Genomic DNA, 55,394 nt, shown 5'->3' with positions numbered 1-55,394 from the left:
AACGTCGGTGCGTCCGACACGACGTGGGCGACGTTGTGCGCGCGCAGCAGGTCGAAGTAGGCGTCGGTGCGGAACGACTCGTGGCGCGGCTCGACTGCGTGCCGGCCCGGTGGGAGTGCGGCGAGGAAGTCCTTCAGGACGCCGGGGTTGAACCGCATCGACGGTGGCAGCTGCCAGATGAGCGGGCCTTGTTTCGGGCCGAGTGCGAGCGAGTCGACGAAGGCCTTGAGTGGTTCGTCGATGTGCCGCAAGCGTTTGACGTGCGTGATCAGCTTCGGGCCTTTGACGGCGAAGGTGAAGTCCGGCGGGGTTTCGGTGGCCCATTTGCGGTAGTTGGACGGCGGTTGGAGGCGGTAGAACGAGCTGTTGATCTCGATCGTGGTGACGTGGCCGGCGAGGTGGCTCAGCCAGCGTCGTTGCGGGACGTTGCGGTAGAAGCCGTCGCGCCATTCCGGGTAGCGCCAGCCCGAGGTGCCGATCCTGATCACCTCGCCGGGGTAGCCGGGGAAGGCTGTAGCTACTCTGTAGCACTTCTTGGTGGATTGAGCTACAGTGGTGGCATGCAGCAGCTCAAAGCCATCGGGCAGCGTGAGCTCCGCAACGACAACGCGGAGATCATGCGCCGTGTCGAGGCGGGTGAGAGCTTCGTCGTCACCCGCAACAACAAGCCGGTCGCGCAGCTTTCGCCGTACCGGGAAGAGGCCGTGTCGCGGCCGCCGCTCGGGGACGTGCAGGTGCTGTTCGGGACCCTGCCGTCGGTCGACGCGGACCGGTGGGAGGCCGACCGGCTGGCGGCCGACGAGGTCTTCGGCGCGGACGATCCGCTGGAAGACCCGTGGCAGAGCTGAGCTGTCTGCTCGACACCTGTGTGCTGATCAGGCTCGAGCGGGCGAACCTGGGTGCGTACGTGAACGCCCAGCCTTTTCTCAGTGCTGTCACCATCGCGGAGCTGGCGTTCGGGATCGACATCGACGACCCGGTGGAGCGCGCCGCCCGCACCGAACGGTATTACGCCGCGCAGCAGACGTTCGAGGTGCTGCCGTTCGGCCTGGAGGAGGCCAAGGTCTACGGGCAGATGGCCTCGCTGGTGCGCCGGGCGGGCCGCAGTCCCCGGCCGCGCCGGATGGACCTGCAGATCGCGGCCACGGCGGCGGTCGCCCGGATTCCGGTGCTGACCATGAACGTCAAGGACTTCAAGGACCTCGACCGGCTCGTGGAAGTCGTGCCGATCCGTCAGGTCTGACCGGCCCGCGGCGATCTCTCACGGACCGCTGTGGACGAGCGGCGCCCAGAGGTGCGGCCGTTCGGGGAACGCGGCTCGAAGTTCCCGCGTGACGGCGTGCAGCACGTTCGGACTGTGCTCGGCGGAGGGCGTGGCCGGCATGAGCGCGTAGAAGCGTTCGGCGGCGGTGGCCGCGGTTTTGTCGTCGAGCGGCCAGAGGCTTGCGATCACGTGCCGGAATCCGGCCAGCTGGAACGCCGAGGCCAGGTGGATGGACTCGTCGGCATGACGCCAGCCGGCCTGGCCGGTCGAGCACGCTGACAGGTAGGCGAGTTCCGCCTCGTGCAGTTCGAGGCGGCTGATCCGCGCGATCGGCAGCACGCCGTCGTGCAGGTGCAGCCCGCCTTCCGAAGGTGTGCGGGGGTTCGTGCTCGCGTGGCAGGCGAAGTGCGCCCAGCTCTTGACCGGAAGCTCGGCCAGCACCCTGCTCACCGTGGCCTGCTCGTCGCCGATCAACGTGCCGGGGTGGCGTGACTGCGGACCGGTCGCCTCGGCGACCGTCGCGGGCAGGTCCGGCAGGCCCGGGGTGTGCTGCATCGCCACGACCACCTGCCGGCGCGCCGTCGCGGGTGCGCGCTCCCGGGAGTTCGCGAGCGCGCGCAGAGTCGGTGTGTACGAGGAGATGACGCGGTCCAGCGCTCCCGGTCCTCCCGGTGGGGTGGCGGCGTGCAGGGGGAGGATGCCGAGCCTGCCGGTCGGCATCCACCAGACGCGGCGGACCGGGGCGCCGGCGGGGGCGACGACGTCCAGCACCGGTCCCACGGCCGCGTCCCACAGCCAGGTGAGGAGGTCTGACACGACCCGTTGACGCCGCAGTTCACCCGCGAGCGCGCTGGGATCGTTGATGGCGTCGGACAGCTCGGTCGCCCACGACGCGACGTCGGCCGCGGTCAGGCGCGGCAGCGGCACGTGCACGGGCACGTCGTCCGCGACGACGACAGCGTCGCCGTGCCCGCGTCCGGCGTTGAGGAGCACCACGACTCCTTCCCGCGGTCGCAGTTCCTTCCACGTGCGCGGCAGGAGGAACCGGTCCTGTCCCGGATGCCGCCGGATGTCGGCCAGCCGCGCGTCGTACTCCGTCCACAGCCGCGCGCGGCGTTCGACCACGTCCGGTCCGAGGTCGAGGGCGTTGAGCTGGTCCCGCACCTCGCGGAACCGGCGGGCCAGGTCCGGGTGAGCGGTGGCGAGGTCGGTCAGGTCGGTGCGGCTGTCCAGCTGCGCGCCGAGCAGGACGCCCCGGCTGTGCTCGGCCACCTGGAGCGCTCCGGCGGGGTCGCCCAGTGCGCAGTGCGCACCGATCGCCTCACCCACCAGCCCGATTCGCCCGCCGAGACGGTGTTCCTGGTCGAGGTGCGGCGTCTCGCGGGCGGCGACGGAGGGCAGCAGCCGCACGGCGGCGTCCAGCAGACGGCGCGCGGTGTCGTGCTCGCCGAGCGTCTGGGCCAGCCGGCCGGTCGCCCACCCCGCCATGATCTGACTGCGCGGCGGGGCCGTGCGCAGCGCCTCCACCTCGCTGACCAGTGCGGCGAACTCGCTGTGGCCCGGTCGTTGCCCGGTGGCGTCCACCAGGTTCTGCCGTGCGAGCGCGAGGCGGTAGATCCGGGCCGCGCGGACCGGGTGGTTCACCGGCGTCGCGGCGAGGGCGCCGCGAGCCGTCTCGACCGCTCTGTCCACATCGGACAGAGAGCCGGTGTGCCGGAACCGGGCCTGGTGGGCGGCGCTCAGGTTCGACAGGCAGGCCGCGCGCTGGGGATGGTCCTCGGGCGCCGTGCCGGCCGCCTGCTGGGCGAACTCCACGGCCGAGGTGGCGTCGGCGGGGGAGCGGTTCTGCTCGAAGCGTTCCAGGAACATCAGCGAGAGGTTGCTCAGGCGCTGCACCAGGTCGGCGTGGCCGGCCGGGGTGACCGCGATCGCGCGCTGGGAGGTGACGATGGCGGCGTCCAGATCGGGCACCGAGGACGTCCGCCTGCCCCGCTCCAGGTAGGCGTTCGCGAGATTGCCCAGGAAGCCGGCCGTCCGGCGATGGTCGTCCGGCGTGGCCGCCACGGCGCGTTCGAAGAACTCGACCGCGCGGTCCAGGTCGGACAGGCCACCGAGGACGGCGTGCCGCTCGAGGTAGGCGGACGCCACGTTGTTCAGGCGCAGGCCGCGGTCGGGGTGGTCGGCGGGCGTGGCCGCGACGGACGAGCGTCCGGCCTCGACAGCGAGGTCGAGGTCGGCGAGCCGGCCGGTGCGCACGTGCCGGGACTGGTAGGCCAGCCCCAGGCTGGACAGGGCCAGTCCGCGCTCCGGATGGTCGGCGGGGGTGAGTGCCACCGCCCGTTCCTTGTGCGCGACGGCTTGCTCGATGTCGCTCAGCTCGCCGGTGCGGTCGAACCGGAACTGGTGGGCCAGCCCGAGATTCGCCACGGCCGTGGCCAGCGCGGGGTGGCCGTCCGGCGTTGCGGCCACCGCCCGCCTGCCGGTCTCCACCGCTCGATCGACGTCGGTGACGTCGCCGGTGTGTTCGTGCCGCAGGCTGTACGCGCTGGTGAGGTTGGTCAGCCGGATCCCCAGCTCGGGGTGCCCGGCCGGGGTCGCGGCGGCCGCCCGTTCCTTGAGGCTGATGGCGAGGTCGAGGTCGGCGAGCCGGCCGGTGCGGTCGAATCTCGCCTGATGACTGATGCCGAGGTTGGTGAGCCAGGTCGCGGTCCGGGGAGAGTCACCGGCCAGGGCGACCGCCCGCTCTCCCGCCTCGATGGCCCGGTCGAGGTCGGTCAGCCGCCCGATGCGCTCGAACCTCGACAGACGGGCCTGGCCGAGGTTGGACCAGCGTGCTGCCAGGCCGGTGAGCTGTTCCGGGTTGGTGACCACCGACCGTTCGAGGTGCTCGATCGCCTGGTCGAGGTCGGTGAGCAGGCTGGTGCGTTCGTACCGGGAGAGGCAGGCCGTCCCCGCGGTGCTCATGAACAACGCCAGGTGCGGGCTGTCCGATCCCTCCGCGATCGCCCGCTGCGAGGCGTCGATGGCCAGTTCGAGGTCGGAGAGGTCGCCGGTGCGCTCGAACCGGGAGTGGAAGGCCGCCCCCAGGTTGCCGAGGAACAGCACGCGGTTGGGGTCCGCGTCACCCGTGGCGACCGCCTGCCGCATGGCCTCGATGGCGTGGCCGAGGTCGGCCGGGTCGCCGGTGTGCCCGAACCGGGTCCAGCTCGCCACGCCAAGGTTGCCGAGGAACGTGCTGGTGTGCGGGCCGGCGGACCCCGCGGCCAGTGCCTCGCGGAGGTGGTCGACGGCCCGGTCGAGGTCTGTCACCTGCCCGGTCATCTCGAACCGCGCCAGGTACGCCGCGCCGATGTTGCCCTGAAACAGCGCGTGATGCGGCCCGCCGGGGATTCTCACGCTCTGATCCAGATAACTGATCGCCTGGTCCAGGTCGGCCACCTGGCCGCTGAGGCCGAACCTCGTCTGGAAATAGGTGCCCACGTTGCCCAGGAAGGTCGCGTGATCGGGATGCCCGGTACCTCCGGCGGCCAGCGCCCTGCGCGCGATGCCGATGGCCAGGTCCACGTCGTCCAGTCGTCCGGTCTGTTGCGCGCGGGTCCAGAGCATGAGCCCTGTTTCGGACAGGGAAAGCGCGTTGCCGGATCCAGGAACCACGATCTGACAGTATCGCTGCTGTGGATGTTGAACGGGCGGCTTTGACAAGCCTGTGCAGGGAAGTCGACGCACTGCGCGAAGAGGCGCGGCGGCACTCGCTCGACCGCGAGCAGTTGCTGGACCGGATCCTGACCGAGGCCAGATCCCGGCGGCCCGTGCTCGGCCTGCTCAGCCGGCTGCTCGGCGCCGACACCGACACGACGTTGCGCGCGCTGGGGGCGGGGTTGCCGGGAATGGGACCAGGTCGTGCGCGTGAAGAGCGGTTCAGCTGCCCCGACGGTGCCTGTGACCGGACGGAGGTGCCCCCACCGGCGGGCGCCCTGCCGCGGTGCCGGGTGACCGGCCACCCCATGCGACCGGTGTAGCCACGATGGGCGGGTTCTTCCAGGAGCTGGCCAAGGTGCTGGCCCAGCGATGGGTCAGCCTGCTCGCGTTGCCGGGCGCGTTCTTCATCGCGGCCGCCTGGCTCGCGGTCAGCCTCGGGCACTCGAGGGCGTGGGACCACGCGCTGCTGGTTCAGCGCGTCAACGCCGCGACCACCACGTTGACGAAGCTCCCGGTCGGCCTGCAGGTGCTCGGTGTGGTGGCGCTCCTCGCCGCCGCCGCGGGGGTCGGGCTCGTCGTGCAGGCCCTCGCCGGTGTGACCAGGCGGCTGTGGCTCGGCCAGTGGCCGCACTGGCTCGCGGCCCCGCTGGTCCGTCGCCGTCGCGCGCGGTGGCACCGGCTCGTGGCGAAACGCCGGCGCCTCGAAGAGGACAGTCCGGAACCGCGCGCGCAGGTGGACCACGACCGCATCGACGCCGCCGCGGACCGGGTGAACCGGATGGCCATGGCCGAGCCGGGCAGGCCCACCTGGATGGGCGACCGCGTGCACGCCGTCGAATCGGTCGCGTTGCACCGCGGCGGACTCGACCTGGCGTTCGGATGGCCGCGACTGTGGCTGCTCCTGCCGGAGACCACGCGGACCGAACTCGGCAACGCGCACGCCGCTTTCGCCGCGGCGGTGGCCACCGGTACCTGGGCCGTGCCGTACCTGCTGCTCGGGACCTCGTGGTGGCCCGCCGCGCTGATGGGCGTCGCGACCGGCGTGACCGGCTGGGCGCGCGCACGGTCCGCGATCACCGACCTGTCCTCGCTCGCGGAAGCCGCCGTCGACCTGCACGGCCGTGAGCTCGCCGCCGCGTTGGGCGTCGTCGACCCGGAGGGCTCCGGCCCGCTGACGGTCGCCGAGGGTGAGCGGGCGACGAACCTGATGAGGAAGGGCCGGTAGCAGCGTTCGACGCGAAGATGACCGGATCGAGACATCGAGACGGCTAATGATTCCGGCTCAGATGGCGATACGGGACACATGACTCTCACGGAGATCGCGGCCTGGGGCACGGCAGACCACGTGCGGGCCGCACTCGAACGTCAGCTCGAAGGCGCGCTGGTAGAGGTCCCGGAGGACGACGACTCACCGCGCAGGGCGTTCAGCGAGGCGTTGCGCAGGTCGTTGATGCTGCGTCAGAAGCACCCGTTCGACATCGTCGCGATCGGCCTGCCGGACCTGCTGCGCTACCGGGACCTGGTGGCGGGCTCCGAGGTGACGCTGCGGGCCACGAACATCGACGCCTACTTCATCCGCAAGGACGGCAGCGCGGAGCGGTACCAGCCCGAAACGGAGTGAAGCCCCGGCTCCGTCGAGAGAGCCGGGGCTTGGCGAACCACAACCGCTAGGCAGGCACCGACGCCACACCCGGCGCCAGGAAACGCTTGCCCGTCACCTTCTCCGAGATACCGGTGCGGTCCAGGTACGGCGTGATTCCGCCCAGCCAGAACGGCCACCCGGCGCCCAGGATCATGCACAGGTCGATGTCCTGCGCCTCCGCGACCACGCCCTCGTCGAGCATGATCCGGATCTCCTCGGCCAACGCCTCCAGCGCGCGCGTCTTGACCTCGTCACCGGTCAGGGGCGAGGAGCCGAACTCCCACAGCGCCTGGACCTCGGGGTCGACGGTCTGCGCACCGGTGGAGTCCCACTGCCAGACAGCGCCCTTGCCCGCGGCGACGAACTTCTTCATGTTCTCCGACACCGAGAAGCGGTCGGGGAACGCGCCGTGCATCGTCTCCGACACGTGCAGCGCGACGGCGGAACCGACCAGCTGCAGCAGGATCATCGGGGACATCGGCAGGCCGAGCGGCTCGGTGGCCTTGTCGGCGACCTCGAAGGAGGTGCCCTCGTCGACCGACTTGATGACCTCGCCCATGAAGCGGGTCAGCAGGCGGTTCACGACGAACGCGGGCGCGTCCTTCACGAGCACCGAGGACTTCTTGAGCTGCTTGCCGATCGAGAACGCCGTGGCGAGCGTGGCGTCGTCGGTCTGCTCGGCGCGCACGATCTCCAGCAGCGGCATGACCGCGACCGGGTTGAAGAAGTGGAAGCCCACGACCCGCTCGGGGTGCTTGAGCTTCGACGCCATGTCCGTGATGGACAGCGACGACGTGTTCGTGGCGAGGATCGCCTCGGCGGAGACGTGCTCCTCGACCTCGGCGAACACCTGCTGCTTCACGGCGAGGTCCTCGAACACGGCCTCGATCACGAAGTCGGCGTCGGAGAACGCGGACTTGTCGAGCGAGCCGGAGACCAGCGCCTTCAACCGGTTCGCCTCGTCCGGTGAGATCCGCTTCTTGCCCGCCAGCTTGTCGATCTCGCTGTGGACGTAGCCGACGCCCTTGTCCACGCGCGCCTGGTCGATGTCGGTCAGCACGACCGGCACGTGCAGGCGGCGGATGAACAGCAGCGCCATCTGCGAGGCCATCAGACCGGCGCCGACGACGCCGACCTTGGTGACCTTGCGCGCCAGCGACTTGTCCGGCGCGCCGGCCGGACGCTTCGCGCGCTTCTGCACCAGGTTGAACGAGTACAGGCCCGCGCGCAGCTCGTCGCTCATCACGAGGTCCGCGAGGCCCTCGGTCTCGGCGGCGTAGCCCTTGACCAGGTCGTTCTCGCGCGCCAGCTCCAGCAGTGCCAGAGCCTTCTCCGCACCGGGAGCGGCACCCTTGGTCTTGCCGGCGACGATCGCCTTGGCGCGCGCGACGGCGGCGTCCCACGCCTCGCCGCGGTCGATCTCCAAGCGCTGCACGGTGATCTCACCGCGCACGACACCGGAGAGCCACAGCAGCGACTGCTCCAGGTAGTCGGCGGAGTCGAACAGCACGTCCGTGATGCCCAGCTTCAGCGCGTCGGCCGGCTTGAGCATCTTGTTCTGGTTCAACGCGTTCTCGAAGATCACCGTCACGGCGTCGTTGGCGCCGATCAGGTTCGGCAGCAGCTGCGTGCCGCCCCAGCCCGGGAACAGGCCCAGGAACACCTCGGGCAGCGCGATCGCGGCCGCGTTCGACGCCAGCGTGCGGTAGTGGCACGACAGCGCGAGCTCGAGCCCGCCACCCATGACCGCGCCGTTGACGAAGGCGAAGGTCGGGATGTCCGAGTCGGTGAACTTCTTGAAGACCTCGTGACCGAGCTGGCCGATCGTGACGCCCTGCGAGCGGTCCGTGGCCTGCTCGACGGCGGTCAGGTCCGCGCCGACGGCGAAGATGAACGGCTTGCCGGTCACCGCGATGGCAGCGGGACCCGCCGCGTAGGCCTCGTCGAACGCGGCGCCCAAAGACACCAGCGACTGCGGGCCGAACGTCGACGGACGGGTGTGGTCCAGGCCGTTGTCGATCGTGATGAACGCGACCGGCTTGTCCAAGCCGGGCACGCTGATCAGACGCGTCTTGGCGTGGGTGACGACCTCGTCGGGGAAGATCGCCTTTGCTTCCTCAGCGGTGATGGTCACTTGTCGCCACTCCAGTTCGGGTTCTCCCAGATAACCGTTCCACCCATGCCGATGCCGATGCACATGGTGGTGAGGCCGTAGCGCACGTCCGGACGCTCGGCGAACTGACGCGACAGCTGCGTCATCAGACGGACACCACTGGAAGCCAGCGGGTGACCGGTCGCGATCGCGCCGCCCCACTGGTTCACGCGGGGGTCGTCGTCGGCGATGCCGAAGTGGTCGAGGAACGCGAGCACCTGAATGGCGAACGCCTCGTTGACCTCGAACAGGCCGATGTCCTCAATGGACAGACCGGCGCGCTGGAGGGCCTTCTCGGTGGCGGGCACCGGGCCGATGCCCATGACCTCGGGCTCGACACCCAGGAACGAGTAGCCGACCATCCGCATGCCGACGGGCAGGCCGAGCTCGCGCGCGGTGTCCTCCTCGGCGAGGATGCAGCCGGTCGCGCCGTCGTTCAGGCCGGCCGCGTTGCCCGCGGTGATCCGGCCGTGCGGGCGGAACGGCGTCTTGAGCTTGGCCAGGTCCTCGACCGTGGTGCCAGGACGGGGCGGCTCGTCGGCGGTGGCGAGGCCCCAGCCGTGCTCCGCGGAACGGGTCGCGACGGGCACGAGCTCCGGCCCGATCTTGCCGTTCTTGATCGCGTCGGCGTACTTGGCCTGGGAAGCGGCCGCGTAGGCGTCGGTGCGGTCCTTGGTGATGTGCGGGAACCGGTCGTGCAGGTTCTCCGCGGTCTGGCCCATCACGAGCGCGCTGGTGTCGACGATCTTGTCCGACAGGAAGCGCGGGTTCGGGTCGACGCCCTCGCCCATCGGGTGGCGGCCCATGTGCTCTACGCCGCCGGCGATGGCGATGTCGTACGCGCCGAACGCGATGCCGCTCGCGGCGGTGGTCACGGCGGTCATCGCGCCCGCGCACATGCGGTCGATCGAGTAACCGGGGACCGACTTCGGCAGGCCCGCGAGCAGCGCCGCCGTGCGACCGAGCGTGAGGCCCTGGTCGCCGATCTGCGTGGTCGCCGCGATGGCGACCTCGTCGACGCGCTCCGGCGGCAGCTCGGGATGCCTGCGCAGCAGCTCACGGATGACCTTCACGATGAGGTCGTCGGCACGTGTCTCGGCGAAAATGCCCTTGGGACCGGCCTTGCCGAACGGCGTACGGACACCGTCGACGAAGACCACGTTCCGAACGCGTGCCGGCGCTGCTGGTGCGGCCACGGCGTCTCCTCCACTTGTGGTGACAACTCTGTCCACTCCGGCAGGGGGTGCGCGACATCCCTACCGGTCGGTAACGCCAACTCTAACCCTAGTTACTGGTGAGTAACCACAGTGGCACCCCTGTTCGTTGTGTCACACACCTTGCGCACGATCAGGAACAGCGGCAACCCGACCGGCGCCAGCAGGATCGTGATCACCAGAACGGGTGCCATCACCAGCGGGTGGACGTCGAGGCGGCGGCCCTCCAGGTACATCCAGCGCCCGACGAACAGGTCCCACGCGATCATGTGCGCCCACACCAGCGCCGCACCGGTCGGTGTGCTCATGAACTCGGCCAGCGGGCCCAGTTCGGGGCGGGTGACCAGCGGAATCAGCTCCGGCAGGACCGGGATCATCAGCACGACGTAGATCACGACGGGCGGCAGCACGATCAGGTGCGACTCGGCGATCTTCCGGGTCCACGACCACTTCGGCGCGAAGATCATGAGCAGCCAGAACGGCGCGATCAGCAGGAACGTCAGGTCGAACAGGGTGGCGGTCATGCGTCCACGAGCTCCTTCTTCGGTGCGCGCGCCCACACCACGCCGAGCGCGGTCGCGACGACGATCCCGGCGAGCGCGAGCAGTGTCGTGCCGTCGGGCTGGATCAGGGACTGGCCGCGCAGCGCCTGCCAGGTCACGAGCAGGAAGATCCCCAGGAACGACCCGCTGAGCACCCACGCGAGCTTCGTGGTGGCGCGGCTGCCGAGCAGGGCGATGAGCAGCGGCAACACCTGCAGGGCGTGCATGCCCACGAAGTGCCCGACCCTCAGGTCGCCGTGCTCGGTGCTCCACCCGGTGATCGCCATGTACGCGCCGCCGTCGGCCGCGCCGATCGTGTGCGAGCCGAGGGTGCCGCCGTCCAGGGCCTGGCCGGGCTTCGGCTGCGTCATCAGGAACCCGACGCCGAGTCCCAGGAACGAGATGACGAGCCCGAGCCGGATCGCCCACGACAGGGCCTGGTTCTCGATCTTCGTGCGCCACAGCATGATCGCGACGATCGCGTGGGTGACCCACAACACGACGATCGTCGCGCCCATGATCGAGAACAACGCCCCGTCGAGCGGCGTCTCGAAGTTGAAGTGACTGCGCCTGCCGCGCACGACCTGGCCGACGATGACGACCATCTCCATCGCTCCGGCCGCCGCCAGCACGGAGCCGGTCCACCAGCCGAGGCGCTGGAACCTCTTCAGGTACGTGAGCAGCCACGCCAGCGTGAAGGCGTAGAGCGCCAGCGACACGGCGAACTTGAACGGCTTGAGCCAGATCGGCGAGTTGACCAGCATCCGGTCGTCGACCAGCAGCCCGATGAGCGAGACCGGAATCAGAATCACCATCGACCAGCCGAAGAGGACTAACGGCCGGTGCCATGTGCGAAGCATCTCTGTACCCCCTGGATGGATAGCGGCACTCTCTACTATCTGGAAGCTACACTATCCATATGCGTGTTGGCGAGCTTTCCAAGCGAAGCGGCGTCCCAGTGCCGACGATCAAGTACTACCTGCGTGAGGGACTGCTGCCTGCCGGCGTGCTGACCAGCCCGAATCAGGCTCACTACGACGACGAGCACCTCCGCCGGCTCCGGCTGGTGCGCGCTCTGGTGGACGTCGGAGGCCTGTCCATCGCCGGTGTGCGCGATGTCCTCGCCGCCGTCGACACCCACGACGAGTCGCTGCACAACAAGCTCGGTGCCGTGCAGGAGGCCATCAGTCATCCGGGCTCGGGCGAGCTCGATCCGCTCGCCGTCGAGGACGTCCAGGCGTTCTTCGAACGGCAGGGCGAGACCGAGTGCGTCGACGTCACCGAGAGCAACGTGACCCACATGCTCGCGTCCGCCCTGTCCGCGGCCCGCTCGGTGGGCCACGACCAGTTCCGCGATCTCCTCGACTCGTACCTGGAGGGGCTGAAGATCATCGCGCAGGCCGACCTCGACTACGTCGCCCGGCACAGTTCGAGCGACGACATCATCGAGGCGATGGTCGTCGGCACCCTCATCGGCGACACCGTCATCAAGGCGGTGCGCCGGCTCGCGCACGCCCAGGTGTCGCGGGAGGTGCTCGGCGGCGGCCCCGCCGACCCAGCGTCCTGAACCGTGTCTTCCACCGCTGGACGGAATGCGGGTTCGGGTGAAAGACCGGGCGTCCTGCCGGACATGTCCCGAGGTGGAGCAGGTGGAGGTGGAACCGCGCCAGACGGGCTTCGAGACCGTCGCGCAGGAGCTGATCGAGCCGCTGCGCCGGTACCTGGCCCGGCGGACCGATTCGGCGACCGCTGACGACGTGCTGTCCGAGACGCTGCTGGTCGCCTGGCGGCGCCGCGACGAGATGCCGGCCGAACCGCTGGCCTGGGCCTACGCCGTGGCGCGCAACTGTCTCGCCAACGCCGAGCGCACGCGACGCAGACAGGACCGGCTGCTCGTGCGGATCTGGCAGCTGGCCAGGCCGCCCGAGCAAGCCCCGGCGCGCGACGACCCGGATCCGGCGCTGGCCGGGGCGCTCGCCCGGTTGTCCTCAGCGGACGCCGAACTCGTGCGGCTCTGGGCGTGGGAGGAACTGGGTCCGGCCGAGATCGCCGAGGTCGTCGGGATGAGCCCCAACGCGGTCAGCATCCGGCTGCACCGCGCCCGCAAGAAGATGAAGGCGATGCTGGACGAGGAAGGCGAGCGGCCATGAGCGGGGACGACCTGCGCGAGAGGATGCGCCGCGCGGATCCGGCGGCGTCGTTGCGTCCGTTGCCGGAGGAGGAGGCACGGCGGCTGGTGGCCGGTGCCAAGCTCGATTTCCCCTCCGCACCGAGGTTTGCCACGCGACGGTTGCCGGTGCTCGTCGGCGCGGCGGCCGCAGTCGCTGTGGTCGCTGGAGTTCTCGTGCTGGCCGACGACGGTCCGGCGCAGAGGCCGGGCCCGGCCGTCGCGCTGCCGCCGTCGACCCAGCCTGGTCTCGCGACGGGGTCCGGTGCGCCGGACGGCAGCGGGGGCCGGCCGACGATCACCGCCCAGCCACAGCCGAGCGCCGGGACGTCACCGGTGATCCCGCCGCCGGTCAGCCCCAGTTCGTCGGAGGGACGCAAGACCACGGTCGCCGTGCTGACGGAGACCCAGCCGGATCCGGAAGTCCGTTGCCGCAAGCCGGAAGCGACGGTCCTCGCCGCGAGCGCGCAGATGGCGTTCGAGGCCACCGTGCTGCGGATCGAGGGCAACGTCGTGACGCTGCGGGTGCGTCGCGCCTGGACCGGCGAGGCCGATCTTGTCGAGGTTCGGAACACCACCGCGGCGCCGGTGCTCGCGGGGTTCGAGCCCGAGGTCGGCCGGAAGTACCTGGTGGCGGCGTCCGACGCGCAGGTCATGGGTTGTGGCTACAGCGGTCTCGACGAGCCGGAACTGCGAGCGGTCTACGACGAGGCGTTCCCGAAGCGCTGAAACGAAGCGCTGAAACGACGAAGGGCCCGGCCGGCGCCGGGCCCTTCGCGCTACTTCGTCAGGTAGGCGTTGATCACGGTCTGGGTGACCGAGTCACCACCCTTGCTCACCATGGTGGCCCGCAAGGAAACGCTGCCGCCCTTGGCCGGGTTGACGACGAACATCGAGTCGCCGGCGACCCACGCCTGCTGCCAGGTGGCGCCCTTGTCGTAGGACACCTGCGTGGTCAGCGACCTGGCGCTGCCTTGCAGCGTCAGCGGAATCCGCTGGAACCGGTGCGCGGGCAGGGTTCCGTCGAGCGCGAGTGCCGGCGTGAACCGGACCATCGACAACGGAATCTGCGCCATGCCGTCGGTCCTGGCCGAGTCGAAGCCCCACGTCGTGGTGATCGACGTGCTGATCGCCGCGACGCCCGAACGGTTCGCCGTGGTGGTCAGCTCGTACCGGCCGGGAGCCTCTGGCATGGAGAAGAACGTCTCCAGGTCCAGCGGGCGGTCCGTCGAGTCGATCACCTTGCCGTTCTGCTTCAGCGCCGTAGACCCGGACTCCACCGTCGAACCGCCGGGGCGGCCCTGACCGTCGGTGAAGAAGGGCAGGCTGCCGAACAGGATGTCGCCGTCGCGGAACAGGCCGACGCGGCGTTCGTTCGACAGCGCGGGACCGAAAACGCCGGTGTTGAACGTCTTCTTGTAGGTGCGTCCCGGCTTGAACTGTTCTTCCGCGCCTTGCCAGTAAGCCTCGGTCGTGTCGCCGTTGTCCTGTTCGAAGCGGAATCCCCAGGTGTGCGTCGGGGAGTACAGGTGCAGCTTGCGGGTGTGCGGCAGGGCGTACCCGAAGGCGACGCCGAACACCGGGTCCTCGCCGACGGCGGCTTCGGCGTGCAGGAAGCCCGTGCGTCCCTCCGCGGTGGTGCCGGCCGAGGCCTCGACGATCACGAGGTCCTTGGCCTTCAGGTGCTTGCGGTTGCCGGTCCAGAACTTCGTGAGCGTCGTGGACTGGTCGACGACGTGGAACTCCTTCTGGTCGGTGCCGGTGTAGGACGCGACGACCAGTTCGTTCATCTCACCTGACTTGCCCTCCGGACCGACGTGCGCCGTGTTGAGGACGGTGAGCGGCAGGCCCAGCAGGCCGAAGCCGTACTCCATCGACGGCACCTTGTGGCCGGCCCTGATGTACGAGTGCCGTTCGGCGGGGTTGCCCGGCAGCGTGATGTCGACGGGCTTGGCCTGGCGGGCGTCGAGCGTGATCGTCGTGTCGCCGTTGATCTCGATGTTGGTGCCGTTGAACCAGTTGTAGTTCGGGGTCGCCTGCTCGGGGCCGACCCACTGGCGGCCGGTCAGCAGGTAACGGCCCTTGGCGACGCGCAGGGTCTCCAGGCCGGTGCCGAGACCGACGTAGTTGCCCTTCGCGTCGCCGGTGACGCCCTGCAGTTCCGTGCGCCAGTCCGCGGCGGGCTTGCCGTCACGGCCGATCGCCTTGACCGTGACGCTGTACCGCTCGGGTTCGCGGGTCACGGCCGCAGCGGTGACAACGGACTGGCCGTCGCCGCTCGCGTTGACGTACGCGCTGAACGTGCCGGACGCGTCACCGCCGAGCTTGGTGTCGGCGGTGAGCGTGGTGCTCGCGGAGCCGTGCCCAGGGACGGTCAGCTTGGTGGTCCCGAGCGTGAAGAAGCCCTGCGGTGCCGTGGTGTTCAAGGCGAGGCCGAGCGTGACCGGCTGGTCGCTTTCGTTGCGGTAGACGACATCGCGCTTGATCGCGACGTCGTCGTGGTGCGGCCACAGCGCCGTGCCGAAGGAGATCGAGCCGGACGAGACGGTCTGCTTGATCGCCTTGGCGACGTCGGTGCGGCCCACGCCCTGCTCGAACGGGTTGTGCGCGCCCGGTTTCGCACTCGCCATCAACGCGGACTTGATCTGGCCGCCGTTCCAGTCCGGGTGCACCTGGGCCAGGATCGCCGCCGCGCCCGTGACGTGCGGGGTGGCCATCGAGGTGCCGCGGAGCGAGATGTAGCCGTCGGCCGGCCTCGGCTGAGTGTCGCCGAGCCTGCCTGCCGCCGCGGCGCCGATGCCGACGCCGGGTGCGGTGATGTCGGGCTTGACCGCGCCGTCGCCGTTGCGCGGGCCGGTGCTCGAGAAGCTCGCGAGCTCGTCGTCGCGGTCCACGGCGCCGACGGTGAGCGCGGCGTCCGCGCTGCCGGGCGAACCGACGGTGTTCGGGCCGGAGTTGCCCGACGCGATGACGAACAGCGTGCCGGTCTCCTGGGAGAGCCTGTTGATCAGGATCTCCATCGGGTCCAGCAACGGGCCGTCCTCGCCGCCGAGGCTCATGTTGACGACGTCCGCCTGCTGCTCGACGGCCCACTCGATGCCCGCGAGGATCCCGGACTCGTAGCCCGAACCGTCGTCGCCGAGCACCTTGCCGTCGAGGATGCGCGCTCCCGGCGCCACGCCCTTGAACTTCCCGCCCGACTTCGCGCCGGTGCCGGCGGCGATGGACGCGACGTGCGTGCCGTGGCCGACGCGGTCCTGGTTGTCGGGGGAGTCGGTGAAGTTCTTCTCCGCGATCTCCTGGGTGGCGAGGTCGGGGTGGGTGTTGTCGACGCCGGTGTCGAGCACGGCGATCTTCACGCCCTTGCCGTCGAACCCTTGTTGCCACGCCTGCGGTGCGCCGATCTGGGCGGTGCTGCGGTCGAGCTCCGCTTTGTACACAGCATCCAGCCAGATGGAGGTCTTCGCGGTTCGGCTGGTCGACAGCGACTTCCACACGGTCGCCGCGTCCTGGGCGGTCACCGTGACGGCGTCGACACCGATGCGGTTGAACGAGCGCGCATTCTGCATACCGGATCCTGCCGACACGAGCAGGCCGAGCCCCTTGCGCCTGGTGTACTCGGGGCGGCTGAGCAGGGCGAGGTCGAACAGGCGCCGGTCGAGCCGGCCCTCGGTGATCATCGCTTCCACATCGGCGGGGATGGCGTAGAAGTGCGCGCCGTCCTCTCTCGTGGAAACCATGATGTGCTCGCGGCCCGGTGCGGGCTTGAACTCGGCCGGCCTGCCCTTGTCGTTGGTGCGGACCTGGTCACCGGTGATCAGGGTGATCCACTGCCCGGACCGGGTGGCCGGCCGGTTGATGTCGGCTGTGTCGGCCGTGGTCGCGGCGGCGGGGGTGGCGCCGGAGAGCGCTGCGGCCAGCGCGAGGCTGACCACGGCGATGGGGAGATTTCGTTTCAACGGAGGCCTCTCCTCGGGACGGACTGCTCCTCGGAGGGCATATGTCCGTCAAGAGGCCCCGATATTTCGCAACGGCAACTGTCAAAGCCGCAGGAGTCGCTGCCAGCGGACCTCGCCGTCCTGCCACACGTCGGTGGCGGTGAGCCCGGCGGACGCGGCGACGGCGGCGGACGCGTGGTGGCCGGGGTGGACGTGGGCGACGGCGGTGTGCACCGGTTCGGTCGCGAGCCAGCCGACGAGACCTCGGGCCGCCTCGCCGGCGATGCCGCGGCCCTGCCACGGCGTGCCGACGACCCACGCGATCTCGGCGACCTGGCCGGCGACGGTCGCCTGGACGGTGCCGACGAGGCGGTCTTCGATGCGCAGCCGGATCACCCAGTTGAGCCAGCGCTCGGAGGGATCGGGCGAGCCCGCGACCAGCCGCCGGTACCGGGCGAGGAGGGCGTCGGGGGAGTACGGGGCGCCGCCGATGAAGGTGTGCAGCGCCGGGTCCGCCAGCACATCGGCCATCTCCTCGGCGTGCTCGGCCTGGAGCGGCAGCAGGTCCAGCCGGTCAGTGCTGATCATGCTGCTGGTGGCGGTGCAGGAAGGCGGCGACGAGGTCGTCGGTGAACGCCCGTGGCACGGGTGCGCCGGTGACCAGGACGCGGTAGTGGACGGGCCCGACGAGGTGGTCGAGTGCGACGTCCACGTCGAGGTCGCCGGGCAGCTCGCCGCGCTCGATCGCGCGCAGCAGTGGGATGCGGTCGCGGTCGCGCTGGGCGCTGAGGTGGTCGTCGCGCAGCCGGGTCGCGAGTTGGGGGTCGTGCTGGGCCTGGCCCGTCAGCGCGCGGAACACCGCGCCGGGGTCGGACTGGGTGAGGAACTCGGCGAGCCGCGCCAGGTGAGCGCGCAGATCGGTGCCGAGATCGCCGTGGTCTTCCGGCGTGAGGTGCTGGGCCATGTCCTCGGTGAACGCCTCCAGCAGCACGTCGACCTTGGACGGCCACCAGCGGTAGATCGTTTGCTTCGCGACGCCGGCCCGTGCGGCGATGCCCTCGATCGTCACCCCGGCGAAACCGCGTTCGGCGAGCAGGTCGTCGGCCGCCTCCAGCACGGCCTGCCGCGCTTCCTCGCTGCGTCCGTGCCGGTTTCCGCGATGCGCGGTGCCGCTCTCCATCGCCACCTCCAGGGGCCGTACCTTAGCCGGGGCTAGTCTAGACGCAACGTTGCGTCTACTCTGGCCGCCATGACCATCACCTTGCACGAACCGCGGGTTCGCTCGGTCCTCGACCGGCTGTTCGGCGCCGCCGCGTCGGACGACAGCTTCGACGCGCCGTGGGACGAACTGCGCTCGGCGAGCGCGCAGGAACGCGCCGACGCGCTGGCCGGTGTCTACATGCCGATCTCCGCCAGCGGCGGCGAGCTCCTCTACGGACTGGTGCGGTCCAGTCGTCCGGACACCGTCGTCGAGTTCGGCACGTCGTTCGGCATCTCGACGCTCTACCTGGCGGCGGCCGTCGCCGACAACGGCAAGGGGCACGTGTACGGGACCGAGATGTCCGCGGCGAAAGTCGCCACCGCGCGGAAGAACCTCGACGAGGCGGGTCTCGGCGGTGTCGCGACGATCCTGCCCGGCGATGCCCGTCGCTCGCTCGCCGGGCTGGCCGGCCCGATCGGGCTCGTCCTGCTCGACGGCTGGAAGGACCTCTGCCTGCCGGTGCTGCGCGACCTCGAACCCCGGCTCGCGCCCGGCGCGCTGGTCGTCGCCGACGACATCGACCAGGAGTCGATGGCCGGCTACCTCGCCTACGTGCGCGACCCGGCGAACGGCTACGTCAGCGTCGCGTTCCCGGTCGAGGACGGCATGGAGATCAGCTGCCGGGCCTGACCGGATCCTCCGCTACCGGCCCCTGGCAATGAGTCTTTTGCGGACGATGTCAAAAGACTCATTGCTAAGGGCCAGGTCAGCGGCGAGCAGCCCGCCGGTGTGCCGGAGGGTGAACTGATATATCGGATATCAGGTGGTGGGTGAGGGTGCGGGCGGAGGTGCCGGTGCGGCGGCTGTCAGGGCCTTGGCCATGGCTTCGAGGGTGAGCTCGATCTGCCAGGAGCGGGCCCCGCCATCGCGCAGCACGGTGGCCACGGATTCTGGGGAGAGGTCGTCCGGCGGTTGCCAGCAGGTGCGCCGCACCAGGTCGGGCAGCAGGAGGTTCTCCACCGGGAGGGTGTTGGCCTCGGCGATGGTCGTCAGTGCCGTGCGGGCAGCGGCCAGGCGGGCAGCGGCGTCCGGGTCCTTGTCCGCCCAGCGGTTGGGCGGGGGTGGGCCGTCGTGCTGGCCGGCGGGTTCCGGGAGCTCCGACTTGGTCAGGGCGGCGCCCTTGCGCAGGGCGTTCATCCAGACGCCGGACATGCGGCGCTGGGCTCGGCCGCGGAAGACCGGGAGAGCCAGCAGTTCGGCTTCGGACGCCGGGTTGCGGGCGGCTGCCTCCATCAGCGCGGAGTCCGGGAGGACTCGGCCGGGGGCGATGTCGCGTTCGCGGGCCACTGTGTCGCGGGCTTCCCAGAGGGAGCGGACCAGGGCGAGTTGCCGCTGGTTGCGCACGCGGTGGATACCCGACGTGCGCCGCCAGGGGTCGGTACGGGGGCGCGGCAACGGCGCCGTCCGTACCGCCTCGAACTCCTCGAGCGCCCAGGCGAGTTTGCCTTGGCGCTCCAGCTCGGTTTCGAGAACGTCGCGCAGCTGCACGAGCAGCTCCACGTCCAGAGCGGCGTACGTCAGCCAGTCGGCAGGAAGGGGGCGGCGCGACCAGTCGGCCGCGCCGTGCCCCTTCTCCAGCCGAAAGCCGAGCAGCCGCTCGACCAGCGTGCCCAATGCCACACGTTCGAACCCAGCCAGCCTGCCCGCCAGCTCGGTGTCGAACAGCGCGCCGGGTCGCAGCCCGAGTTCGGCGAGGCACGGCAGGTCCTGAGACGCCGCGTGCAACACCCACTCAGTGCCGTCCAACGCCTGCACCAGTGGGTCGAGCCGTCCGCCTAGGGCGATCGGGTCGACCAACCATGTGCCGGCGCCTTCCCGGCGCAGTTGCACCAGATAGGCACGCTGTGAGTAGCGGTAGCCCGAGGCTCGCTCGGTGTCCACCGCGACCGGGCCCTTCGCCCCGGCGAGCGCGTCAGCGGCTCGCCGGAGCGCAGCAGGATCGGCGACCACGGGCGGGACCCCATCAGCAGGTTCCGTCAGCGGTACCGGATCTGGTCCGGTTGGTGCGGTTGGCTCGTCGGCGGGTACATCCACAGCGGATGACCCTACGACGATCGCACCACTCACAGGTGTTCTCGGCCGGTTCAGTGCTTCAAACCGGTATCTAACGGATCACGCCGGCACGCATTGCCAGCGCGACCATCTGAGCGCGATCCCCGGTGCCCAGCTTCCGGCCGATCCGCGACAGGTGAGACTTCACCGTCAACGCGGACAAGCTCAGAGCCTCGCCGATTTCCTTGTTGCTCTGGCCATCGGCGACCAGCTGGAGCACCTCGACCTCACGCGCGGAGAGTTCCCGCGGCGTGTTGTCGGTGCCCGGCACCCGAGTACCCGCTGCGAGTACTGGTGCCACGCTCGGATCTGCGTAAACGCCACCATCGAGAACCCTGCGCACCCCGTCGGTGACCACCATCGGAGAGGCGGACTTCAGGAGGTACGCCTGGGCGCCCGCCTGGAAGGCCGACCTGACCGCGTAGGGGTCGTCGGAGGATGCGAGGACCACGATGCGGGGCCAGCCCTGAGCACGGAGTTCCGTGACCAGGTCGATGCCGGTGCCATCCGGCAGGCCCAGATCGAGGATCGCGAGGTCGCATGGTCCGGTAGCGAGTGCCCGCGCCCGAGCCTCCGCCACCGAAGCGGCCTCATGAACTGTCCCGGCTCCCATTTGGGTGAGCCGGGCTGATATCGCCTCCCTCAGCAGTGGGTGGTCGTCGACCACCAGCACTGAAAAAAGCTCTTCCCGCGGGTGCGGGACCATGTTCGCCGGCAACGAGCCGGCTGGCGTGGTACGAACGGCCTGACCTAAGCCGACGGCAGCCACGTCACTACCTCCCTGGAGTCGGTCGTGCCCCCCGACCGGCACCGGAGACTTTCGTCCAATCAGCCGCGCCACTGATCGACCGAAAGTGGTGTCGTCTGGGGCAGCGTAGCCGCCCATGCGGGTCTACGGGACGATCAATCGGGTATCTATCCCTATTGAGTTGTGACAGATGGCCTCATGTGTCACACGATCGGATGACAACTAGATAGGGGGAGTAACACGCGTCCCTCTCAGAACGACATCTAGGAGTTGGTTGTGCCGAGCTCTACCGGTCACGAGCGAGCGCGTGCGTTGCTGCAGCGTGTGCCCCTCGTCGACGGCCACAACGACCTGCCGTGGGCTCTGCGCGAGTTCGGCGAAGGAACGGGCGAGGACGTCTACACGACCGCCGCCAAGATCGATCTCACGGAACGTCATCCCAGCCTGCACACGGACATCGTGAAAATGCGCGAGGGCGGCTTGGGGATGCAGTTCTGGTCCGTCTGGATTCCCGGCCGGCTGGCGGGCGACGGCGCCGTGACGGCTGTGCTGGAGCAGGTCGAACTGGTCCACGAACTGGCGGAGCGCTACTCCGAACACCTGGGCATCGCGACGACCGCCGCCGAGGCTGAAAAAGTTTTCGCGTCCGGGCGTGTCGCCTCCCTCCTGGGTGCCGAGGGCGGACATTCCATCAACTCTTCACTCGGCGTTCTGCGGGCGCTGCGGCGCTTGGGCGTCCGCTACATGACGCTCACCCACAACGACAACACGCCGTGGGCCGACAGTGCTACTGACCAGCCGGAACACGGCGGGCTGACCGAGTTCGGCCGCGACGTCGTGCGCGAGATGAACCGGATCGGCATGCTCGTCGACCTGAGCCACGTCGCGCCCAGCACGATGCACGCGGCGCTCGACACGAGCGTCAAGCCTGTGATCTTCAGCCACTCGTCCTGCCGCCACGTCGCGGACCACCCGCGCAACATCCCGGACGACGTCCTGGTGAAGCTGAGGTCCAACGGCGGTGTGGCCATGATCACATTCGTTCCGGACTTCGTCTCGCCCCGTGTCGCTGAATGGGACGCAGCCCTTCGTGACGCGATGACCGCCGCCGGCGCGAGCCACGCCGACATGGGGGAGCGCAAGACGTTCAGCGAGAAGTGGTCGGTGGACAACCCGAAGCCGGGCGCCACCCTCGACGACGTCGTCGCGCACCTCGAACACGCGCGTGAGGTCGTCGGAATCGACCACATGGGCCTTGGCGGTGACTACGACGGCGTGAAGTCGCTTCCGGAAGGACTGGAGGACGTCTCCACCTATCCGAACCTCATCGGCGCACTGCTCGACAAGGGCTGGTCCGAGGACGACTGCACGAAGCTCGCGGGCGCGAACATCCTGCGCGTCCTGCGAGACGCCGACTAACGCTGCCCGAAGAGAGTGACGCCGACCGGCGGCAGCCCCACGGCTGTCGCCATCAGCTCGTAGAACGCGGTGCCGTGCTCGGCGAGTTCACCGTCGAGCGCGGTCCACGACGCACGCAGCTCCAGGTCGTCGGTGCGAGCAGGTCCCGCGATGTCGCCGAACCGCGCCGAGGACGTCTGTGTAACTGTGCCGCCCAGCGCGGTGAACCCGGCGCCGGACTGCTCCAGGGCCTCGGTCAGCCACGACCACCCGACCTCGGGCAGCAGCGGATCCGACGCGAGCTCGTGGTCCAACTCGACGCGCACGTACGCCACAACGCGCAGGACACCGCCCCACGCCTCGTCGCCGTCCGGGTCGTGCAGCAGCACGAGCCTCCCGGTCGACAGCTCGTCCGACGGGCCGGTGACCTCAGCCGTCAGCGCGTACGCCCACGGCGCGAGCCGCTGCGGTGGGCGAACCTCGGTGAGTTCGATCTCGGGCCTGTGGCGAACCGACTTGAGCGTCCCCACCGCCCGGCGGAAGATTTCCGGCTCGGTCACGCAACTGACTGTATGCCTCGCTAACCGACCGAGTGATGGCGGCACGCCGAGACGTGGGACCATGAAAGCGATATGACTGCACAAGTTCCTCTCCTCGTGGCCGCAAGTGGCGGCACCCCGTCGCACACCCCTGTCTGGTTCATGCGGCAGGCGGGACGGTCGTTGCCCGAGTACCGGGCACTTCGCCAGGGCACCGCGATGCTCGACGCCTGCATGCACCCGGAGATGGTCTGCGAGATCACCATGCAGCCCGTCCGGCGGCACGGCGTCGACGGCGCGATCCTGTTCTCCGACATCGTGGTGCCGCTCAAGGCCGCCGGTGTCGACCTCGACATCGTCGCGGGCACCGGTCCCGTGGTCGCGAACCCGGTCAGGACGCTCGACGACGTGCGGAGGCTCCCCGAGCTGCACGCCGAGCAGGTCCAGCCGGTCGCGGACGCGATCGGGTTGCTGCTCAAGGAACTGCCCGCCGAGGTCGCCCTGATCGGGTTCGCCGGCGCGCCGTTCACGCTCGCCTCCTACCTGGTCGAGGGCGGGCCGAGCAAGAACCACGAGCGCACCAAGGCGCTCATGCACGGCAACCCCGAGCTGTGGCACGCGCTGCTCGCCAAGATCGCGGACGTCACCGCCGCGTTCCTGCACGCGCAGCTCGACGCCGGTGTGCAGGCGGTCCAGCTGTTCGACTCGTGGGCGGGCGCGCTGTCCGAGCGCGACTACCGCGAGTTCGTCCTGCCGCACTCCACCCGCGTCCTCGAGACGATCACCACCGTGCCGCGCATCCACTTCGGCGTCGGCACCGGTGAGCTGCTGCCCGCGATGCGCGAGGCCGGCGCGGACGTCGTCGGCGTCGACTGGCGGATCCCCCTGGACGTCGCCGTGCGGCGACTCCAGCAGGCGAACCCCGAGCTGCCGAAGCCGGTCGTGCAGGGCAACCTCGACCCGGCGTTGTTCTTCGCGGGCTTCGAGGCCGTCGAACGTGAGGTGCGCCGCATCCACGCCGAGGGCAAGGCGGCCGCGGGCCACATCTTCAACCTCGGCCACGGCGTGCTCCCCGACACCGATCCGGAGATCATCACCCGGACCGTCGAACTGATCCACAGTTTGTAATGCACGGAAGAACGCCGCACGTCGCAGTTGTCGGGGGAGGTATCTCCGGCATGGCCGCCGCGCACAGGTTGCGGATGCTGCTCGGTCCCCAGGCCAGGATCACGGTGATCGAGCAGTCCGACCGCCTCGGCGGCAAGCTGCGCACGACCGAGCTCGCGGGCGTGCGGTTCGACGTCGGCGCCGAGGCGTTCCTGCACCGCAAACCCGAGGCGCAGGAGCTGATCAACGAGGTCGGGCTCACCGCCGACGTCGTGCACCCCACGGCGGCGAAGGCGTCGGTCCACGCGGCCGGGCGCACGCACCAGCTGCCGGCGCACACGTTCATGGGTGTTCCGGCGAGCGTCGAGACCGTGCGGCACATGCTGTCGTCCGAGGGCGCGTTGCGGGTCGAGATGGAACCGACGCTGCCGCCTGTCGAGCTCAGGGGCGGCGACGTCGCCGTCGGCGCGCTGATGAAGGACAGGTTCGGTCCCGAGGTCGCCGACCGGCTGGTAAGTCCGTTGCTGGGCGGCGTCTACGCGGGCCGCGCGGACGAGCTGGGCCTGCGCGCCACGATGCCGCAGATCGCGACGCTGCTGGACAAGGGCGTCGGCTCGCTGCTCGCGGCCGCCGCGATGATGATGCCGGCGCCACCGCAGCCCCGCGCCGCACGTCAACCCGTCTTCGCCAGCCTCGGCAACGGCGTCCAGTCGCTGGTCGACCGGCTCGCCGAGGTCGCGAAGCCGGAGATCAGGCTGGGCCTGCCGGTGCGCGTGCTCTCGTGGCTGGGCGACGGCTGGCGGCTGGAGATCGGCTCGGCCGCGACGCCGCAGTACCTGGACTGCGACGGCATCGTGCTCGCGGTCCCGGCTCCGTCGGCGCGCAAGCTGCTGCACGAGATCGCGCCGCAGGTGTCCGCCGCGTACGGCAAGATCGAGGTCGCCTCGATGGCCGTGGTCGCGCTCGCGCTGCCGCCGGGCACCGAGCTGCCGGACCGCTCCGGCATCCTGATCGCGGAGGGGGAGCGGTACAGCGACCGCATCACCCCGTTCACCGCCAAGGCGTTCACGTTCTCCAGCCGCAAGTGGTCGCACCACGGCGAACCGGTCGTGCTGCGCGGTTCGGTCGGCCGGTACGGCGAGACGGCGCTCCTGCAGCGCAGCGACGCCGACCTCGTCAAAGCCGTGCGCAACGACCTGCACGAGCTGACCGGGATCAGGGCCGAACCCGTCGACTACGTGGTGCAGCGCTGGGGTGGTGGGCTGCCGCAGTACGGCGTCGGCCACGTCGACCTGGTCGACACCATCGAGCGGGGCATCGGCCACGTGCCGGGCATCGCCGTCGCGGGCGCCGCGCTGCACGGTGTCGGTGTGCCCGCGTGCATCGCCACCGCCGACGCGGCCGCCGCCCGTGTCGCAGCACACCTGCTGGGCCGCGTTCGGCGTTGAGCGGCCCGTGCCAAGATGGAGCTATGGCGCGCCTGAACTACAACGAACTCAACGACACCATCCGCTACACGATGTGGTCTGTGTTCCGGGTCGAACCGGGGAAGCTGCCGGAGGACCGAACGGCTGCCGCCTCCGAGACCCAGAACTACCTGGACGCGTTGGAGGGCAAGGGCGTCATCGTCCGCGGTGTCTACGACCTGGCCGGTCTGCGGGCGGACGCGGACTTCATGATCTGGTGGCACGCCGAGGAGATCGAGCAGGTGCAGGCCGCCTACACCGGCTTCCGCCGCACGCCGCTCGGCAAGGTCTCCACGCCGGTCTGGTCGCAGGTCGCGCTGCACCGCCCGGCGGAGTTCAACCGCAGCCACATCCCCGCGTTCCTCGCGGGTGAAGAGGCGCGCAAGTACGTGTGCGTCTACCCGTTCGTGCGGTCCTACGAGTGGTACCTGCTGCCGGAGGAGGACCGCCGCAAGATGCTGGCGGACCACGGCAAGGAAGCCCGTGACTTCCCGGACGTGCGCGCGAACACCGTCGCGTCGTTCGCGCTGGGTGACTACGAGTGGCTGCTCGCGTTCGAGGCGGACGAGCTGCACCGGATCGTCGACCTGATGCGTCACCTGCGCGGCACCGAGGCGCGGCTGCACGTGCGCGAGGAGATCCCGTTCTACACGGGCACCCGCATCCCGGCCGCCGAGCTGGTCACGAACCTGCCGTAGCAACGAGAAAAGGGCCGCCCGCGGAGGCGGCCCTTTCCCGTCAGTGCACTACGCCACCTTGTAGGCGTGGATCACGGTGATCTCGACCGTGTTGCCCTTGGCGTCCTTCGCCGTGGCCTTCAACGAGGTCCACTTGGCGCCCGCCGGGTGGTAGATCAACGCGCTGTTGCCGACCACACCCGCGTTGCGCCACGACTCGCCGTCGTCGTGCGAGTACTGCACGCCGGTGACACGCACCTTGCCCGTGTCGCCGTGCGACTGGGTGAGCAACCCGATGCGCTGCAACGTGCCCGCGGGCACCGCGCCGTTGTCGTCGAGCTTGGGCGCGAACCGCACGACGTTCAGCGGAATGGTGTCGACCACGTCCGGCACGCCCTTGGACTTGAACGTCCACGCCGCGGACACCTTGCTGCTGAGTTCGAACTGCGAACTCCGGTCGAGGTCGGCCGTGAGGCGGAAGTCGGCCTCCGGCAGCGGCACGTTCTGGAAGTTGCCGCTGGTGCCCTCACCGATCAACACGCCGTTGCGGTAGAGCGCGGCCCGGAAACTGTCCACAGTGGAACCACCCTGGCCGTTGTTCGCGTCGCTCAGCATCGGAACACTGGCGAACAACTGCGTGCCGGACCGCTGCGCGTACGGGTATGGGGACTCGGGCAGCGCCGGCGAGAACACCGGCTGGTTCTCCCGCTCCTGGTAGGTCTTGCCCGCCTCGTACGTGCGAAGCCCGGAGATGGTCTGCTCGCGGCCGCCGTTCGCGTGGGTGATGCTCACGATCGACTGCCAGCGCAGGTCCTCGGTCGTCACGTAGTCGACGGCCTTGCTGCCCGACGGCACCTGGTAGAGCGCCGATCCACCGCTCAGGCCGTGCACCGAGTTCGGGATCTCGCCCTTGGTGGCCAGGCTGTCCGGCTTGAGGCCGCCGATGGTGGCCTCGACGCGCGCCAGATCCTTCTTGGCGGGCGCGCGCGTCAAGCCGTTCGGCAGGCTGCCGCCGACCGGGTAGGACAGCCGGTAGTAGACGTTGGCCTCAGCCGCGGAGTTCGCGTGCAGCGTCGCCAGCGACGACAGCTCCTTCGGCGAGAGCGGTCCGCCGACCTGTGCGGCCGAGACGCCGTCGAAGCCGCCGAACGAGATCAGGCCCGCCTGCACGATCTGCTGGCCGTGCGTGCGCCGGTAGCTGAGCTCACCGACCACGAAGTTGCCGGTGGGTTCCGGGGCCTGCACCGACAGCGGCTGTGCCAGCCTGGCGTCCTGCTTGATCGTCAGGTCGCCGGTCAGCTTCACGGTCGGCTGGAGCACCATGTCCAGGCCCTGCGGTGAGCTCAGCGTCGACTCGACCGAGTAGAGGCCCTTCGGCAGGCGGATCTTCTGGTCACCGGCACCGAAGAGAGCCTTGAACCCCCTGCTGTCCAGACCGTCGACGAACGTCAGGGCGTTCTCGGGGTCCTGCCCGTCCTTGGTGGTCAGGTCGATGGTGAGGGTGTAGCTCTCCACCTCGCGGTCGACGCCGACGAGCGTGCGGACGGTGTGCGTACCGGACGTGGCGACGACCTCGCCGGAGTACGCGGCGTCCTGGGTGCCGACGCGGGTGTCACCGGTGACCTTGACGGCCGCGGTGCCCTTGGCGGGAACCGTCACCTTCGAGGCGCCCAGCGAGAACATGCCCTGCGGCGCGGTGGACTTCAGCGCGACGTCGAGCGTGATCGCGGCGTCGGTCGGGTTGCTGTAGGTGATCGACTTGGTCTCCGGCTTGTCGTCACCGTGCGGCCACTCGTGCCGGCCGAGGTTCACCGCGACGACGTCGGCGGTCAGCACCTGGTTGATCGCCTTGGCCACGTCGACGCGGCCCGCGCCCTGGTCGAACGCGCTGACACCCGCGGTCGGCTTGGCGGTGGTGGCCAGCGCCGACTTGAGCTGCGCGGGCGTCCATTCCGGGTGCTGCTGGCGCAACAGGGCCGCGGCGCCCGCCACGTGCGGCGTCGCCATGGACGTGCCGCTCGCCGCGAAGTGGTCGCCGTTCGTGCCCGCGGCCGCCGCGACGATGCCGACGCCCGGTGCGGTCACCTCCGGCTTGAGTCCGCTGTCTCCGATGCGAGGGCCCTTGCTGGAGAACGGGGCGAGCGAGTCGTCGCGGTCCACCGCACCGACCGACAGCGCGGCCTCGGCGGTGCTGGGCGAGCTGACGGAGCCCGTCGAACCCGAGTTGCCCGCAGCGATGACGAACAACGTGCCGTACTGGGCCGTCAGGTCGTTGACCGCCTGCTCGAGCGGGTCGATCTCGGGGGTGTCGCCACCGCCGAGGCTCATGTTGACGACCTGCGCGCCCTGTTCGGCGGCCCAGCGCATGCCGTCGAGGATCCACGACTCCTGGCAACCGAACTCGACGCAGACCTTGGCGTCGATCAGCTGCGCGCCGGGTGCGACGCCGCCGTACTTGGTGTCGTGGCTCGCGACCGTGGAGCCGACGTGCGTGCCGTGGCCGACGTTGTCGGTGTTGTCGGGGTCGGTCGTGAAGTTCTTCTCCGCGATCTGCTGACCCTTGAGGTCGGGGTGGTTCTCGTCGACACCGGTGTCGACGATGGCGACCTTGATCCCCTTGCCGGTGATGCCGCGCTGGTGGGCGGCCGGTGCGCCGATCTGCGCGACGCTCCTGTCGAGGCTCGGCTTGCGCATGCCGTCGAGCCAGACCTTGTCACCGGAGTCAGCCTCCGCCTTGAGAGCGCTCCAGTCGTCCGTGGACCGTGCCGCGAGTCTGGCGTGACCGTCCACGATCAACGGCATCCGGTCGCGGTAGCCGAACTCCAGCAACGTGGTGACATCGAAGAGTCTGCGGTCGAGCCGGCCCGCCGCCAGGGGCCCGAACGCGTCCCTGGGAACGACCGTCGTGTGCCCGTCGTTACCGCGATGCGTCTTGAACGTCATGCCCTGGCGTCCCGCGCCGGGCTGGATCGCGACGACCTGCTGTCCCTGCCCCAGAAGGACCTTGTCGCCGGTGACGAGCGTGACCTCGTCGATCGCTTTCTGCGGTGTGCTCGCCGGTGGTGCGGCGGTGGCGACCGCCGGTGCCGCTGTCAGTGCGAGCGCGGTGAAGGCCGCGCCCAGCACTTTGGATTTGCCGCGCATTCGAATCCCCTCATGGTTCGAATTTCTGCGCGCTGTGGTCCGCGCAGGCCGGAAGGCCTTCCGCGACAAAGCGAAGGCAATGCGAAAAAGGTCCCCCAACCCTTTTGAACGTATCGATGGTGGCTGGGGTCACACAGGGCTGAACGGGGGATTCTTGGTGGGGAAAAATTCGCCCGTCAGTTCGATTGCCAGAACTTCCACCGTGCCTTGCGATTCACCGACAGTTCGCCTGAGGCGCGGCACCATTCGGCGAACGCGGCGGCATCCTCACGCGCGCGAGAGCCCGCATGACGTGGGTGTTCGACGGCGTAGGCGTCGAAGAGCGGCCGGAACCGGTCGCCGAGCTCGTCTGCGACCGCGGGGCCGAGCATCCGCACGATGCCCCGCCGTTTCGACAGCAACGCGCGCCGTTCGACGTCGAGGCGTTGTTCGTCGAATCCCGCCGGAGCAGGTCCTTTCGCGAGCAAAGCATTCAACAGCTCGGCCTGCCGGGCGGCAAGCCTTTCGCGTGCGGCCGAATGCTCATTTCCGGCGATTTCAGGCACGGTGCTTGTCCACGACCGCGCGGATCGCGGCCAGTTCGGACGCGATTTCGGTGTCGGACGGGTAGTTGTCGTCGCGCTCCAGCAGAACACCGGGTGGCTTGACGCGCGAGCACAGTTCGTCGAGAACGCCGAGCACTTCCGGCAGCACCGCGTGGGCGTGGGTGTCGTGGTAGATGTCGCCGTGCTGTTCGCCGCCGGCCACGTGCACGTAAGCCAGGCGCTCCAACGGGATCTCGTCGAGGAAGCGCTCCGGGTCCGTGCCGATGTTGCGGGCGTTCGCGTACAGGTTCGCGACGTCGACGAGCAGCCAGCAGTCCGTGCGCTCGACGAGTTCGGCGAGGAACTGGCCCTCGGACAGCTCCCCGTCCGGCCACTCCAGCAGCGCGGCGACGTTCTCCAGCGCGAGCGGCACTGGCAGGTTCCGCTGCGCCAGCTTGACGTTCTCGACGAGCACGTCGAGCGCGTCCTTGGTGCGCGGCACCGGCATCAGGTGGCCGGATTCGAGGCCGCCCGCCCGGACGAAGCACACGTGGTCGCTCACCATCGGAGCGCCGACGGCCTCGGCGACCTCGCCCAGGTGCCGGACCCGGTCGAGGTCGACCTGGTCCGCGCCGCCCAGCGACAGCGACACGGCGTGGGGGAGCACCGGGATGCCGCGTTCGAGCAGCAGCCTCACCGACTCGGGCAGGTGGCTCCTCTGATCTCCGCGGAGGTTCCCGAGGTGAATGTTTTCAGCGACGATCTCGACGAAGTCCACGCCGGGCAGCCGTTCCACGGTCAGGTCGATCTCCGAGCGCCAGCCGATCCCGACACCCAGGTCCGTGATTCCCGCCATCAGCTGCCTCCTCCGCCACCACCGCAGCTGCTCCCCGATGAGCAGCTGCTGCCGCTGCTCGAAGAACAACTGCTGCTACTGCTACCACAGCTGCTGCTGCCGCACCCGCTTCCGCAGCTCGACCCCGCGGACTTCTTCTTCCGCTTCAGCGGGATCATCTTGACCACGCTCTGGGACAGCTCGAAGAGGTCGCCGACCTTCTGGCTCGCGACGTTGCCGGCGAAGCCGTACAACGCCACGGCGAGCACCCGGTCGCTCGCGGTCACGTTCTTCAGCACGGCCTTGCCCTCTCGGGTGACCGGGCTGCTGCCCCGCGCCCAGAAGCCGATCAGGAGGAAGGCCACCGCGCCGATGAAGAATCCCGGCAGCAGGAAACCGAGCACGGTCAGCAGCACGCCGGCCCCGAGGAAGACCCACCACGCCTGGGCGCGCGGGCGGGCCTTGCGCATGAGGTTGTCGTTGAGCAGTTGCCGGTGCAGCGCCTGCATTTCGGTGCTGTACGCGGCGGTCTTCACGACCTTGTTGAACGACACCGGCGTCTGCACGCTCTTGTGCATGCGCGCCTCAACAGGCGTGTTTCCGCGGTGGCCGTGCTGGTGCACGGCGGACACCCGGCCGTCGCGCGACACCCGGACCAGTCCGGCGTCGAGCAGTCTTGCCAGCGCCGTCTCGGCGGCCCTGCCCGGTCCGGCGCTCAGGTAGCCGACCTCTACGGGGGACAGCTGGGTCCCCTGTGCTGTCATCGGTGTGACCATGGTTTCCCCCTCAACTGCTCGAACTGCTGCAGCTGCTGCTGGAACTGCTGCTGCAACTCGAACTACTGCTGCTACAGCTGCTACTGCTGCTCGAACAACTGCTTGAACTGCTGGAACAGCTCGACGACGAGCCACCGCAGTTGTGATGACTCCAGTCGTACGAGGTGCTGCAACTGCTTCCACACCCGCCACCGTGCGAAGTGGACCGTGTCGTGTGGCGCTTGCCCTGGCGCAGGCCGAACAACGCCACCTGATCCGCACCACTGCGCGGGTTCCTGAACGCGAACCGCAGAACCGTCTTGCCGTGCTTGGTCAGCCGGCCTCTGCCGCGGGTCAGCACGATGAGGACCACCAGGACGGCCGTCAGCACGAACAGCCTCGCGTCGAACGCGAACCCGGCCGGCACGGTGGCGACGGCGAGCAGGAACAGCAGGAACTGCAACCCGTTCCTGCCGTTGCCGTTGTGCCCGCGCACCATCGAGCGGGCGATGAGACCGTGGTGCAGCGCGGCCATCTCGTTGCTGCGCATCGCGACCTGCACGACCTGATGGATCGGGCGAGCGGCACCGTGCAGTCCAGTGAGGACGTACGCCTCCAGCGCTGTCGTTGCGCCGTAGGTGTTCTGGTGGACGGCGGTCACGAGTCCCTCGCGGGAGACGCGCACGAGACCGCCGTCCATCAGCCGGGCGAGCACGGCTTCCGCCGCCCTGCCCGGTCCCCCTGCCAGGAACCCGATCTCCTCCGCTGACCAGACCGTCTGCCGCGGTGTCGAAGACGTGGACATCAGCACTCCCCTCACTGGTGCCGGTGCTTCTTCGACGTGAGATCTACCCCTGGGTTCCTGTTGTTACCTGAAAAGGACCGATCGACGGATCAGCCGCCTCCGCCGCCGCACCCACCACCACAGCCGCCGCCCCCGCCGCAGCTGCTTCCGCTCGAACACGAGCTGGAACCGCCGCCGTCCCCGGTGTAGCCGCCGTAGCTCGAGGACGTGCTGCCGGAGGAGGCGAGCAGCGAGCTGCGCACCGCCAGATCCGGGTAGACGGCCAGGCCGCCGAAGAGAACCAGCCCTGCCGCGCCCGCGTACACGGCCTCGTCGGACGTCGCCGCCCGGTGAGTGCTCGTGGTGCGGGCGGCGTCGAGGACGCTGTTGCCCTTGCTCGTGCGCACGTGCTTGCCGCGTCGCGTGAGGACGAAGATCAGCGCGCCGGTGATGACGAGCTGCAACGTCAGCCAGCCGATGTTCGCGCCGATCGCGATGCCGTTGACCCAGCGGGCGACACCGATCGCGAGCAGCACCCACAACAAGATGGATCCCTTGCGCAGCGCGCTTTTCGCGACGGCCGGGTTGACCACCAGGCCCATGTCCTCGAGCCGCTGGCCGATCGCCAGGACGACGCCGTCCTTGGTGAGGGCGGGGATCATCAGGTTGACCGTGCGGTTGGTGTAGCGCTGGGCGTCGGTGATGACGACGCGGTCCACCGCGTTGAGTGACCGAGTGGTGGACGTGACCTGAACGGTGCCACGCCGTGAAGTGCGAAGCTCACCCGAGGTGAGCAGCCGCGCGATGGCCGTTTCGACCACGCGCCTCGGACCTCCCGCAAGATATGCGAGCTCGTCCATGTCCAGGGAGCGCACGGGCTGGTTGCTGTGACCCGCCCGTACGCGTACCCGAACGACGATCGCGACCAGCACGGCGAGTGCCAGTCCGATCCAGTACAGCTGAAGGAACTCAGGTCCGGACAACCCCCAAGGCCTCTGCATGCGACCCACCCCCTGACTGCCCCGAAAGTGCTTCGGCAGCGTCCATGGTGTGGTCCGGGCCACATGCTCACAAGGCTTGTTGACTAAGCCTTAGGGTTGTCCGGTTTCTGTCACTGATCTGTGGCTGTGACTTACTGTTCGTGGCTAGCTCGACGAGCCGCCGTCGACTCCGCCGGAGCCTTCACCGTCGGTACCGAAGAAGTTCATGGTGCCTCCCAGGTCGGTCCTGGCCGGTGCGGCCGGACTGAGCTCAGTCTCCTATTCGGACGGAACGAGTTTCAAGGAGACGGAGTTGATGCAGTAGCGCTGGTCCGTCGGCGTGGGGTACCCCTCACCTTCGAAAACATGCCCCAGGTGGCTGTGGCATGTGGCGCAGAGCACCTCCACGCGCTTCATCCCGAGCGCGCGGTCCTCACGCAGGATCACCGAATCTCCGGCCAGGGGCGAGAAGAACGACGGCCAGCCGCAGTGCGAGTCGAACTTCGTGTCGCTGCGGAACAGTTCGGCTCCGCACGCACGGCACTCGTAGAGGCCCTCGGTCTTGGTCTCGGTGTACTCGCCCGTCCACGGACGCTCGGTGCCTGCCTGGCGCAGCACCGCGAACTCGGCGGGGTTCAGCTGGGCGCGCCATTCCTCTTCCGAACGCACGACTTTGGGGGTGGCGCCGACAACAGGTTCCATGTCCCTTTATAACGCGGCCACCGTCACGAGGCTTCCCGGCGGCGGTGTGGCGGACGGCGCCGTAAGGGCTCGTTAAGGAGTCGTTCTCGTTTGGGTCGGAAGATGTTGGCGCGGAAGATGTTGGCGCGGAACAGGTTGGCTCGGAACGGGGTCAGAAGATGATGGCGAGGATGTCGCCGAGCGCGAACCAGATCGTCAGGAGCACGCCGAGCAGGATGAGCCCGACGACGATGACGGCCACCAGCCGCTGGTGCCCGCTGGTGCGGTTCGCCGAGTCGGCGAAGTCCTGCACACCCTCCAGGTACCCCTCGACGGTGTAGCCGGGGCGCTGCCGCTTCATCTTGTCGAGATGCTCGGCGAACGCCTGCGTCTCGGGGTCGTGTGGGTCGAGGCCGATCAGTTCCTCCTGGAACTTCTCGCTCTCGTCCTTCGAATCGCCCATGACCACCAGCCTAGTGCCCGGGATCAACCGGCCAGAGCGAGTGCGGGCTTGACGGCGCCGACCGCGCGTCCGTGACCGAGGACCGGCACCGTGGCGAGGTCCTCGACCGAGCTGACGTCCACGCCGAGCCGCTTGAGCACCGCGACGATCACCACTGCACGCGCGCGAGACGAGCCGTCGGCGATCTTCAACGCGACGCCCTCGCCGCTGGGCAGGCCGACCGCGTAGACACCCTCCGCGCCGTCCTTGGCGATGACGCCGGGCAGGGCGTCCATCAACACGGTGACGTCACGCCCGGTACCGCCGACCCACTCAGGGTGCGCGTTCATCGCGGCGGCCACGCGGTGTTCGAGGGTTCCCGCGGGAGCCGCGGCCAGCCGGCCGAACGCCCGAGCGAGCCCGGTGAGGCTGATGGCGAAGATCGGGGCACCGCAGCCGTCCACACCGACCTGGGCGACGGGCTCGCCGGCCACGTCCTCGATGGTCCGGCGCGTGGCGACCTGCAGCGGGTGCGTCGGGTCCAGGTAGTTGTCGGTGGACCAGCCGTTGGCGACGCAGGTGGCGAGCATGGCGGCGTGCTTGCCGGAGCAGTTCATGTACTTCGGCGCGGGGCCGAGGCCGCGGGCCAGGTGCTGGGCGCGGGCTTGCTCGCCGATCGGGAGGTCCGGGGTGCACTGCAGCGCGTCCTCGGTCAGACCGGCGGCGGCCAAAATCTGAAGCGCGCCGGCGACGTGGAAGTCCTCGCCCGAGTGCGAGGCGCAGGCGAGGGCGAGCAACGGGCCGTCGAGGTCGAGGCCGCTGCGCAGCATCGCGAGGGCCTGGAGCGGCTTGTTCGACGAGCGCGGGAACGCGACGTCGCCGGGGCGGCCGATCGACAGGGTGGGGGAGCCCGACGCGTCCGTGGCGACAACGGTGCCGTGGTGCACCGACTCCAGGAAGTCGCCCCGCCAGACCTCTGCCACAACCTCGTGTCCCATGTCGTCCCTCCCGCGCCTGAAGTGCCCGTCAGCTGGCCAAACTGCCAACTGTCGACAGTTGACAACATGGCTAGTGTAACCAGGAGACGGCCGGTGCCGTCCAGATCAGGAGACGAAAGTGACACCTCCGACCCCGCTGCATCTCAGTCTGGCCGGACAGGCCGTGGACGTCTTGCGCGAGCAGGTGCTCACTGGGGAAATCCCTCCAGGCTCCCGGGTCAACGAGGTCGAGGTGGCGCAGAAGCTCGGCATCAGCCGCGGTCCGTTGCGCGAGGCGATCCGGCACCTGGCGTCGGAGGGACTGCTGACGCTGGTGCCGCACCGCGGCGCGTTCGTGCCGAACGCCGACGCGGACGAGGTCAAGGCGCTGTTCGAATTGCGCACCGCCCTCGAGTGCGCCGCCGCGGAACTCGCGGCGTCGCGCCGGACCGACGTCGACCTGGTGCGGCTGCACGAGGTGTGCGCGGAGAGCCGGCGCAACTACAAGGCGGGGCAGCCGTTCCCGTACCGGCTGGACCTCGCGTTCCACCAGACGTTGCTCGACGCGGCACGCAGCGCACGGATCGCCGAGCAGGTACGGCTCGTGCAGCAGCGAGTTGTGCTTCTCCGCAGTGCGCTCGAGGACGACCCGCCGCACCAGCACGCGTCGATGGACGACCACGACGAACTCGTCAAGGCGATCGAGGACGGCGACGCGGCCAGGGCCTCGATCGTGATGCGACGACACCTCTCTCGGGTGTGTGCGCAGATGCTGACGAGTTTGAACCACTAACTTCAGTGATATGACGTTCGGTGGTCTGACGTTCGGGGCGAGGCTCCTGCACCACCGCAAGCACGCCGGGCTCAGCCAGGAGGAGCTCAGCGAGCGGTCCGGGGTCAGCGTCCGCGCCATCAGCGACATGGAACGCGGCCGGGCCCGCTCACCCCAGCGCCGCACCACCGAGGCCCTGCTCGACGCGCTCGGCCTCGACGACCGCGGCCGTGAGGAGCTGCGCGGGCTCGCCCGCACCGGCCGGATCGCGCCGCGGAACCCGGTCTGGTCGTTGCCGCTGTACGTCGCGGACCTCGTCGGCAGGGACGCGGAACTCGACACGATCGCCACCACGCACGACCGGCTCGTGGTCGTTCACGGCGCGGCGGGCACGGGCAAGACGAGCCTCGCCGTGAAGGCCGCCCATCTGCTGGAGAGCCGTTTCCCGGACGGACAGCTGCTCATCGAACTCGACGGCGACGCGCCGCTCGAACGGTTGCTCAAGGACCTCGGCGTCCCCGCCGCGCACATGCCGGAGGACGCGAACGGCCAGAGAAGGCTGTACTTGTCGTTGCTCACGGGGAAGCGCCTTCTGCTCGTGCTCGATGGTGCGAGCACGGAGGAGGAGTTGCGCACGCTCGCGGCTGACGAACCGGGCTGCCTCACGATCGTGACGTCCCGGCGCAGGCTCGGCGCGCCCACCCGGATCAGGCTCGGCGGGCTCACCGAAGACGCGGCCGTCGAGTTGCTCGCGTCGATCATCGGGCAGCAGCGCGTCGATGCCGATCTGCCCGCCGCGCACGAACTCGTCCGGTTGTGCGGGATGTCGCCGCTCGCGTTGCGGATCGCGGGCAACCGGCTCGCCAGCCGGCCGCGGTGGCCGCTGCGGCACCTGGTGGAGCAGATCGAGGAACGCCGCCTGGCCGCGCTCACGGCGGGCGATCTCGACGTGCGCGGCGCGTTCGAGGTGTCGCTGGCGCACCTGCCGGAGACCGCGCGGCTGGTGTTCCGGCGGCTCGGGCTGCTCGCCGGCACCCGCGTCACCGCTGAGGTCGCCGCCGGACTCGCGGGCATCGGCGTCGCCGAGGCGGAGCGGGCGCTGGAGGACCTCGCCGACGTCGGCCTGCTCGACGCCGACGACCACGGTTACTCGATCCACGGCCTGGTCAGGACGTTCGCCAACAGTCTCGTGTGAGCGCGTTTCAACATCATCTGCCAGGGTGATCAGGTGCGCGCGACCACCTTCAGCGAGTTCCTGCGCTTCTACCGGCGCCGGGCGGCACTCACCCAGGAGGATCTCGCCGCACGCACCGGCCTGGGCGTGCGCACGCTGAGCGATCTGGAACGCGGCCGGGTGCATACACCTCAAGTGCATACAGTCGACCTGCTGGTGGCCGGGCTCGGTCTGGACGGCGTCGAGGCCGACGAGTTCGTCGCGCTCGCCAGGTCCGCGGAGGCGGCGCAACCCCATCCCGAACGCACCGACTGCGCGACACCGCCCGCCGGGACCCTGGTCGGCCGGGAGCCGGAACAGCAGGAGCTCGCCGAGTGCATCAGCCGTGCGGCGTCGTCGTCGGTGCTGGACGTCGTCGTCGTGCACGGACCTCCGGGCGTGGGCAAGACCTCTCTCGCGGTGGACGCGGTGCACCGGTTCGCCGGCCGGTTCACCGACAGCAGCCTCCACCTCGACCTGCGCGGCATGGACCCGACCCCGCTGTCCGCGGAACGGGCGATCGCGCGGCTGCTGAGGGCGTTCGGCGTCCCGGACGCCCGGATGCCGTCCGATCCGGGTGACCGCGTCCGCCTCTACCGGTCGATGCTGCGCGAACGGACCGTGCTGCTGGTGCTCGACAACGCCGCGAACGAGGCTCAGGTCCGGCCGTTGCTCGCCGCCAGCCCCGGTTCGCTCGTACTGGTGACCAGCCGCAACGTGCTGGCGGGCCTGGACTCCCGGCACCGCCTCTACCTCGGCCCGCTGCGGCACGACGGCGCCGTGGCACTGCTCGCCGCGACCGCCGGTGCCGACCGGATCCAGGCGGATCTGCGATCGGCAGACCTGGTCGCGGGGCTGTGCGGCGGCGTTCCGCTGGCGCTCGCCATCGCGGGTCACCGCCTGGCCGGCCGCACCGCGTGGTCGTTGCGCCGCCTCGCCGGCCAGCTCTCCGACGAACGTGAACGCCTCGACGTGCTCGCGACCGGAGACGTCCAGGTCCGTACGGCGTTCGAGCTGTCCTACCGCCTGCTCGCCCCCGGAACCGCGGCGATCTTCCGCAGGCTCGCGCTGATCCACGGCCCGGACACGTCCGTCGCGCTCGCCGCCGTCGCCGCGGACGTCCCGGCCGACGAGGCGGAGACGTTGCTGGAGGAACTCGTCGACGCGAGCCTCCTCCGTCCGGACGTCCCCGGCCGGTACTCGTTCCACGACCTGATCCGTGACTACGCGCGCGAACGCTTGCACAGCGAGGAGCCCGACCTCGACAAACACCGCCTGCGCACGCGCGATTGGCTGCTGACCACCGCGATGGGATGCGCGTCGGCGTTCCTCCCCGACGACAAGGGCGCGTCGGATCTCGCGAGCGCGGATCGGTGGTTGTCCGCCGAACTGGCGAACTGGCGTGGCGCGTTCCGCGAGGCGATCAACGACGAGGCGCACGAGCAGGTGCTGGGGCTGGCGCGGTCGATGCACTGGTACTCCGACCACCGCGGGACGGGCGACCTGTGGCTCGAGGTCTACACGGCGGGCGTCGGTGCGGCGGGGGAGTTGGGTGAACTGGAGCAGCAAGCCCAGCAGCTCAACTTCGTGTGCTGGGTCTACGTCGCCCGCCACACGCACATCCCGCAGGCCATGCGGTGGCATGAGGAGGCGTTGCGGGTCGCGCGGGAGTGCGGCTCGCTGGCGGAGACGGCCTGGGCGCACTACTACCGGTCGGCCATCGAGACCCGCCTCGGCGACCACGCGGAGGGCGTGGCCCACGCCAGGCGCGCCGCCGAGCTGTTCCGGGAGGCCGGCCAGCCGATGAACGTGGTGCTCGCCTTGTCGTACAGCGGTGTTCTGTTGCAACGGCTTGGTCGCTACGTCGATGCGGTCGAGACGCACCGGACGTGTGTCGCGGAGGAACGCACGCTGCGTGGGGCTGAACGCGGCGTGGCGTTGGAAAACGCCGCACAGCTGGTTCTTCGGCTGGCTGACGCTCTCGTGGCGGCTGGAGACCACGAGGCAGCGCTCGACGCGGTGGCGGAGGCGGAGGCGCTGACCGGGCGGGGGTCGGCCAACCTGCGGTCGATGGCCCGGCTCACCCGTGGCCGGACGCTGCTCGCGGCGGGCCGGCTCGCCGAGGCGCGCGAACAGCTGACCGTGGCGGTGGAGTCGCTCGCCGACCCGGAGGTCAAGGTGGCGGTGCTGATGGAGCTCGCCGGGCTCTGCGACCGCGTGGAAGACCGCGACGCGGCGATCCGGCATCGCGTGCGCGCATTGGCCGAGAGCGAACGCTACGAATCACCCGGCATGACCAAACTTCAGCACGAGGTGGCCAATGCGCTTGGAATCAACGTGTCAACGTAGGACCGTGCTGAGGAACGCATCAGCGTCGAAATGTTCGGTACCGGGCGGCACCAGCCGATAAGTGGCATCGAGGAACTTCCGCAGCGTGCCTCTCGTCAGCCGGAACACCGTCACGTGCCGGTCGGAGACCAGTTCCAGCACCAGCGCCCGGCCGTGCGGGCTCAACCGCACGTCGCCCTCGCCGGACGCCTTGGTCATGCCCTCGGCGAGCAGATCCCTGCCCATGACCCAGGTGGCGACCGCGCCGCCCGAGTGGAACTTCATCGTCACCGCGAACGGGTCGTCCGCCTGGTAGATCAGCTCGGTCTCCACCGGAGCGGTGGTGCCGCTCGGCCGGACGAAGTCGAAGACGGTGCGTGACGCGACCCGCATCGGAACTCCCTGAAGTGTTCGCTTGTGTACTTCAGTTCTCACGCAAGGGGTGCCGAATTGGTTCAAGGTTTCCCGTTGCCATTACCAATTGATCGGTCGAACAGTTCTGGTTCAGGTGTGCGAACGGGCAGACCTGCGGAACTTCTGCCGGTGCTTCTGCATGGTCCTTCTCTGCCGCTCACGATTTGCTGGATGGCATGGTTGCCCCACTTCGCCCCGGCCTCGTCGACACCGCCGTGCGCCAGGCGGGCGGCCTGCTCGTGGGCCGTGAGCGGGAGATCGCCGTCTTGACAGACGCGCTTGGCGATGCACGGTCGTGCGTGGTCTACGGCGCGACTGGGATGGGCAAGAGCGCGCTGCTGGCCGTCGCGTCGTCGATCGCGGTGCGTAGCGGGTTGCGGCCGGTGCGCGGGCTACGGGCGTTGGCAGGGGTCGACCGGCACACCGTGCTCGTGGTGGACGACGTCGAGCAGCTCTGCGCGGAGGAGACCGAGCGGCTGTCGCGGTTCCCCGGAGTCGTGGTGCTCGGCGGTGACGTCGATCCGGACGCCATGGACCTTGCGGTGGACGCCGTGCGGGTGCCGTTGCGGCCGATCGGCGCCGAAGCGGTGGCCGAGCTGATCCGGCGCCGGTTCGACGTCGAGTCGCCCGAGCTGACCGCGTTGTGCCTGCACTTCAGCGGCGGTGCGCCCGGTGTGGTCAGCGACGTGCTGGACCTCGTGCCGGACCTCTCGTCGTGCGACGCGCTTGCCGGGTTGCGGTTGCCACGGCTGTTGCGTGCTGTGCGGCGCCATTGGCAGGTGCTGGACGCCGACGCGGCGACCGTCGCCCGCGCGCTCGCCGTGCTGGGAAGCGCGCCGCTGGACCTGCTGTGCGCGGTCGCCGGAATGGGGTCGCACCAGACGCTGGCCGCGTTCGAACGGCTCGTCGACGCACGTCTCGCCGTCGCCGATCCGATGCGGATCCAGTCGCCGGCACTGGGTCACGCGATCCGGCACGAGATGGCACCCGAGGCGCGGGAGCACTTGCACCGCAAGGCTTCGGACGTCATGCATCGGCGGTGCGACCCGCCGGCCGCTGTTGCCGACCACATCGTGGCGTGCGCGGAACCTGTTGGGGCGCAATGGGTCGCTCCGGTGTTGCAGAGCGCGGCGCGGCTGCATCGGGCGGCTGGTCGGCCGGCCCGTGCGGCGACATGCCTGCGCGCGGCTCTGCGGGAACCGATGGACGGACCGACCGCGGCGCAGGTGGCGATCGCGATGGCGGATCTGCACGTGCGGTGCGGGATCGCGCCAAGGGCCGATGAACTTGCGCGGCAACGACTTTCCGTCGACGGTGACGCGCTGGACTGGCTCGCCGTGGTGGCGCTGGACTGGCAGTGCGACGAGGACGTCCTGGACGTTCTGGGGAGTGCCCCTGACCTTCCCGCAGACCCCGAGCAGGCGCTCCGCGATCTTCCGGAGAGCGGGCCGCGACTGTTGCCGGCCCTCTTTCTAGCCGGACTTGGACTTGTGCTCGCCGAATCCGTCGCGGTGCTGGATCTCGCGCCACGGCTGCGAACCCGGCTCGTCGGTGCGGAGAACGACTGGCTGGTGGCGCTGGAGATGTGGGCGCACCGGGCGAACGGCGACCACGCGGCGGTGTTCCGGCTCATGCGCGATCTCGCCCAGGCGTCACCGGCGCGAGGCTGCGTGGCGTTGGGCGTGGCGGCGTTCGTCGCGTCCTGTGTGGACAACGGTCGCGCGGGTGAGGCGCGGGAGATGTTGGTACGCCTTGGTTACACGGGAACGTTGCCGCCCGCGTGGGTGTGCGCGTTGTTGCTGCATCACCGGGCACGCATGCACCTCGCCCTGGGTGCGCCGCGGGCCGCGCTGGCCGACGCCGAACGGGCCGGGGCGCCCGAACTGCTCGACGAGGCCAGGGCCGCGCTGGAGGAGCCGTATCGGCCGGTGCGCGGGGCGGCGTGGGGAAAGCTGACGCCGCACGAGGCGCGCATCGTGCGGTTGGTGCTGGAAGGGGAGACGAACCGGGTGATCGCGACGCGGTTCAACGTCACCCAGCGCGCCGTCGAGCTGCACCTGACCCGTGTGTACCGCAAGGTCGGCATCAACCGGCGCGTGCAGCTGTCGTCGGTGTTCAGCCCCAGTTGAGACCCGCCATTTGAGATTCGTCGCCACCCAAACGGACGTGAACCTCGTATGGCGTTCCCGACGTTCTTTGCGAACAACAGCAACGAAACGACGGGAGCTCACGATGTCCGGCCGCTCTGACGACCAGCCCCAGCAGACCCCGATCGTGCCGGCGATGCCCGAGCACGACGTCCAAGACGTTCTGCACGGCACCATCACGTGGGACCAGTACTACAGTTCCGACGCTGCTTGAGTTACGACAGGTTGACCTACAACAGGCCGGACCGGATCGCCCACGCCACGGCGTGCACCCGGTTGCGCAGCCCGAACCGTTCCAGCAGCTGGTGCAGCGCGTACTTCACGGTCCGCTCCGAGCAGAACAACCGCGCGGCGACCTCCGCGATCGTCGCGCCGTCGGCCAGCAGCTTCAGCAGCTGCAGGTCGCGGTCGTTCAGCACCGGCGCCCGGTCCTGCACGGCTTGTCCGCCGACGAGCAGCTTGATCAGGCGTTCGGCGTTGACGTCCGCGCGCCGCACCGGAGTCGCGAGCCCGGCCTGGGCCGCGATAGACGGTGTGAGGTCGTGCACCCGTGCCGCGATCACCACGATCCTGCCCGAACCGGTGGCCCGCAGCCGTGCAGCCTGTTGCGTGCAGAGTTCGTTGACGACGGCGAGCAGCACATGTGCGTCGGTGCGGTCTTGCACGACCTGCACTCGTGGGGAGTTCTTCAGCAGGTGTGCCACGCCGGCGGCGCTGATCAGGTCACGGGACTCGACCGCGACGCGCACCGGTTCGATTCCGATGTCCGCGGTCGCCAGGGCTGTGCTCATGATGCCGATCGTGCAGGCTTTCCGCGGCTGTCCACTTCGGAAAACCGAACTGATCCGATGAGCACCTGCCTGTCGCCCGCGAACGTGCGGAACTCACCGGTCGGCCAGTGCTCGATCCGGAGTTCGTCGCCGGGGAACACGGGTGCGGTGAACTTGGCGTGCAGCTCGGTGAAGTCCTTGCCGCGCACGGTGATCCCGAGCGTGCACAGGCCGTGCAGGATCGGCCGGTCGAATCCGGCTCTGGCGGCGAACTCCCGGTCGTGGTGCATCGGGTTGACGTCACCGGTCTCGCGATAACGCAGCGCCTGGTCGGCGGACGTCTGGAAGAAGCTCACGGCCGGTTCGTCCGGCGGTACCTCGAACGTGCGGGTCTCGCCGCGTTCGCCGCCGAAACCACCTTCGCCCTTGATGAAGCACGACGACCGCGTTCTCGCGTACTCCGACTCCCAGGTGCTGACGACGAGAGCGCCGGAGCGTTTGTCGTAGATGTCGGTCACGGTCTTGGTGACGACCGTCGAGCCGTGTGCCGGAAGCTTGCGGTGCAGCCACAACGACTGTTCGGCGTGCAGGACCTGGGTCATGTCGGCGCCGGTCAGTCCCAGTTGCGGGCCGCCGTGCTGGAGCAACGGGATGGCGAACGCGGGGGAGTAGGCCCCGACGGCCGCCCCGAACACCTCGGCGTCGTCGGCCGACCAGGTGCGGACCTGTCGTTCGACGACGCCGAGGATGTTGTGTCGCAGCATTTCCCCAAGATAGGGGCTAACCGAGCGTGCCGCGGACGTTCGCGTGCCCCTTGAGCAGGTTGCGGGCGATCGTGCGGCGCTGGATCTCGTCGGTGCCCTCGTAGATCCGCAGCAGCCGCAGCTCGCGGTACCAGCGCTCGATCGGCAGCTCACGGGTGTAGCCCATGCCGCCGTGGATCTGCAGCACGCGGTCGACGATCTCGTTGGCCTTGATGCCGCCGTAGAGCTTCGCGATCGACTGCGCCTGCCGCGAGTCCTTCTTCTGGTCGACGAGCCATGCGGCGTGCAGCACGAGCCAGCGCAGCGCCTCGATCTCGACCGCGGAGTCGGCGATCATCCACTGGATGGCCTGGTACTCGGCGATGGGCTGGCCGAACGTGACGCGGTTCTTGGCCTGCTCGATCGCCATCTCGACCAGCCGCTCGACGCTGCCCAGCGCGCGGGCGGGCAGCAGGTAACGGCCCTGGCCGATCCACTGCATCGCCAGGTTGAAGCCCTTGCCGAGCTCGCCGAGGATGTTCTCCTCCGGCACGCGCACGTTGTCGAACACGAGCGCCGCCGGGCCCCACTGGCCCATGGTCGGGATGGGCTCGGACTTCCAGCCCATGTCGCGGTCGACCAGGAAGCACGTGACGCCGCCGTCGGCGCCCTTCTCCTTGTCCGTGATCGCGAACACCATCACGAAGTCGGCCTCGTTGCCCTGCGTGATGAACGTCTTCTCGCCGTTGATCACCCACTCGTCGCCGTCCTTCACAGCGGTCGTGCGGATGGCCTTGGCGTCACTGCCCGCGCCGGGTTCGGTGATCGCGAAGCACGACACGCGCTCGCCGGAGATCGTCGGCAGCAGGTAGCGCTGCTTCTGCTCCTCGTTGCCGTGGAACAGGATGTTGTCCGCATACCCGCCGAACCGGAACGGGACGAAGCTGCGCCCGAGCTCGGCCTCGATGAGCGCGGTCATCATCCCGCCGAGCCCCATGCCGCCGTACTCCTGCGGCGTCAGCACACCGAAGAACCCGGCCTGCTTCGCCTTGTCCTGCAGGGCTTTCAGCTCGTCCTTCGGCAGGCCGGGCTGGCCGGCGCGCTCGCGGCGCAGCACCTCCGGCTCCAGCGGGATGATCTCCTTGCGCACGAAGGTCCGCACCCAGTCGCGGATCTCCTTCTGCTCTTCGTCGAGCGTGAAGTCCATTTCTGCCCCTTAGACGAACGCGTTGATGCCCGTCAGCGCACGGCCGATGAGCAGTTTCTGGATCTGACTGGTGCCCTCGTAGAGGGTGGTGACACGGGCGTCCCGCAGGAACTTGCCCACGGGGTACTCGTCGATGTAGCCGTAGCCGCCGAAGACCTGGATGGCGCTGTTGGCGACCTTGACCGCGGCCTCGCTGGCGTAGAGCTTGGCCATGCTCGCTTCAGTGCTGAACGGCTGCCCGCGGTCAGCGAGGTCGGCGACGCGCCAGGTGAGGAGCCTGGCGGCGTCGGTCTCCACGGCCATGTCGGCGAGGAGTTCCTGGACGAGCTGGAAGCCCGCGATGGGCTTGCCGAACTGCTCGCGTTCCTTCGCGTACTGGAGCGCGGCCTCGAAAGCACCTCGCGCGGCGCCGACGCAGCCCGCCGCGACGGACATGCGGCCCTTGTCGAGCGCGCCCATCGCGAGCTTGAAGCCCTCGTCGCTGAGCAGGGCGTCCGCGGGTACCTCGACGTCGTCGAGGGTGATCTCGGCGGTGGCCTGGCCGCGCATGCCGAGCTTGCCCTTGATCTCGGTGGCGGTGAAGCCCGCGGTGTCCGTGGGGACCAGGAAGGCGCTGACGCCCTTCGGCCCCGGTCCTCCGGTGCGGGCGAACACCAGCGCGACGTCCGCCCACGTGCCGTTGGTGATGAAGACCTTGCGGCCGTTGATGCGGTAGCCGTTGTCCGTTCTGGTGGCTTTGGTGACGAGGCTGCCCGCGTCCGATCCGGTGCCGGGTTCGGTGAGCGCGAAACAGCCGATTCGGGTGCCCGCGGTGAGGCCCGGCAGCCAGCGTTGTTTCTGCTCTTCGGTGCCGTGCTTCGCGATCGACTTCGCGACCAGTCCCAGCGACACCGAGATGATGCCTCGCACCGCCGAATCGCCGCGGGCGACCTCCTCGAGCACCAGGCAGTAGGCGAGGTTGTCGCCGCCGGAGCCGCCGTAGCGCTCGTCGATGCCGAGCCCGAGGAACCCGACCTCTCCCAGCGCCGGCACCAGCTCTCTGTCGATCGCTTCCTCACGGTCCCAGCGCGTGGCGTGGGGGACGATCCGCTCCTCCGTGAAGCGGTGCGCCAGCTCCTTGAGCTGCCGGTGTTCGTCCGAAAGCGTCAAGTCCAACCCAGAACTCCCGACTGGTGCGGCCTCCCGATTAACCGAACAGTGTTAGGTTAACTCACATGCCCCGGCCGAGCACCCCCCTGCTGAGCCCCGACCGGATCAGGTCGGTGGCTCTGGAGATCATCGACCGCGACGGCCTCGACGGCCTGTCCATGCGCAAGCTCGCCGCCTCGCTGGGCGTGCAGGCGGCATCGCTTTACGGGCACGTCCGCACCAAGGACCAACTGCTCAACGACGTCGCATCCTCCATACTGTCTACAGTCGACGTGTCAGGGTTCACCGTCGACTGGCGTGAAGGCTTGATCCGATGCGCGCGCTCGTACCGTGCGGCGCTCTCGTCACACCCGAACATCGTCCCGTTCCTGGCGTACGGCCCGGCGGGTCGTGACGAGTCGCTGAAACGACTGGACATCCTGCACGGCGCGTTGGTCGACGCCGGCTGGTCACGCCGAGAAGCCACGATGATCGCCGCGGGCCTCATGTACATCGTGTTCGGTTCGGCGCTGAGCTCGTTCTCCAGCGGCTTCTCCGCCGACCCCGCCGACTACTCCGGCCGCTATCCGCACCTGGACCGAGCCCACCTGCTGCCAGGCGTCGCGCGCGAACTGGACCGCGACAGCTTCGAGCTGGCGCTCGCGGCGTTCGTGCGCGGCCTCTAGTGTCTTGGCGTGGCTGCGAAGGCGAAGGCGATCGAGCTAGAGGTCGGTGACCAGCTGGTGCGGGTGTCCAACCCGGACAAGCCGTACTTCCCCGCGCGGGGCATCACCAAGGGACAGGTGGTCGAGTACTACCGCACCGTGGCCCCCGTGCTCCTGGACGTGCTGCGCGACCGCCCGGTGGTCCTGAAGCGCTACGTGGACGGCGTCGAAGGCGAGGCGTTCTACCAGAAGCGCGTGCCCAAAGGCGCACCCTCGTACGTCGAGACCGTGCAGGTCCGCTTTCCCTCCGGCCGTCCCGCCGACGAGATCTGCCCGACCTCGGAAGCCGTGATCGTGTGGGCCGCCAACCTCGGCACGTTCGACTTCCACCCGTGGCCAGTGCGTCGCACCGACGTCGACCACCCCGACGAGCTGCGCATCGACCTGGACCCGCAGCCGGGCACCGATTTCTCGGACGCGGCCCGCGTCGCCCTCGTGCTGCGCGAGGTGCTCGCCGACGCCGGTATGACCGGCTATCCGAAGACCTCCGGCGGCCGCGGCATCCACGTGGCGGTCCGCATCCGCCCCTCGTGGGACTTCATCGACGTGCGCCACGCCGTGATCGCGCTGGCCCGTGAAGTGGAGAAGCGGGCACCTTCACTGGCGACTTCGGCGTGGTGGAAGGAAGAACGCGGCGAACGCGTCTTCATCGACTTCAACCAGGCCGCCCGCGACCGCACGATCGCCTCGGCCTGGTCGGTCCGCGGCACTCCCCGCGCGACCGTCTCCACGCCGGTCACCTGGGACGAACTGTCCACTGTGGACCCGGACGACTTCGACGTGCTGACCGTGCCGAAGTACCTGGAGGAGCGCGGCAATCTGCACGCCGGCCTGGACTCCGAGGCGTTCGGCATCGAGCAGCTGCTGGAGTGGTACGCCGCCGATCCGCGAGGCGAGATGCCGTACCCGCCGGACTACCCGAAGATGCCGGGCGAGCCGATGCGCGTGCAGCCGTCGCGCGCCCGCAAGCAGGAGTAACAGCACTCCGTTTGGCGCCGATTCAGCCCGGCGTCGTCGTCTCTCGTGCCCGCCAGGTCGCGGTGGGGGCGCGGTGAGGTGGCGTTCGTCGATCCGGCTCGATGAGCTGGGCGTCCGGTGGTCCGGCGGGTGAGCCAACTGGCTGTATCGGAAACGGATCCAGCGGCCGACCTCGTAGAATGAGACGAACAAGAGAGGAGGTCGCGATGTCCCAGGCCTATGTTGTGCGGTACGTCGGCGGTCCCCTCGACGGCCGGGTCGACTCGCTGCCGTCCGCGCCGGAGGACCCGAAGCAGACCGTCACGCACGTGCACCTGCACGGCGGGCCCAAGATCGTGCACGTCTACGACCTGTCGTACGCGGTCGAGTACGGATGTGAGTACCGGCTGCGCGCCGAAGAAGACTGAGCAACCCTCACGTGGACATGCGTAGGCAATCGGGTTTACCGTACCTGTCATGAGAGCGCTCTCACACACTGTGGTGCGAGAGGAGTTTCAATGCACGTGCGGATTCGAGGTGCGATCGGCATCGCGGCGGTGGCGGTGTCGCTCGTGGCGGCAGGACTCGTGGTGGGACAGCGGCCGGCGGTGTCGCACGCGGGGCACAGTTACGTCTACAGCGCTGAGCAGGCGCGGGCGATGGTCGAGCAGCAGGCGATACCGGGCTCCGAGTTCCGGGTCACCTGTGCGGCCAGTCATCGCGGGCAGAACGACCCGATCGTGTTCCAGAACCAGTCGGGTGTCTCCCACATGCACGAGTTCTTCGGCAACCGGACGACGAACGCGTTCTCGACGCTGACGTCGCTGCGGGCCGGGGCGACGAACTGCGATCCGATCTCGGACAAGTCGGCGTACTGGGTGCCGACGCTTTACAAGAACGGTCAGCCCGTCGCGCCGGACAGCGTGACGATCTACTACCAGGGCATTCACGACCGCACGCGGGCGGTCGCGCATCCGCAGGGGTTGCGTTACGTGGTGGGGAATTCCAAGGCCACGTCGTCTGCGGAGAATCCCGCGGCGCGGTGGTCGTGCACCACGCAGTCGCCGTCGAGCCGCGACTTCCTGGTCTGCCCTTCCGGCACCAAGGTCGAGACCTACCTGGACTTCCCGACCTGTTGGAACGGCAGGGATCTCGACTCGGCGAACCATCGTGACCACATGACGTTCGCGGTGGGGCTGGTCTGTCCGTCGTCGCATCCGGTGGTGGTGCCGCGGCTGGAGCTGCTGATCACCTATCCGGTGAACGGTGCCGGGCTGTCATTGGGAGGCACGGTCGGCGGAGTCAACGTGACAAACGCGCCCGGCTACACGTTCCACGGTGACTTCATGAACGCGTGGGACCCCGCCGAGCTGGAACGACGGGTCCGCAACTGCATCAACGCGGGCTACATCTGCGGAACCAACGGGAACCCTTAGTGATCTTGCTGCCGACCCGGTGCTCAGAATTGTCAGGGGTGTAGGGCATGCTGGGGCACAGGTGTTCGAACGGTTGGGGAGGCAGCGCGATGGCGAAGAAGAGCGGGCTGTCGGCGGACGACGTCGACAGCCTGCGCTCGCAGCTGGATGGAGGCACCCAGCCGCTGGTGTGGTTCACGGCGGCCGCGGTGGGCATGGAGGCGGGGAGGTCGGCGAAGCTGCTGGCGTTCACCGACCCGGAAGAGGGAGATTTCATCCAGGTCCGGCCCACGGGGTCGAAGGACGAGATGTCCTTCTCCCCGGCCGAGCTGACGCTGGAGAAACCCCCGCCGCGCAAGAAGCCGGCGACCCCACCTCCTGCGTCACCGGAGCCGCCGCGCGAGACTGAGATCATCCACCCCTACGTCCCGGAGGCGCCGGTGAAGCCCGCGGCCCCCAAGCCGAAACCCGCGGCCGCTCCCGCGGCCGAGCCCGTTGCCGCCGCGAAGCCCGCGCGCAAGCCGTCGTCGAAGGGTGCGACACCCGAGGTCACGGTGACCCTGGTGTCGACGGGCGACGGCGAGTGGACCGTGGAGGTGTTGCAGGGCACCAGAAGGGCGGTCCGCCCGACCCCGGTGTCACCTGCTTCGGTGTCGCAGGCCTCGAAGCTGCTGACGCCCGAGGTCGCCGAGATCGTCGAGGGCGTTCTGAACGCGGCGCGTGCTCAGCAACTGGCACGGGTGGAGCAGTTGCGCGCCGAACTGGAGGCTGCGCAGAAGGCTTTGGACGACCTGGGCGCGTAGCGGCGTCACGCGCTGCGACTCGCCGGTAGTTGTCCGTACGCGTTCGGGTGAGAGGGGTTCCCAGGGCTGGTGCCGGGGCGGACCGTGGGATGCGCGGAGGTCCCGCGCAGGTCCGGCTTGGAGGACGGGGAGGCCCTGATGGGTACGTGTGGGTGCTGTTCCGGGTGCACGGGTCCCGGCTGCGGCTGCTGTTCGAGCTGCTGACACCAAGATTCGGCTGGGGAGCGTTCCGCGTCGTGGTCACGCGGAACGCTCCCCAGCATCATGATCAGGGCGGGCAGACGGTGCCGTTCGACGGCACCTTCCCGTCGATCAGGTACTCGCGCACCGCCGTGGTCGCGCACCCGGACAAGCCCAGAGCTCCGTGCCCGCTGCCCTGCCACCCGATCAACGCCGACCCCGGCAGCCGCTGCGCCGCGTGCTCGGTGCCGGGCGCGGGGGTGGAGAGGTCGTTGGCCGTGCTGAGCACGACGATGGGCGGCGCGCTCTTCAGCGCGTCGACCTTCTCGGCCTTGGGCGGCGGGAACGGGTTGCAGTGCAGCAGCTGGCGGGCGAACAGCGCGCCGAACAGGGCGTGCTTGCCCTGCCAGTCCGCGGTCAGCGCCTTCACCCGGTCCGGCGGGATGCGGGTCGAGGTGTCGTTGCAGCTGACGACCAGGCCCGCGTCGAAGCGCGGCGGGTTCTCGTCGAGGTCGTTCACGAGCGGGTCGAGCAGCGCGAACAGGCCGCTGCCGTCGCCCGCGCGGGCCTTCACCAGCGCGTCGGTGAGCCGCGGCCAGCGCGAACGGTCAGCCAGGCCGGCGAGGATCGCGTTCAGCGCGGAGCCGGGAGTCAGGTCCACGTACTCGCCGCGGATGCGCGTGGTGCGCAGCTGGGTCAGCAGGGCTTGGACGTCCTCGCGCGGGTTCGCCAGGGCGCAGCCGCGGGTCTTGCAGTCGGTGGCGAACGCGGCGAACGTCGCTTCGGCCGCCACCGCACGGGATTCGAGGACGCCGACCTGGTCGAGCGTCGGGTCCGGGGCGCCGTCGAGGACCGTGCGGCCGATGTGGCTCGGGTAGCGCTGGGCGTAGGTCGTGACGACGCGCGAGCCCTCGCCCAGGCCGATGGTGTTGAGGCGCTCGGTGCCCAGGTGGTCGCGGAGGCGTTCGAGGTCGGCGGCCGCGCGCCACGAGTCGAACGCGGTCAGCCTGCCTTCGAGGTCGAGCACGCATTCCTGCGCCGCCTCGCCCGCGGCGACCACGAGGTTCGACTGCTCGGTCTCGGCGGGGTCGTACTCGACGAGCTGCGCGCGCGTCGCCTGCGGCACGCACGACATGCCGTCCGAACGGCCCGTGCCGCGACTGTCCATGCCGATGATCGTGTACGTGCTGAGGATCTCCTTGGGCAACGTCGCCGCGAGCCGCGCGGCCTTCATCGTGCCGGGCTCGCCGCCGGGGTCGTTCACGACGACCAGCGCGCTCTTGCCCGTGCCGACGCGCATCAACGCGATGCCGAGGGTGCCGCGGCCGGGACGTCCCGGCGGGTCGAGCACGACGGTCATGCGCGAGCACTCGTACTTCTGGTCACCCTGGGGTGCGTCGGCGCCGAGGCGGTCCTTCATCTGCTCGTTGCACGCCGTCCACGCCAGCGAGTCCGTCTTGTACTCGCTGAGCGGTGGCACGGGCTGTGGCCCCGCGAGCGCGCTCTGGTCGACGGGCTGGTTCTCCTCACCCTTGACCGCGATCACCGGCCTGTTCGAGGGTCCCGCGCTGCACGCCGTCAGCACGCTCACTGCCAGTAGGGCCAAGGCAGCGCGACGCACAGAATTCCTCACTCTCGTTCACACTCCGGGAGACGAGCGTCGCACGGCCCAGGTGAGAATGCGGTGAGTCAGGGCACCGCTTTTGTGCCCTGACTCAACGACGAGTTCGTCCGCTTCTTGGATGGACGCGGTGAGTCAGGCGGGGGAGCAGACGAAGATCGGGATCCGCCGCGTCGTGCGCTCTTGGTATTCCGCGAACGGCGGGTACGCCCGCACCGCCACCGGCCACAGCCGCTCCCGCTGCTCGTCGTCCGCCTCGGCCGCGCGCATCGCCCGCCGGTGGGACCCGAGCTGGATCTCGATCTCGGGATGCGCCTTCAGGTTGTAGTACCAGGGCGGGTTCTTCGGCGCGCCGCCCATCGACGCCACCAGGATCACGTCGTCGCCGTCCTGCGTGCACATCAACGGGAGGGTGATCCGCTTCCCCGACCTGGCGCCGGTCATGGTGACCAGGCAGATCGGGCAGCCGTTGAGCGTGCCCATCACGCGTCCACCGGTGAGCCGGTAGACGGCGACGTTCACCCGGCTGATCACGCGCATGACACGAACGGGTGGTGCCTGAGAGGTCTTCACACGCTCCAGCTTCCTCTTATTCGGATGCCCGGCGGGAAATGCGTGAGTCAGGATGAGGACCATGGCTCACGCTGATCGGCTCCCCGTCGCCCGGCTCATGGGCGGCATCCCGCCGACGGCGCTCGTGCTGCTCGGCATCGTCAGCGTGCAGGTGGGCGCGGCCCTCGCGAAGCAGCTGTTCACCGTCGCGGGCGCGGCGGGCACCGTGACGTTGCGGCTGGTCGTCGCCGCGATCGTGCTGGTCGCGATCTGGCGCCCGTCGCTGCGGATGGACCGCCGCACACTCGTGGTCGTCGTGAGCTACGGCGTGGTCCTCGGCGCGATGAACCTCTGCTTCTACGCGGCACTCGAACGCATCCCGCTCGGCGCGGCGGTGACCATCGAGTTCCTCGGCCCGCTGGCGGTGGCGGTCGCGGGCTCACGGCGCTGGCTCGACGGCGTGTGGGTGCTGCTCGCGGGCGCCGGCGTGGTGCTGCTGACCCGCGTGCAGGGCGGTCTGTTGTGGACGGGCGTGCTGTTCGCGCTGGCCGCGGGCGCGTGCTGGGCGGGGTACATCCTGCTGGCGGCCAAGCTCGGCAGCAGGTCGAACGACGGCAAGGGCCTCGCGCTCGCGATGGTCGTGGGCTCGGCGGTCGCGCTGCCGTTCGGCATCTCGTCGGCGGGCACCGCGATGCTCGACCCGGTCGTGCTCGCGGCGGCGGTCGCGGTCGCGCTGATGTCGTCGGTGATCCCGTACTCGCTGGAGCTGGAGGCGCTGCGCCGCATGCCGCCGCGCGTGTTCGGGATCCTGATGTCGATGGAACCGGCGGTGGCCGCGGTGGCGGGCCTGGTGCTGCTGGGGGAGCAGCTCAAGCCGGCGCAGTGGGTCGCCGTGTGTTGTGTCGTGATCGCCTCGGTCGGCAGCACGCGGACGGCGCGGCCCGACGTGTAGCTCGGGCGTGTAGTGGTCGCGCTGTGGCTGGTCTCTGCTGGTGTACGCGAAGCGAGCTGGCCGGAACCTGCCGGCGCCGGTCGCGGTGACTCACATCTTCTCGTCGCCGGGGCTTCACCCGGCGGCCCGTCGTGAGTGCCTTGCGCGAGTTGGCGATCACCGATGTCGTCGTGGATGAAGAGGCGACCGGTGACGGCTACTGGCACGTCGCCGCGTTCGGCACGCTGTCGCTCGTGGCAGCCGAAGTGAGCCGGGCTGAACGTCAGATGGAACGAATCGCCCAGGACTCGGACGCGAGGTATGACGGCTGGAAGGTCACGCGGACCGTTGGCGAGGACGGTCGCGATCTCGGTCAGCGCGCCCGGAGTTCGCCCTTCAGCACCGACGCCACGTCGTAACGGGCCGGGATCTCCAGCTGGTCGTAGCGGCACGACAGGGGCTCGCGGTCCGGGCGCCACCGGGCGAACTGGCCGTTGTGCCGCAGCCGCACGGGTTGTTCGCCCTCGGTCTGGGTGTAGTGGATCTCCAGGACGCGCTCGGGGCGCAGTGCGACGTACTCGGCCTGCTTGCCGCGCCACCGGTTGATTTCGCCGGGAATCCGTTGTCCTGGCTGAGGGTTCGCCCACGGGTGCGAGTCGGACTCGGTGATCAGCGGTGCGAGCTCGGCCGCCAGTGAGCGGCGTTCGGCGGCCTTGAACGAGCCGCAGACGCCGATGTGGTGCAGCAGGTCGTTCGAGTCGTAGACGCCCAGCAGCAGCGAGCCGACGGCGGTGCCGGGTTCGGTGTCCTTGTGCCAGCGCAGGCCCGCCAGCACGACGTCGGCGGTGCGGGCGTGCTTCACCTTGATCATCGAGCGTTTGCCGGGCGTGTACGGGCCGTCCTGCAGCTTGCCCATCACGCCGTCGAGGCCGGCGCCTTCGAAGAGAGTGAACCACTCGCGGGCCGTTTCGACCGAGGTGGTCGCGGGGGTGATGTTCAGGTCCGGCAGCTTCAGCAGTGCTTCGCGGCGGGCGATCGTCGGCGACTCCAGCAGGACCTCGGAACCCAGGGCCAGCAGGTCGAACGCGACGAACGTGGCCGGCGTCGACTCGGACAGCATCGTCACGCGTGAGGCGGCCGGGTGGATGCGTTCGGACAGCGCGTCGAAGTCGAGCTCGTCGTTCTTGGCCACGACCAGTTCGCCGTCGACGACGACGCGCTCGGGCAGCACCTCCAGCATCGAGGCGACGACCTCGGGGAAGTAGCGGTTGAGCGGCTTGCCGCTGCGGGACTGCAGGAGGACCTCGTCGCCCGCGCGGAACACCACGCAGCGAAAACCGTCCCACTTCGGCTCGAACAACAGGTCTGCGGTATCCGGTATACCGTCGACCGCGGTGGCGAGCATGGGCTGCAACGGTGGCGTCAGCGGTAGGTCCACGCGCGCCATACTGCCTCTTCAGCTGGAATTTCGCCGCTGATACCGCAGCAACAGCACGTCGTCCGCCCGCAGGACCGAGGCCAGCGTCAGGTCCACGGGCGGGATCACGGCGCCGTGTGCGATCCGCGTGGAGTCGCCCACCGCCAGCAGCGGCGACACCGTCAAGTTCAGCGCATCCACCAGGCCGTCGGCGACCATCGTCCCGAACAGCCGCGGCCCGCCTTCCAGGTTGATCTTGTGCAGGCCCCGCGCCGCGAGTTCGGCGACGGCCACGCCCAGATCGACCTGGTCGTCCCCGGCGATGATCACCTCGGCGGGCAGTGGCGGTAGCTGGGCGGACGCGCAGGTGATCACGATCGGCGGCACCGAGGTGTCGGTGAACAGCGGCAGGTCCGGCGTCAGCGTTCCGCGTGCGGTCACCACGGCGATCGGCAACGGCGGTTGCCTGCGGGCGCCCCGGTACCCCTCGATCAGCACGGTTCCCGCACCGACCAGCACGACGTCGGACAGCTCCCGCCCGAGCGAGTAGATGTGCTTGTCGGCGGGCGAACCCAGCCCGGAGGACCGTCCGTCGACCGACACCGCACCGTCCACGCTGGACACGAAGTTCGCGGTCACCCACGTCTGGTCCGGCGGATAGGCGTAGAGCGACTCGAGGGCTGTGTCGGTCATCTCAACGCCCGGTGAGGGCCACAACATCTGCACGAACACATCCCATCACGCCGATAGGCTGCGGGCATGCGCCTGTCCGACCGGGATCCCCAGATCGGGGCTGACGAACTGATCGAGAACCTGGTGCCGCCACCCAGGTTCGACCACGTCAGCTTCGACAGCTACATCCCCAACCCGGACGAGCCCAGCCAGGCCGCCGCGGTCGAGGCCGGCCGCCTGTTCGCCGCGCGGGTCAGCGTGAAGCCGAAGAAGTGGTCGCTGTTCGGATCGAAGGACGACGAGGGCAAGCTCGGCCTCTACCTCGACGGCGGCTTCGGCGTCGGCAAGACCCACCTGCTCGCCTCGCTGTGGCACGCGGTCCCCGGCCCCAAGGCGTACGGCACGTTCGTC

The 55,394-nt window shown here is 69.5% G+C and carries 55 protein-coding genes and 1 pseudogene (2 of these 56 cut by a window edge); 26 read left to right on the top strand and 30 right to left on the bottom strand.

Going from position 1 to position 55,394, the window contains the following annotated elements:
• Positions 1 to 488: the 5' portion of a DUF72 domain-containing protein gene (locus SK803_RS16710; RefSeq protein ID WP_319966919.1), read on the bottom strand. The gene continues 232 nt to the left of window position 1, outside the view; 488 of the gene's 720 nt are visible here — the first part of the coding sequence; the start codon lies at positions 486 to 488; the stop codon falls past the left edge of the window.
• 72 nt (positions 489 to 560) lie between these two features.
• On the opposite strand from SK803_RS16710, the gene SK803_RS16705 reads away from it, so the two are divergent.
• A complete protein-coding gene (locus tag SK803_RS16705) occupies positions 561 to 848 on the top strand; it encodes a type II toxin-antitoxin system Phd/YefM family antitoxin (protein ID WP_319966918.1) in 288 nt (95 codons plus the stop codon).
• Complete coding sequence (locus SK803_RS16700) at positions 836 to 1,243, top strand: type II toxin-antitoxin system VapC family toxin (RefSeq protein ID WP_319966917.1); 408 nt, start codon at positions 836 to 838, stop codon at positions 1,241 to 1,243. Before SK803_RS16705 ends, SK803_RS16700 begins: the two co-directional genes overlap by 13 nt.
• A gap of 18 nt (positions 1,244 to 1,261) precedes the next feature.
• On the opposite strand, the gene SK803_RS16695 is transcribed toward SK803_RS16700, so the two are convergent.
• Positions 1,262 to 4,918 carry a CHAT domain-containing protein gene (locus SK803_RS16695; protein ID WP_319966916.1) on the bottom strand — a complete coding sequence of 1,219 codons (3,657 nt, stop codon included), beginning with the start codon at positions 4,916 to 4,918 and terminating at the stop codon, positions 1,262 to 1,264.
• Positions 4,919 to 4,938: 20 nt separating this feature from the next.
• Between SK803_RS16695 and SK803_RS16690 the strand changes: the two genes are divergently transcribed.
• The 3 genes from SK803_RS16690 (at position 4,939) to SK803_RS16680 (ending at position 6,584) form a co-directional block, all read left to right on the top strand.
• Positions 4,939 to 5,283, top strand: a complete 345-nt coding sequence (locus tag SK803_RS16690) for a hypothetical protein (RefSeq protein WP_319966915.1) — start codon at positions 4,939 to 4,941, stop codon at positions 5,281 to 5,283.
• A 5-nt stretch (positions 5,284 to 5,288) separates the two neighbouring features.
• Positions 5,289 to 6,188 (top strand): hypothetical protein, encoded by a 900-nt coding sequence (locus SK803_RS16685; protein ID WP_319966914.1) that lies wholly within the window; start codon positions 5,289 to 5,291, stop codon positions 6,186 to 6,188.
• 78 nt (positions 6,189 to 6,266) lie between these two features.
• Entirely contained in the window at positions 6,267 to 6,584 is a 318-nt protein-coding gene (locus SK803_RS16680) for a hypothetical protein (RefSeq protein WP_319966913.1), read from the top strand.
• Positions 6,585 to 6,630: 46 nt separating this feature from the next.
• Here SK803_RS16680 and SK803_RS16675 read toward each other — a convergent pair whose 3' ends face one another.
• From SK803_RS16675 to SK803_RS16660, 4 genes are all read right to left on the bottom strand, one after another.
• Positions 6,631 to 8,739: a 3-hydroxyacyl-CoA dehydrogenase NAD-binding domain-containing protein gene (locus tag SK803_RS16675; RefSeq protein ID WP_319966912.1), complete on the bottom strand. Its 2,109-nt coding sequence runs from the start codon at positions 8,737 to 8,739 to the stop codon at positions 6,631 to 6,633.
• The gene (locus SK803_RS16670) at positions 8,736 to 9,953 is read right to left on the bottom strand and encodes a thiolase family protein (RefSeq protein WP_319966911.1); all 1,218 of its coding nucleotides are present in this window, start codon (positions 9,951 to 9,953) and stop codon (positions 8,736 to 8,738) included. Before SK803_RS16670 ends, SK803_RS16675 begins: the two co-directional genes overlap by 4 nt.
• Positions 9,954 to 10,045: 92 nt before the next feature.
• Entirely contained in the window at positions 10,046 to 10,495 is a 450-nt protein-coding gene (locus SK803_RS16665) for an ABA4-like family protein (protein ID WP_319966910.1), read from the bottom strand.
• On the bottom strand, positions 10,492 to 11,373 hold the full coding sequence (locus SK803_RS16660; protein WP_319966909.1) for a hypothetical protein: 882 nt from the start codon (positions 11,371 to 11,373) through the stop codon (positions 10,492 to 10,494). Before SK803_RS16660 ends, SK803_RS16665 begins: the two co-directional genes overlap by 4 nt.
• A 59-nt stretch (positions 11,374 to 11,432) precedes the next feature.
• On the opposite strand from SK803_RS16660, the gene SK803_RS16655 reads away from it, so the two are divergent.
• The 3 genes from SK803_RS16655 (at position 11,433) to SK803_RS16645 (ending at position 13,409) form a co-directional block, all read left to right on the top strand.
• Positions 11,433 to 12,080: a MerR family transcriptional regulator gene (locus SK803_RS16655; RefSeq protein WP_319966908.1), complete on the top strand. Its 648-nt coding sequence runs from the start codon at positions 11,433 to 11,435 to the stop codon at positions 12,078 to 12,080.
• An 82-nt stretch (positions 12,081 to 12,162) separates the two neighbouring features.
• On the top strand, positions 12,163 to 12,663 hold the full coding sequence (locus tag SK803_RS16650) for an RNA polymerase sigma factor (RefSeq protein ID WP_319966907.1): 501 nt from the start codon (positions 12,163 to 12,165) through the stop codon (positions 12,661 to 12,663).
• The gene (locus SK803_RS16645; RefSeq protein ID WP_319966906.1) at positions 12,660 to 13,409 is read left to right on the top strand and encodes a hypothetical protein; all 750 of its coding nucleotides are present in this window, start codon (positions 12,660 to 12,662) and stop codon (positions 13,407 to 13,409) included. Before SK803_RS16650 ends, SK803_RS16645 begins: the two co-directional genes overlap by 4 nt.
• 50 nt (positions 13,410 to 13,459) lie before the next feature.
• Here the strand turns inward: SK803_RS16645 and SK803_RS16640 are convergent, their stop codons facing one another.
• The 3 genes from SK803_RS16640 to SK803_RS16630 form a co-directional block, all read right to left on the bottom strand.
• Positions 13,460 to 16,639 carry a S8 family serine peptidase gene (locus tag SK803_RS16640; protein ID WP_319966905.1) on the bottom strand — a complete coding sequence of 1,060 codons (3,180 nt, stop codon included), beginning with the start codon at positions 16,637 to 16,639 and terminating at the stop codon, positions 13,460 to 13,462.
• Positions 16,640 to 16,720: 81 nt separating this feature from the next.
• A complete protein-coding gene (locus SK803_RS16635; protein ID WP_319966904.1) occupies positions 16,721 to 17,206 on the bottom strand; it encodes a GNAT family N-acetyltransferase in 486 nt (161 codons plus the stop codon).
• The gene (locus tag SK803_RS16630; protein WP_319966903.1) at positions 17,193 to 17,798 is read right to left on the bottom strand and encodes a TetR/AcrR family transcriptional regulator; all 606 of its coding nucleotides are present in this window, start codon (positions 17,796 to 17,798) and stop codon (positions 17,193 to 17,195) included. The genes SK803_RS16635 and SK803_RS16630 overlap by 14 nt, the downstream gene beginning before the upstream one ends.
• A gap of 69 nt (positions 17,799 to 17,867) precedes the next feature.
• Here SK803_RS16630 and SK803_RS16625 point away from each other — a divergent pair, with 69 nt between their 5' ends.
• Entirely contained in the window at positions 17,868 to 18,509 is a 642-nt protein-coding gene (locus SK803_RS16625; RefSeq protein WP_319966902.1) for an O-methyltransferase, read from the top strand.
• 129 nt (positions 18,510 to 18,638) lie between these two features.
• On the opposite strand, the gene SK803_RS16620 is transcribed toward SK803_RS16625, so the two are convergent.
• Together SK803_RS16620 and SK803_RS16615 are read right to left on the bottom strand one after the other, a co-directional pair.
• On the bottom strand, positions 18,639 to 19,913 hold the full coding sequence (locus tag SK803_RS16620) for a ribonuclease D (protein ID WP_319966901.1): 1,275 nt from the start codon (positions 19,911 to 19,913) through the stop codon (positions 18,639 to 18,641).
• Positions 19,914 to 19,983: 70 nt separating this feature from the next.
• Positions 19,984 to 20,700: a response regulator gene (locus SK803_RS16615; protein ID WP_015099292.1), complete on the bottom strand. Its 717-nt coding sequence runs from the start codon at positions 20,698 to 20,700 to the stop codon at positions 19,984 to 19,986.
• A 255-nt stretch (positions 20,701 to 20,955) separates the two neighbouring features.
• Between SK803_RS16615 and SK803_RS16610 the strand changes: the two genes are divergently transcribed.
• On the top strand, positions 20,956 to 22,098 hold the full coding sequence (locus SK803_RS16610; protein ID WP_319966900.1) for a dipeptidase: 1,143 nt from the start codon (positions 20,956 to 20,958) through the stop codon (positions 22,096 to 22,098).
• Here SK803_RS16610 and SK803_RS16605 read toward each other — a convergent pair.
• Positions 22,095 to 22,637, bottom strand: coding sequence for a DUF3000 domain-containing protein (locus SK803_RS16605; RefSeq protein ID WP_030479951.1), 543 nt, complete (start codon positions 22,635 to 22,637; stop codon positions 22,095 to 22,097). The two genes, SK803_RS16610 and SK803_RS16605, sit on opposite strands and share 4 nt — an antisense overlap.
• Before the next feature lie 72 nt (positions 22,638 to 22,709).
• On the opposite strand from SK803_RS16605, the gene hemE reads away from it, so the two are divergent.
• From hemE to hemQ, 3 genes are read left to right on the top strand one after another with little or no spacing between them, the layout of a single operon-like run.
• On the top strand, positions 22,710 to 23,744 hold the full coding sequence (hemE, locus tag SK803_RS16600; RefSeq protein ID WP_319966899.1) for a uroporphyrinogen decarboxylase: 1,035 nt from the start codon (positions 22,710 to 22,712) through the stop codon (positions 23,742 to 23,744).
• On the top strand, positions 23,744 to 25,171 hold the full coding sequence (gene hemG / locus SK803_RS16595; protein ID WP_319966898.1) for a protoporphyrinogen oxidase: 1,428 nt from the start codon (positions 23,744 to 23,746) through the stop codon (positions 25,169 to 25,171). Before hemE ends, hemG begins: the two co-directional genes overlap by 1 nt.
• Before the next feature lie 23 nt (positions 25,172 to 25,194).
• Positions 25,195 to 25,887 carry a hydrogen peroxide-dependent heme synthase gene (gene hemQ, locus SK803_RS16590; RefSeq protein WP_319966897.1) on the top strand — a complete coding sequence of 231 codons (693 nt, stop codon included), beginning with the start codon at positions 25,195 to 25,197 and terminating at the stop codon, positions 25,885 to 25,887.
• Positions 25,888 to 25,935: 48 nt separating this feature from the next.
• Here hemQ and SK803_RS16585 read toward each other — a convergent pair whose 3' ends face one another.
• The 9 genes and pseudogenes from SK803_RS16585 to SK803_RS16545 form a co-directional block, all read right to left on the bottom strand.
• Positions 25,936 to 29,010, bottom strand: coding sequence for a S8 family peptidase (locus tag SK803_RS16585; RefSeq protein WP_319966896.1), 3,075 nt, complete (start codon positions 29,008 to 29,010; stop codon positions 25,936 to 25,938).
• 176 nt (positions 29,011 to 29,186) lie between these two features.
• Positions 29,187 to 29,555: a hypothetical protein gene (locus tag SK803_RS16580; protein WP_319966895.1), complete on the bottom strand. Its 369-nt coding sequence runs from the start codon at positions 29,553 to 29,555 to the stop codon at positions 29,187 to 29,189.
• Positions 29,548 to 30,390, bottom strand: coding sequence for a DUF692 domain-containing protein (locus SK803_RS16575; protein ID WP_319966894.1), 843 nt, complete (start codon positions 30,388 to 30,390; stop codon positions 29,548 to 29,550). Before SK803_RS16575 ends, SK803_RS16580 begins: the two co-directional genes overlap by 8 nt.
• On the bottom strand, positions 30,390 to 31,280 hold the full coding sequence (locus SK803_RS16570) for a TIGR04222 domain-containing membrane protein (RefSeq protein ID WP_319966893.1): 891 nt from the start codon (positions 31,278 to 31,280) through the stop codon (positions 30,390 to 30,392). The genes SK803_RS16575 and SK803_RS16570 overlap by 1 nt, the downstream gene beginning before the upstream one ends.
• A gap of 106 nt (positions 31,281 to 31,386) precedes the next feature.
• Positions 31,387 to 31,929: pseudogene (locus tag SK803_RS16565) on the bottom strand (TIGR04222 domain-containing membrane protein); the annotation flags it as partial.
• 89 nt (positions 31,930 to 32,018) lie between these two features.
• A complete protein-coding gene (locus SK803_RS16560; protein WP_319966892.1) occupies positions 32,019 to 32,909 on the bottom strand; it encodes a TIGR04222 domain-containing membrane protein in 891 nt (296 codons plus the stop codon).
• Positions 32,910 to 33,167: 258 nt separating this feature from the next.
• Entirely contained in the window at positions 33,168 to 33,590 is a 423-nt protein-coding gene (msrB, locus tag SK803_RS16555; RefSeq protein ID WP_093605244.1) for a peptide-methionine (R)-S-oxide reductase MsrB, read from the bottom strand.
• A 151-nt stretch (positions 33,591 to 33,741) separates the two neighbouring features.
• Positions 33,742 to 34,032, bottom strand: a complete 291-nt coding sequence (locus SK803_RS16550) for a hypothetical protein (protein WP_319966891.1) — start codon at positions 34,030 to 34,032, stop codon at positions 33,742 to 33,744.
• Positions 34,033 to 34,055: 23 nt separating this feature from the next.
• Entirely contained in the window at positions 34,056 to 35,009 is a 954-nt protein-coding gene (locus SK803_RS16545) for an asparaginase (protein WP_319966890.1), read from the bottom strand.
• Between the two features lie 118 nt (positions 35,010 to 35,127).
• Here SK803_RS16545 and SK803_RS16540 point away from each other — a divergent pair, with 118 nt between their 5' ends.
• The 3 genes from SK803_RS16540 to SK803_RS16530 are packed head-to-tail and all read left to right on the top strand — an operon-like array spanning position 35,128 to position 39,322.
• A complete protein-coding gene (locus SK803_RS16540) occupies positions 35,128 to 35,781 on the top strand; it encodes a GntR family transcriptional regulator (RefSeq protein ID WP_319966889.1) in 654 nt (217 codons plus the stop codon).
• A gap of 10 nt (positions 35,782 to 35,791) precedes the next feature.
• The gene (locus tag SK803_RS16535) at positions 35,792 to 36,955 is read left to right on the top strand and encodes a helix-turn-helix domain-containing protein (protein ID WP_319966888.1); all 1,164 of its coding nucleotides are present in this window, start codon (positions 35,792 to 35,794) and stop codon (positions 36,953 to 36,955) included.
• Between the two features lie 33 nt (positions 36,956 to 36,988).
• Entirely contained in the window at positions 36,989 to 39,322 is a 2,334-nt protein-coding gene (locus SK803_RS16530) for a helix-turn-helix domain-containing protein (protein WP_319966887.1), read from the top strand.
• On the opposite strand, the gene SK803_RS16525 is transcribed toward SK803_RS16530, so the two are convergent.
• On the bottom strand, positions 39,314 to 39,694 hold the full coding sequence (locus SK803_RS16525; RefSeq protein WP_319966886.1) for an SsgA family sporulation/cell division regulator: 381 nt from the start codon (positions 39,692 to 39,694) through the stop codon (positions 39,314 to 39,316). The genes SK803_RS16530 and SK803_RS16525 overlap by 9 nt on opposite strands.
• Before the next feature lie 197 nt (positions 39,695 to 39,891).
• Here SK803_RS16525 and SK803_RS16520 point away from each other — a divergent pair, with 197 nt between their 5' ends.
• Positions 39,892 to 41,844: a helix-turn-helix transcriptional regulator gene (locus SK803_RS16520; protein ID WP_319966885.1), complete on the top strand. Its 1,953-nt coding sequence runs from the start codon at positions 39,892 to 39,894 to the stop codon at positions 41,842 to 41,844.
• Positions 41,845 to 41,947: 103 nt separating this feature from the next.
• A complete protein-coding gene (locus SK803_RS16515) occupies positions 41,948 to 42,076 on the top strand; it encodes a hypothetical protein (RefSeq protein ID WP_319966884.1) in 129 nt (42 codons plus the stop codon).
• Positions 42,077 to 42,092: 16 nt separating this feature from the next.
• On the opposite strand, the gene SK803_RS16510 is transcribed toward SK803_RS16515, so the two are convergent.
• Genes SK803_RS16510 through SK803_RS16495 form a run of 4 tightly spaced genes read right to left on the bottom strand, consistent with a single transcriptional unit; the run spans position 42,093 to position 45,737 of the window.
• Positions 42,093 to 42,653 carry a helix-turn-helix transcriptional regulator gene (locus tag SK803_RS16510; protein ID WP_319966883.1) on the bottom strand — a complete coding sequence of 187 codons (561 nt, stop codon included), beginning with the start codon at positions 42,651 to 42,653 and terminating at the stop codon, positions 42,093 to 42,095.
• Positions 42,650 to 43,396, bottom strand: coding sequence for a MaoC/PaaZ C-terminal domain-containing protein (locus tag SK803_RS16505; protein ID WP_319966882.1), 747 nt, complete (start codon positions 43,394 to 43,396; stop codon positions 42,650 to 42,652). Before SK803_RS16505 ends, SK803_RS16510 begins: the two co-directional genes overlap by 4 nt.
• A 16-nt stretch (positions 43,397 to 43,412) precedes the next feature.
• Positions 43,413 to 44,582, bottom strand: coding sequence for an acyl-CoA dehydrogenase family protein (locus SK803_RS16500; RefSeq protein WP_319966881.1), 1,170 nt, complete (start codon positions 44,580 to 44,582; stop codon positions 43,413 to 43,415).
• A gap of 9 nt (positions 44,583 to 44,591) precedes the next feature.
• Entirely contained in the window at positions 44,592 to 45,737 is a 1,146-nt protein-coding gene (locus SK803_RS16495; RefSeq protein ID WP_319966880.1) for an acyl-CoA dehydrogenase family protein, read from the bottom strand.
• A gap of 59 nt (positions 45,738 to 45,796) precedes the next feature.
• Here SK803_RS16495 and SK803_RS16490 point away from each other — a divergent pair, with 59 nt between their 5' ends.
• The 5 genes from SK803_RS16490 to SK803_RS16470 all read left to right on the top strand — a co-directional run bounded on the left by SK803_RS16490 (position 45,797) and on the right by SK803_RS16470 (position 49,610).
• Positions 45,797 to 46,396, top strand: a complete 600-nt coding sequence (locus tag SK803_RS16490) for a TetR family transcriptional regulator (RefSeq protein ID WP_319966879.1) — start codon at positions 45,797 to 45,799, stop codon at positions 46,394 to 46,396.
• A 9-nt stretch (positions 46,397 to 46,405) separates the two neighbouring features.
• Entirely contained in the window at positions 46,406 to 47,413 is a 1,008-nt protein-coding gene (gene ligD, locus SK803_RS16485; protein WP_319966878.1) for a non-homologous end-joining DNA ligase, read from the top strand.
• Between the two features lie 206 nt (positions 47,414 to 47,619).
• On the top strand, positions 47,620 to 47,820 hold the full coding sequence (locus SK803_RS16480) for a hypothetical protein (RefSeq protein ID WP_319966877.1): 201 nt from the start codon (positions 47,620 to 47,622) through the stop codon (positions 47,818 to 47,820).
• A 90-nt stretch (positions 47,821 to 47,910) separates the two neighbouring features.
• Positions 47,911 to 48,828 (top strand): DUF1996 domain-containing protein, encoded by a 918-nt coding sequence (locus SK803_RS16475; RefSeq protein WP_319966876.1) that lies wholly within the window; start codon positions 47,911 to 47,913, stop codon positions 48,826 to 48,828.
• An 89-nt stretch (positions 48,829 to 48,917) separates the two neighbouring features.
• Positions 48,918 to 49,610: a DUF6319 family protein gene (locus tag SK803_RS16470; RefSeq protein WP_319966875.1), complete on the top strand. Its 693-nt coding sequence runs from the start codon at positions 48,918 to 48,920 to the stop codon at positions 49,608 to 49,610.
• Positions 49,611 to 49,878: 268 nt separating this feature from the next.
• On the opposite strand, the gene SK803_RS16465 is transcribed toward SK803_RS16470, so the two are convergent.
• Positions 49,879 to 51,381, bottom strand: a complete 1,503-nt coding sequence (locus SK803_RS16465; RefSeq protein WP_319966874.1) for an alpha/beta hydrolase — start codon at positions 51,379 to 51,381, stop codon at positions 49,879 to 49,881.
• A 165-nt stretch (positions 51,382 to 51,546) separates the two neighbouring features.
• The gene (locus SK803_RS16460; RefSeq protein WP_319966873.1) at positions 51,547 to 51,984 is read right to left on the bottom strand and encodes a nitroreductase family deazaflavin-dependent oxidoreductase; all 438 of its coding nucleotides are present in this window, start codon (positions 51,982 to 51,984) and stop codon (positions 51,547 to 51,549) included.
• Positions 51,985 to 52,045: 61 nt separating this feature from the next.
• Between SK803_RS16460 and SK803_RS16455 the strand changes: the two genes are divergently transcribed.
• Both SK803_RS16455 and SK803_RS16450 read left to right on the top strand, forming a co-directional pair.
• Positions 52,046 to 52,915 carry an EamA family transporter gene (locus SK803_RS16455; RefSeq protein ID WP_319966872.1) on the top strand — a complete coding sequence of 290 codons (870 nt, stop codon included), beginning with the start codon at positions 52,046 to 52,048 and terminating at the stop codon, positions 52,913 to 52,915.
• A gap of 131 nt (positions 52,916 to 53,046) precedes the next feature.
• Positions 53,047 to 53,313, top strand: coding sequence for a ribonuclease E inhibitor RraB (locus SK803_RS16450; RefSeq protein ID WP_319966871.1), 267 nt, complete (start codon positions 53,047 to 53,049; stop codon positions 53,311 to 53,313).
• On the opposite strand, the gene SK803_RS16445 is transcribed toward SK803_RS16450, so the two are convergent.
• Both SK803_RS16445 and SK803_RS16440 read right to left on the bottom strand, forming a co-directional pair.
• Complete coding sequence (locus tag SK803_RS16445; protein ID WP_319966870.1) at positions 53,268 to 54,341, bottom strand: ATP-dependent DNA ligase; 1,074 nt, start codon at positions 54,339 to 54,341, stop codon at positions 53,268 to 53,270. The two genes, SK803_RS16450 and SK803_RS16445, sit on opposite strands and share 46 nt — an antisense overlap.
• Before the next feature lie 9 nt (positions 54,342 to 54,350).
• Positions 54,351 to 55,004 (bottom strand): pyrimidine reductase family protein, encoded by a 654-nt coding sequence (locus SK803_RS16440; RefSeq protein WP_319966869.1) that lies wholly within the window; start codon positions 55,002 to 55,004, stop codon positions 54,351 to 54,353.
• A 66-nt stretch (positions 55,005 to 55,070) separates the two neighbouring features.
• Between SK803_RS16440 and zapE the strand changes: the two genes are divergently transcribed.
• Positions 55,071 to 55,394, top strand: the start of a protein-coding gene (zapE, locus tag SK803_RS16435; RefSeq protein WP_319966868.1) for a cell division protein ZapE. 663 nt of this gene lie beyond the right edge of the window; 324 of the gene's 987 nt are visible here — the first part of the coding sequence; the start codon lies at positions 55,071 to 55,073; its stop codon lies beyond the right edge, outside the window.

It is taken from the genome of Lentzea miocenica (assembly GCF_033949945.1).
Lineage (GTDB): Bacteria > Actinomycetota > Actinomycetes > Mycobacteriales > Pseudonocardiaceae > Lentzea > Lentzea miocenica.
This window is presented reverse-complemented; position numbering and strand designations above follow the sequence as displayed.

What these genes read in the sequence shown, in the direction of transcription:
- SK803_RS16515 (WP_319966884.1), top strand. Translation starts at nt 41,948, where the DNA reads ATGTCCGGCCGCTCTGACGACCAGCCCCAGCAGACCCCGATCGTGCCG.
- SK803_RS16490 (WP_319966879.1), top strand. Translation starts at nt 45,797, where the DNA reads ATGCCCCGGCCGAGCACCCCCCTGCTGAGCCCCGACCGGATCAGGTCG.
- hemG (WP_319966898.1), top strand. Translation starts at nt 23,744, where the DNA reads ATGCACGGAAGAACGCCGCACGTCGCAGTTGTCGGGGGAGGTATCTCC.
- SK803_RS16630 (WP_319966903.1), bottom strand. Translation starts at nt 17,798, where the DNA reads ATGGAGAGCGGCACCGCGCATCGCGGAAACCGGCACGGACGCAGCGAG.
- SK803_RS16660 (WP_319966909.1), bottom strand. Translation starts at nt 11,373, where the DNA reads ATGCTTCGCACATGGCACCGGCCGTTAGTCCTCTTCGGCTGGTCGATG.
- hemE (WP_319966899.1), top strand. Translation starts at nt 22,710, where the DNA reads ATGACTGCACAAGTTCCTCTCCTCGTGGCCGCAAGTGGCGGCACCCCG.
- SK803_RS16625 (WP_319966902.1), top strand. Translation starts at nt 17,868, where the DNA reads ATGACCATCACCTTGCACGAACCGCGGGTTCGCTCGGTCCTCGACCGG.
- SK803_RS16470 (WP_319966875.1), top strand. Translation starts at nt 48,918, where the DNA reads ATGGCGAAGAAGAGCGGGCTGTCGGCGGACGACGTCGACAGCCTGCGC.
- SK803_RS16575 (WP_319966894.1), bottom strand. Translation starts at nt 30,390, where the DNA reads ATGGCGGGAATCACGGACCTGGGTGTCGGGATCGGCTGGCGCTCGGAG.
- SK803_RS16645 (WP_319966906.1), top strand. Translation starts at nt 12,660, where the DNA reads ATGAGCGGGGACGACCTGCGCGAGAGGATGCGCCGCGCGGATCCGGCG.
- SK803_RS16560 (WP_319966892.1), bottom strand. Translation starts at nt 32,909, where the DNA reads ATGCAGAGGCCTTGGGGGTTGTCCGGACCTGAGTTCCTTCAGCTGTAC.
- SK803_RS16475 (WP_319966876.1), top strand. Translation starts at nt 47,911, where the DNA reads ATGCACGTGCGGATTCGAGGTGCGATCGGCATCGCGGCGGTGGCGGTG.
- SK803_RS16480 (WP_319966877.1), top strand. Translation starts at nt 47,620, where the DNA reads ATGTCCCAGGCCTATGTTGTGCGGTACGTCGGCGGTCCCCTCGACGGC.
- SK803_RS16685 (WP_319966914.1), top strand. Translation starts at nt 5,289, where the DNA reads ATGGGCGGGTTCTTCCAGGAGCTGGCCAAGGTGCTGGCCCAGCGATGG.
- SK803_RS16505 (WP_319966882.1), bottom strand. Translation starts at nt 43,396, where the DNA reads ATGCTGCGACACAACATCCTCGGCGTCGTCGAACGACAGGTCCGCACC.
- SK803_RS16525 (WP_319966886.1), bottom strand. Translation starts at nt 39,694, where the DNA reads ATGCGGGTCGCGTCACGCACCGTCTTCGACTTCGTCCGGCCGAGCGGC.
- SK803_RS16500 (WP_319966881.1), bottom strand. Translation starts at nt 44,582, where the DNA reads ATGGACTTCACGCTCGACGAAGAGCAGAAGGAGATCCGCGACTGGGTG.
- SK803_RS16510 (WP_319966883.1), bottom strand. Translation starts at nt 42,653, where the DNA reads ATGAGCACAGCCCTGGCGACCGCGGACATCGGAATCGAACCGGTGCGC.
- SK803_RS16550 (WP_319966891.1), bottom strand. Translation starts at nt 34,032, where the DNA reads ATGGGCGATTCGAAGGACGAGAGCGAGAAGTTCCAGGAGGAACTGATC.
- SK803_RS16655 (WP_319966908.1), top strand. Translation starts at nt 11,433, where the DNA reads ATGCGTGTTGGCGAGCTTTCCAAGCGAAGCGGCGTCCCAGTGCCGACG.
- SK803_RS16520 (WP_319966885.1), top strand. Translation starts at nt 39,892, where the DNA reads ATGGTTGCCCCACTTCGCCCCGGCCTCGTCGACACCGCCGTGCGCCAG.
- SK803_RS16665 (WP_319966910.1), bottom strand. Translation starts at nt 10,495, where the DNA reads ATGACCGCCACCCTGTTCGACCTGACGTTCCTGCTGATCGCGCCGTTC.
- SK803_RS16445 (WP_319966870.1), bottom strand. Translation starts at nt 54,341, where the DNA reads ATGGCGCGCGTGGACCTACCGCTGACGCCACCGTTGCAGCCCATGCTC.
- SK803_RS16705 (WP_319966918.1), top strand. Translation starts at nt 561, where the DNA reads ATGCAGCAGCTCAAAGCCATCGGGCAGCGTGAGCTCCGCAACGACAAC.
- SK803_RS16680 (WP_319966913.1), top strand. Translation starts at nt 6,267, where the DNA reads ATGACTCTCACGGAGATCGCGGCCTGGGGCACGGCAGACCACGTGCGG.
- SK803_RS16455 (WP_319966872.1), top strand. Translation starts at nt 52,046, where the DNA reads ATGGCTCACGCTGATCGGCTCCCCGTCGCCCGGCTCATGGGCGGCATC.
- SK803_RS16440 (WP_319966869.1), bottom strand. Translation starts at nt 55,004, where the DNA reads ATGACCGACACAGCCCTCGAGTCGCTCTACGCCTATCCGCCGGACCAG.
- hemQ (WP_319966897.1), top strand. Translation starts at nt 25,195, where the DNA reads ATGGCGCGCCTGAACTACAACGAACTCAACGACACCATCCGCTACACG.
- SK803_RS16545 (WP_319966890.1), bottom strand. Translation starts at nt 35,009, where the DNA reads ATGGGACACGAGGTTGTGGCAGAGGTCTGGCGGGGCGACTTCCTGGAG.
- SK803_RS16535 (WP_319966888.1), top strand. Translation starts at nt 35,792, where the DNA reads ATGACGTTCGGTGGTCTGACGTTCGGGGCGAGGCTCCTGCACCACCGC.
- msrB (WP_093605244.1), bottom strand. Translation starts at nt 33,590, where the DNA reads ATGGAACCTGTTGTCGGCGCCACCCCCAAAGTCGTGCGTTCGGAAGAG.
- SK803_RS16585 (WP_319966896.1), bottom strand. Translation starts at nt 29,010, where the DNA reads ATGCGCGGCAAATCCAAAGTGCTGGGCGCGGCCTTCACCGCGCTCGCA.
- SK803_RS16635 (WP_319966904.1), bottom strand. Translation starts at nt 17,206, where the DNA reads ATGATCAGCACTGACCGGCTGGACCTGCTGCCGCTCCAGGCCGAGCAC.